The organism is Bartonella propinqua, assembly GCF_047263965.1.
In the GTDB taxonomy this organism is placed as follows: domain Bacteria; phylum Pseudomonadota; class Alphaproteobacteria; order Rhizobiales; family Rhizobiaceae; genus Bartonella.
This window is the reverse complement of the sequence record NZ_JBLEBK010000002.1, coordinates 1-52,500: the sequence shown is the minus strand read 5'-3', so window position 1 is coordinate 52,500 and position 52,500 is coordinate 1. Positions and strand designations below refer to the sequence as shown.

36 protein-coding genes, 3 tRNA genes and 5 pseudogenes are annotated in these 52,500 nt (G+C 37.6%); 29 read left to right on the top strand and 15 right to left on the bottom strand.

Annotated features, from left to right (window positions below; all coding sequences use genetic code 11):
* Window positions 1-82 precede the first annotated feature (82 nt).
* Window positions 83-159: transfer RNA gene (locus ACMFKV_RS02015), tRNA-Met, on the top strand.
* Window positions 160-844: 685 nt separating this feature from the next.
* On the opposite strand, the gene ACMFKV_RS02010 is transcribed toward ACMFKV_RS02015, so the two are convergent.
* A complete protein-coding gene (locus ACMFKV_RS02010; protein ID WP_336288079.1) occupies window positions 845-985 on the bottom strand; it encodes a hypothetical protein in 141 nt (46 codons plus the stop codon).
* A 540-nt stretch (window positions 986-1,525) separates the two neighbouring features.
* Window positions 1,526-1,720: pseudogene (locus tag ACMFKV_RS02005) on the bottom strand (DUF3792 domain-containing protein); the annotation flags it as partial.
* Here ACMFKV_RS02005 and ACMFKV_RS02000 point away from each other — a divergent pair.
* The 4 genes and pseudogenes from ACMFKV_RS02000 to ACMFKV_RS01985 form a co-directional block, all read left to right on the top strand.
* Window positions 1,708-2,242, top strand: a pseudogene (locus ACMFKV_RS02000) (MFS transporter); the annotation flags it as partial. The pseudogenes ACMFKV_RS02005 and ACMFKV_RS02000 overlap by 13 nt on opposite strands.
* An 893-nt stretch (window positions 2,243-3,135) precedes the next feature.
* Window positions 3,136-3,849 carry an alpha/beta hydrolase gene (locus ACMFKV_RS01995; RefSeq protein WP_336288179.1) on the top strand — a complete coding sequence of 238 codons (714 nt, stop codon included), beginning with the start codon at window positions 3,136-3,138 and terminating at the stop codon, window positions 3,847-3,849.
* Window positions 3,846-6,005, top strand: a complete 2,160-nt coding sequence (locus ACMFKV_RS01990) for an isocitrate/isopropylmalate family dehydrogenase (protein WP_413154388.1) — start codon at window positions 3,846-3,848, stop codon at window positions 6,003-6,005. The genes ACMFKV_RS01995 and ACMFKV_RS01990 overlap by 4 nt, the downstream gene beginning before the upstream one ends.
* Window positions 6,006-6,936: 931 nt before the next feature.
* The gene (locus tag ACMFKV_RS01985; RefSeq protein WP_413154387.1) at window positions 6,937-7,896 is read left to right on the top strand and encodes an N-acetylmuramoyl-L-alanine amidase; all 960 of its coding nucleotides are present in this window, start codon (window positions 6,937-6,939) and stop codon (window positions 7,894-7,896) included.
* An 855-nt stretch (window positions 7,897-8,751) separates the two neighbouring features.
* On the opposite strand, the gene ACMFKV_RS01980 is transcribed toward ACMFKV_RS01985, so the two are convergent.
* Window positions 8,752-9,960, bottom strand: coding sequence for a porin (locus ACMFKV_RS01980; protein WP_413154386.1), 1,209 nt, complete (start codon window positions 9,958-9,960; stop codon window positions 8,752-8,754).
* Between the two features lie 326 nt (window positions 9,961-10,286).
* Between ACMFKV_RS01980 and ACMFKV_RS01975 the strand changes: the two genes are divergently transcribed.
* Window positions 10,287-10,377, top strand: a tRNA-Ser gene (locus tag ACMFKV_RS01975).
* 1,131 nt (window positions 10,378-11,508) lie between these two features.
* On the top strand, window positions 11,509-16,491 hold the full coding sequence (locus ACMFKV_RS01970) for a DEAD/DEAH box helicase (protein WP_413154385.1): 4,983 nt from the start codon (window positions 11,509-11,511) through the stop codon (window positions 16,489-16,491).
* Window positions 16,492-17,011: 520 nt separating this feature from the next.
* Here the strand turns inward: ACMFKV_RS01970 and ACMFKV_RS01965 are convergent.
* A complete protein-coding gene (locus ACMFKV_RS01965) occupies window positions 17,012-18,094 on the bottom strand; it encodes an LbetaH domain-containing protein (protein WP_413154384.1) in 1,083 nt (360 codons plus the stop codon).
* 220 nt (window positions 18,095-18,314) lie between these two features.
* Here ACMFKV_RS01965 and ACMFKV_RS01960 point away from each other — a divergent pair.
* Together ACMFKV_RS01960 and ACMFKV_RS01955 are read left to right on the top strand one after the other, a co-directional pair.
* A pseudogene (locus ACMFKV_RS01960) lies at window positions 18,315-18,749 on the top strand (type ISP restriction/modification enzyme); the annotation flags it as partial.
* A 530-nt stretch (window positions 18,750-19,279) separates the two neighbouring features.
* Window positions 19,280-19,405 carry a hypothetical protein gene (locus ACMFKV_RS01955; RefSeq protein ID WP_413154383.1) on the top strand — a complete coding sequence of 42 codons (126 nt, stop codon included), beginning with the start codon at window positions 19,280-19,282 and terminating at the stop codon, window positions 19,403-19,405.
* Window positions 19,406-19,933: 528 nt separating this feature from the next.
* On the opposite strand, the gene ACMFKV_RS01950 is transcribed toward ACMFKV_RS01955, so the two are convergent.
* From ACMFKV_RS01950 to rpmH, 8 genes are all read right to left on the bottom strand, one after another.
* A tRNA-Leu gene (locus ACMFKV_RS01950) sits at window positions 19,934-20,018 on the bottom strand.
* Between the two features lie 110 nt (window positions 20,019-20,128).
* A complete protein-coding gene (locus ACMFKV_RS01945) occupies window positions 20,129-20,749 on the bottom strand; it encodes a 2,3-bisphosphoglycerate-dependent phosphoglycerate mutase (protein WP_336288071.1) in 621 nt (206 codons plus the stop codon).
* A gap of 31 nt (window positions 20,750-20,780) precedes the next feature.
* A complete protein-coding gene (dapB, locus tag ACMFKV_RS01940; RefSeq protein ID WP_336288070.1) occupies window positions 20,781-21,593 on the bottom strand; it encodes a 4-hydroxy-tetrahydrodipicolinate reductase in 813 nt (270 codons plus the stop codon).
* A gap of 311 nt (window positions 21,594-21,904) precedes the next feature.
* Window positions 21,905-22,597 (bottom strand): glutathione S-transferase family protein, encoded by a 693-nt coding sequence (locus tag ACMFKV_RS01935; RefSeq protein WP_336288069.1) that lies wholly within the window; start codon window positions 22,595-22,597, stop codon window positions 21,905-21,907.
* 136 nt (window positions 22,598-22,733) lie between these two features.
* Complete coding sequence (gene yihA, locus ACMFKV_RS01930) at window positions 22,734-23,381, bottom strand: ribosome biogenesis GTP-binding protein YihA/YsxC (protein WP_336288068.1); 648 nt, start codon at window positions 23,379-23,381, stop codon at window positions 22,734-22,736.
* Complete coding sequence (gene yidC / locus ACMFKV_RS01925; RefSeq protein ID WP_413154382.1) at window positions 23,378-25,216, bottom strand: membrane protein insertase YidC; 1,839 nt, start codon at window positions 25,214-25,216, stop codon at window positions 23,378-23,380. Before yidC ends, yihA begins: the two co-directional genes overlap by 4 nt.
* Complete coding sequence (gene rnpA / locus ACMFKV_RS01920) at window positions 25,206-25,598, bottom strand: ribonuclease P protein component (protein WP_336288066.1); 393 nt, start codon at window positions 25,596-25,598, stop codon at window positions 25,206-25,208. The genes yidC and rnpA overlap by 11 nt, the downstream gene beginning before the upstream one ends.
* Before the next feature lie 117 nt (window positions 25,599-25,715).
* Window positions 25,716-25,850 carry a 50S ribosomal protein L34 gene (gene rpmH, locus ACMFKV_RS01915; protein ID WP_336288065.1) on the bottom strand — a complete coding sequence of 45 codons (135 nt, stop codon included), beginning with the start codon at window positions 25,848-25,850 and terminating at the stop codon, window positions 25,716-25,718.
* 663 nt (window positions 25,851-26,513) lie between these two features.
* On the opposite strand from rpmH, the gene ACMFKV_RS01910 reads away from it, so the two are divergent.
* The 6 genes from ACMFKV_RS01910 (at window position 26,514) to ACMFKV_RS01885 (ending at window position 30,919) form a co-directional block, all read left to right on the top strand.
* Complete coding sequence (locus tag ACMFKV_RS01910) at window positions 26,514-27,608, top strand: Mrp/NBP35 family ATP-binding protein (RefSeq protein ID WP_336288064.1); 1,095 nt, start codon at window positions 26,514-26,516, stop codon at window positions 27,606-27,608.
* 79 nt (window positions 27,609-27,687) lie between these two features.
* The gene (gene pyrF, locus ACMFKV_RS01905) at window positions 27,688-28,389 is read left to right on the top strand and encodes an orotidine-5'-phosphate decarboxylase (RefSeq protein ID WP_336288063.1); all 702 of its coding nucleotides are present in this window, start codon (window positions 27,688-27,690) and stop codon (window positions 28,387-28,389) included.
* A 52-nt stretch (window positions 28,390-28,441) separates the two neighbouring features.
* Window positions 28,442-29,329 (top strand): 16S rRNA (cytidine(1402)-2'-O)-methyltransferase, encoded by an 888-nt coding sequence (rsmI, locus tag ACMFKV_RS01900; protein WP_336288062.1) that lies wholly within the window; start codon window positions 28,442-28,444, stop codon window positions 29,327-29,329.
* Window positions 29,322-29,720: a YraN family protein gene (locus tag ACMFKV_RS01895; protein WP_336288061.1), complete on the top strand. Its 399-nt coding sequence runs from the start codon at window positions 29,322-29,324 to the stop codon at window positions 29,718-29,720. Before rsmI ends, ACMFKV_RS01895 begins: the two co-directional genes overlap by 8 nt.
* Before the next feature lie 101 nt (window positions 29,721-29,821).
* Complete coding sequence (locus ACMFKV_RS01890) at window positions 29,822-30,067, top strand: hypothetical protein (RefSeq protein WP_332061005.1); 246 nt, start codon at window positions 29,822-29,824, stop codon at window positions 30,065-30,067.
* A 60-nt stretch (window positions 30,068-30,127) separates the two neighbouring features.
* Entirely contained in the window at window positions 30,128-30,919 is a 792-nt protein-coding gene (locus ACMFKV_RS01885; RefSeq protein ID WP_336288060.1) for a pyrroline-5-carboxylate reductase, read from the top strand.
* A gap of 373 nt (window positions 30,920-31,292) precedes the next feature.
* Here the strand turns inward: ACMFKV_RS01885 and ACMFKV_RS01880 are convergent, their stop codons facing one another.
* The 3 genes from ACMFKV_RS01880 to ACMFKV_RS01870 are packed head-to-tail and all read right to left on the bottom strand — an operon-like array spanning window position 31,293 to window position 34,677.
* On the bottom strand, window positions 31,293-32,954 hold the full coding sequence (locus ACMFKV_RS01880; protein ID WP_336288059.1) for an electron transfer flavoprotein-ubiquinone oxidoreductase: 1,662 nt from the start codon (window positions 32,952-32,954) through the stop codon (window positions 31,293-31,295).
* Between the two features lie 3 nt (window positions 32,955-32,957).
* A complete protein-coding gene (locus ACMFKV_RS01875; RefSeq protein WP_336288058.1) occupies window positions 32,958-33,878 on the bottom strand; it encodes an electron transfer flavoprotein subunit alpha/FixB family protein in 921 nt (306 codons plus the stop codon).
* 52 nt (window positions 33,879-33,930) lie between these two features.
* Window positions 33,931-34,677: an electron transfer flavoprotein subunit beta/FixA family protein gene (locus ACMFKV_RS01870; RefSeq protein WP_413154380.1), complete on the bottom strand. Its 747-nt coding sequence runs from the start codon at window positions 34,675-34,677 to the stop codon at window positions 33,931-33,933.
* A gap of 576 nt (window positions 34,678-35,253) precedes the next feature.
* Here ACMFKV_RS01870 and ACMFKV_RS01865 point away from each other — a divergent pair.
* From ACMFKV_RS01865 to ACMFKV_RS01800, 14 genes and pseudogenes are all read left to right on the top strand, one after another.
* The gene (locus ACMFKV_RS01865) at window positions 35,254-36,063 is read left to right on the top strand and encodes a hypothetical protein (protein ID WP_413154379.1); all 810 of its coding nucleotides are present in this window, start codon (window positions 35,254-35,256) and stop codon (window positions 36,061-36,063) included.
* A gap of 167 nt (window positions 36,064-36,230) precedes the next feature.
* Complete coding sequence (locus ACMFKV_RS01860) at window positions 36,231-37,151, top strand: sulfite exporter TauE/SafE family protein (protein WP_336288055.1); 921 nt, start codon at window positions 36,231-36,233, stop codon at window positions 37,149-37,151.
* A gap of 2 nt (window positions 37,152-37,153) precedes the next feature.
* Window positions 37,154-37,954: a TIGR02186 family protein gene (locus tag ACMFKV_RS01855; RefSeq protein ID WP_336288054.1), complete on the top strand. Its 801-nt coding sequence runs from the start codon at window positions 37,154-37,156 to the stop codon at window positions 37,952-37,954.
* A 591-nt stretch (window positions 37,955-38,545) separates the two neighbouring features.
* Window positions 38,546-40,168 carry an exodeoxyribonuclease VII large subunit gene (gene xseA / locus ACMFKV_RS01850; protein ID WP_413154378.1) on the top strand — a complete coding sequence of 541 codons (1,623 nt, stop codon included), beginning with the start codon at window positions 38,546-38,548 and terminating at the stop codon, window positions 40,166-40,168.
* Complete coding sequence (locus tag ACMFKV_RS01845; protein ID WP_413154376.1) at window positions 40,146-40,772, top strand: DNA-3-methyladenine glycosylase I; 627 nt, start codon at window positions 40,146-40,148, stop codon at window positions 40,770-40,772. The genes xseA and ACMFKV_RS01845 overlap by 23 nt, the downstream gene beginning before the upstream one ends.
* Window positions 40,773-42,159: 1,387 nt before the next feature.
* On the top strand, window positions 42,160-43,785 hold the full coding sequence (locus ACMFKV_RS01840; RefSeq protein ID WP_413154375.1) for an ABC transporter substrate-binding protein: 1,626 nt from the start codon (window positions 42,160-42,162) through the stop codon (window positions 43,783-43,785).
* 396 nt (window positions 43,786-44,181) lie between these two features.
* Entirely contained in the window at window positions 44,182-45,816 is a 1,635-nt protein-coding gene (locus ACMFKV_RS01835; RefSeq protein ID WP_413154374.1) for an ABC transporter substrate-binding protein, read from the top strand.
* A gap of 236 nt (window positions 45,817-46,052) precedes the next feature.
* Window positions 46,053-47,687 carry an ABC transporter substrate-binding protein gene (locus tag ACMFKV_RS01830; protein ID WP_413154373.1) on the top strand — a complete coding sequence of 545 codons (1,635 nt, stop codon included), beginning with the start codon at window positions 46,053-46,055 and terminating at the stop codon, window positions 47,685-47,687.
* A 94-nt stretch (window positions 47,688-47,781) separates the two neighbouring features.
* Window positions 47,782-48,855: an ABC transporter permease gene (locus ACMFKV_RS01825; RefSeq protein ID WP_413154372.1), complete on the top strand. Its 1,074-nt coding sequence runs from the start codon at window positions 47,782-47,784 to the stop codon at window positions 48,853-48,855.
* Window positions 48,856-48,857: 2 nt separating this feature from the next.
* Window positions 48,858-49,787, top strand: coding sequence for an ABC transporter permease (locus tag ACMFKV_RS01820; RefSeq protein WP_336288047.1), 930 nt, complete (start codon window positions 48,858-48,860; stop codon window positions 49,785-49,787).
* Between the two features lie 79 nt (window positions 49,788-49,866).
* Window positions 49,867-50,658 (top strand): annotated as a pseudogene (locus ACMFKV_RS01815) (ABC transporter ATP-binding protein); the annotation flags it as partial.
* Window positions 50,651-51,433 (top strand): ABC transporter ATP-binding protein, encoded by a 783-nt coding sequence (locus ACMFKV_RS01810; protein ID WP_413154370.1) that lies wholly within the window; start codon window positions 50,651-50,653, stop codon window positions 51,431-51,433. The pseudogene ACMFKV_RS01815 and the gene ACMFKV_RS01810, both read left to right, overlap by 8 nt.
* 566 nt (window positions 51,434-51,999) lie before the next feature.
* Entirely contained in the window at window positions 52,000-52,254 is a 255-nt protein-coding gene (locus ACMFKV_RS01805) for a tail protein X (RefSeq protein ID WP_413154450.1), read from the top strand.
* Window positions 52,245-52,500 (top strand): annotated as a pseudogene (locus tag ACMFKV_RS01800) (late control protein); the annotation flags it as partial. The gene ACMFKV_RS01805 and the pseudogene ACMFKV_RS01800, both read left to right, overlap by 10 nt.

Genomic DNA, 52,500 nt, shown 5'->3' with positions numbered 1-52,500 from the left:
GAAAATTCTCTTACAAAATTCATTTTGAAAAATAAGATAAAATTAAAAACACTATAAAACGTGCAATAATTCATCTTCATGGCGCGGGGTGGAGCAGCCCGGTAGCTCGTCAGGCTCATAACCTGAAGGCCGCAGGTTCAAATCCTGCCCCCGCAACCAATGGAAAAATTTGCCAAATAAAAATAAGTCAATCAGCTATCGATTTAACAAATCTTGCTTTTGTAATTCAAACGATCACTCTTTAAAAAAACATCATCTCACGATAACAATAAAGTCAAAGTCTTTATCATATCGCTTAAAAAATAGTGTGCTGCTACAATCTCATATTCTCAGTCCATGGAGAAAAAATCTTCTCTAAAAACCATTCTCTTATGAAGTGATAAGCTTTCCTTTATAAAAAACTCTGTTAAACTTTTTGCTGCGATTGTTGTTGGAAAGCTTATGTTGTTGGAAAGCTTCCCTGTTTAAAAATCATGAAAGATCGTATCCTTGTGCGTGAAAAACTTAAAAGGAGCCAAGAGCAATTTTATAAAGCTTTCTTTTTGCAAGGTGGGATTTATATGGGAAAATTTATTGATATAATTTCAACCAAATATCTTTCGTTTAGAAAAGTCGCACTGCATAATCAGGATGTAAGAGGATAAAACAACAAGATCAGCTTTTCTAGCTACTGCTGGCATATGACACGATCTGAGAGGTGACTTTTAGATTTTTAAGATGGTTTCTTTATCTCAACTGTTGAAGAAAATATCTTAACTGCTGAAGAAAATTGTGTCCCTTACTTAAAAGAGGTGTCATCGTTTGCCAGTTATAGAAAGAATGATTCACTTTTAGGAAAGTCGTTTTATCCCATGATGTAAAAAGTATCGTGGATGCTTTCGTCAATAGAAATTCCCAATCGCATTTTTAAAATCGTTGTTATTGTTGCAAAATCCCAAGCTACTGGAACAGGTGCAAACTTGTATTCATCAAACAAGCAGATCATGAGATTGCTACATTTAAAAAAGCAGACAAGGGGATCGCTTATCGTGCCATTACAGGATTTGATACAAGAAGAAGATGTTGCGTGGTGGCATATTGTCTTTCTATATAGGCACAATGATCTCTTAAATCTCTTAACTGGCAAATTAATCGTTAGGCAGTTTCATGGGGGTATCATGTGCTTTCAGATTGTATGCGCTGCTTTGTTGTTGGGGGCGTTCGTGACTTTCGACACATGTTGTTGATCCTATAGGGTGCATACGAGGTCATGATCCAAAGGCTTACAAACTAAGATGCTTCTGGCAAGACGCGGTTGGCAAGACGCGGTTGGCTTGTGTGTGTGGGCGTCAAAAATGTACATGCTCTCCAAGTCGGGGTTCAAATCTCATTCAGTGACTGCATTATTGAGTGGTATGATGTGTGATGCCTTCTGTTCTCCGATTTAACGTGATATTTGCTCTCTCACATATAAAGCAGGGATAAAAAAAGCTGCACAAACCCGCGCAGCTTTTTATGGGTTGCATGCTTGATGAAGGAAAAGTTTTTAAAGCATGAAAGAGTCTTTACGACTTCTGTAACCGTAATATCCAAAAATACTGGAAATAATGGCACCAATAAGACCACCCAAAAATCCCCACCAGCTAATGCTAGAGGCTGTTTTGGCAGCTTTACTGGCTGTGTCTTGTACATCTTTTGTGGAGGCGTTGTCGAGTTGTGTGAAAAGTTTATGCGCTTGTTCCATGTTTTGCTTATATCGTGGAGTCACCTTTCTTACTAACAATCTTGGGTTTATCATCTGTATATGTTGGTTATAGTTACATTGGCGTTTCTTTAACCTATGTCTTGGGAAATTTAGTAGCACAATGGTTTTTTAAATAAAAATCTATGGCTATAAGGTACGGATATATTATTTTTGTTACAGGGGGGCATATTGTTTGCTTTGCAAATATATATAAGTCCATGACCGTTTACTACAAGTTTAATAACCATTTCGGTTCTTACCTTTGGCAATGGTTTTTTATTACCATTAGGGAGTGCATTAGCTATTTCATCACATCCGCAGGCTGCTGGAGCTGCATCTGGCGTTATGGGGGATGCACAATTAGGAAGTCTTGCATTAAGTGCTGTGGTATTAAAAATATCTGGAAATAATCCATAGGTTGTAGGCGTTTTATTAGCTGCGTGCTGTCTAATAGGTTTTATCATTTATGTTAGAAAAGCGCATTATTTTATGGTTTTTGGAATTAACTTATTGAAATAGATTAAGTTAAGTAAGTGAGGAGGGAAGAAGAATATGCTTAAATGCTTTATGTTGCTCTATGTGATGGAGAATATCAAAAGAAATTGTCTTTTTTCATTGGAATTATATAGAATCATGCTAATCTGATTACGATTTGAATGGAGCTTGAGGCTAGTTATCGCAAGGGATTGTTTAAATCCATGAGTGATAGAGGTCGGAAAGATCTATGTTTTAATGATTACATATAGTTGTTATGTAACGTTGTTTCTGGTATTAAGCTCATTATAATTGTATATTTGCACATTATCAATCAATCAGATATTTATGAGCTAAAGACGTGAGGGATTGCATTTTGGGGGGAGTGCTAAGGGTAAGTCGAGTAGATATAAGTTATTTACGTCAGATAGTAGAAGCGGTTAATTATAGAACTTCGCATTTTTTTAATGAAATTTTTCTCTCTGATATTGTTATGCAATTTGTGTGAAAGATAAAAGCTATTTCGTTCTTAAATATTGGCTTTTGTGCGATGATAATTTGGGTATGGCTTTGGCAAATAGCTTAGCAGTTGTGAATGAAAGCGTAAGTTTTTTAGTGATTTATAAATGGGGAAGGATATGGGGGAAGAGAGTGGGAAGTTTTAATTTTAGAGATATGGTTAGCGTTTTTCAATTTGTATAAAAGGGAAATAGGCTGCAACAGAGGGGGGGGAGAGTTTTTGCAACAGAGAGAAAGGTTGTAAAGCTATTTCTATTTTTTTTTCCTGTACATCGAAGTTCTTTTGCTCTCCTTTTGGATTTCAATGATTTAATCATTGAATATCAAGCTTTTTGGGAGCAAAAAATGTGTTTGAAGACAGGGAAGGTTCTAACAACAATCCGCATTTTAAAACAAAAAATGCAGGGAGTACAAATGGTATGAACCCACATGTTATTGTTTTTTCACCTGTCATGCCTGTTTGGGATGAAGGAGCTTTTTGTTCTCCACTTCAAAAGCTGTTTTTAGAAAAAGGGTTTCATGTGACTTCATTGGATACAGTATCTCTTTTTTCTGGGAGCTCTGTGACAGAGGTTATTTCCTTAATCACAGAAAAAATTAAAAGCCGTTTTCAAAGCCCTTTGGTGCTTGTAGGTTTTTCCATGGCTGGAACATTGGTGCAAATTTTAGCAGCGCGACTTCCAGATATACGAGCTGTTCTTGCTGTAAGTGCGCCAAGTTATCCAGATGCGTTTTTACGACGACGGCTTGAACATCTTCTGACATTATTGGAAGATGGTGATTTATCAGGAGCTCTGGAAGCATTAAATATTTTGGTGCAACCTCTTGGAAAAACTGAGAAAATAATACAGAGAAAAATCCCTGATGAGCAAAAAAATATGGCTATTGAGCGTATGCAAAGGGGATTTCGGCTTTTACTAAAAATGGATGCTCGTAGTGAAATTATAAAATATGCTGGAAGATTTTTAGCTTTGGTAGGGGAAAAGTCGCAACTCGCAACTGTAGACAATCAAATTCAGAGTCACTGCTTAAATCATGAATATAAAGTTATCTCTGGTGCTGGTATGCTTCCATGGAATGATAATCCTGTCATGATGTATACAATTATTCGTGAATGGATTAATAAAATATGAAAAAGAAAATTCTTGTGTTGCCTGGCGATGGGATAGGATCAGAGGTCTGTGATGCTGCATTAATGGTTCTAGAGCAGCTCAAGTTGCCGATTGAATTAATTTACGGTGATATTGGTTGGGAATGTTGGAAAAAGGAAGGAAATTCTGTTCCTAAAGCGACTTGGCAAAAAATTGCCAAAAGTGATGCTATTTTGCTTGGTACTGTTACGAATAAAGAGCAAGAAGCTGCTTTAAAAGAGCTTGAACCGCATTTAAGTGGGAGGGAACTTACATATATTTCTCCTGTTATTCAGTTGCGCCAAAAATTAGGTTTGTTTGCTAATATACGACCTGTAAAATATATTACTGGTTCAAGAAAGCCGTTTAATTTTTGTGTTATAAGAGAAAATACAGAAGGTTTATATGCGGGACTAGATTTTCGTGGTATAAGTGCTGAAACAGCAACATGGTTAAAACATCCCAATTTAGAAAAATATGGTCTTAATGAAGCTGCATGGGCAGTGCGTTTGCAAACCCGTCTTGGTTTAGAGCGGTTATTTGAATATTCTTTTTCTTATGCGCGAACGTATGGTTTTAAGCGGGTCACGTTTGCGGATAAACCAAAGACTTTGCGAGAGAGTGGTCAATTTGCTCAAGAAATTTTTGAGCGCATAGCACGAAATTATCCAGAAATTGAAGCAGAAAGTCACAATGTTGATGTCGTTGCATTATGGCTTGTACAAAAGCCAGGGCATTTTGGTGTTATTGTTGCAGAAAATATGTTTGGCAATATTCTCTCTGATGTTGCTGCTGGGATTATGGGTGGATTGGGAGTTGCGCCCAGCGCAAACATGGGGAACCAGATTGCTTGTTTTAAGCCTGTCCATGGGAGTGCACTATACATTGCTGGGCAAAATAAAGCAAATCCTTCTGCTATGCTTTATACCACTGTTTTACTCTTAGAGTATTTAGGTTTTAAGGATGCGGCGCAACAATTGTCTGATAGTGTTGATAAAGTTATTCGTGCTGGCAAAAGCGTAACCTATGATTTGGGAGGAGGGGCGTCTACATGCCAGATGGCTAACGCTGTTTTGGATGCTGTTATTAACCCCGTATCAGTTTGCCGTGCAGCGGTTATCACTGTCGGCGATGAATTGCTTTCTGGACAATATTTAAATACGAATTTACAGCATTTAAGTCAAAATTTAGAAAAAAGAAATATCCAAGTAACACGTCATTTCGTTTGTGCTGACCAATTACATCAGATTAGTGAGGCTGTGATTACTTGTCTCGGGCAAGAAGATCTTATTATTCTCAGTGGAGGGTTAGGACCGACATCTGATGACAAAACACGTGAGGCAGTTGCTCAAGCTGTACGGTTGCCACTGGTTCATAATGAAGTTGTGTGGCAAACTATAAAAGGTCAATTGCAACAATTGGGTATCACACCAGATAAAAGTAATGCTCGTCAGGCATTATTTCCTGAGATGGCAAATGTGTTAGATAATCCCACTGGCACAGCACCTGGCTTTTATTTTACTCATGGGACAAGTTGTATTGTTGCTTTGCCAGGTCCTCCTATGCAAGCCCTTTCGCTTTTAGAAAAATATTTAGAGCAAGCAGATCATTTTACTGTATCATGTGCTAAATATGTGTGGACTTTTATCGGAATTGATGAGAGCACAATTGCTCATTTTGTTGATCGTTATTTTGCAGATGAGCCATTTGAGCGGCGTTTTTTATGGAAAAGTCCTTATGTTATCGTGCAGCTTGTTGGTCAGTCGTCTGTGCCCTTGGCGCAGCATTTAATTGAAAAATTTGAAGCCCAATTTCATCAATATTTAGTTGGTGCAGAGATTACTACTGCGTACAAACAATTAACGCGGCAGGCAATAGTTCATTGGTTTGCAAATGATCCGTTGCTTTTAAAATATTTTCATCCAACAGAAAAAAATGTACAAGATATTCCATTTCTTGAGGTCGAGGTTAGTTTATCGCCTTCCTTGGAGATATTAGAAAAACGGGAGGAAAGTCTCGGACATGCTACAATAACTATAGAAGTTAAAGGCTATGGTAATGATTGTATGACTTTTCCTTATACACGACCGCTTTTAGGTATAGTCTTACAGGAATATGCGGCGTGGTTGGTTTTGAAAATATTTTCAAACAAAGGATAATGCTCTGTAAAAATTTTATGCAAGTAGATTGCTCGCGTTAGAGATGTCAGTTATTCTCATGCATTGAATCGTTTATATGGAAAAACCGTTTTATTCAGCATCATATAACAGCTAAGCAGTGTTAAAGTGATAATGACGTGCCTATTTGATTTATTGTGGTTACTGATCAGAGTGATTCAATTGGGTTTTATCCGCTGGAATAAAAATGCAGATATTGTCATTGAAATGTTATGTGGGATACTACTAAAGTTAGCGTTATAGCCTTTATTTAAAGTAAAAATATTTATACAGTTTTGGATAAAAATTATTACGTATGCACAAATTGTGCAGGTGCCTTTATTGAGTGATAACATCAAAATTACTCTTATCAATTGGCTTAATCTAGAAAAATTCTTAGCATATATTGATTTAAAGATAAGGGAATATGTCCTTAAGGGGTGGTGGGGATAATTTCTTTGTAAAAAGCAAGAGGACATCTCGGTTGTCTGTGTCATGTATAAAAACAATTTTCAAGTTTTATTGAAAAATTTTCTCATGAAAAAGAGCAATCACAAATATGAATTGTGAACTTGACTGTCAATAAATTGCCTCAAAGTTTTCATAGGGGTATCTTTCAATGATTTTATGTCGTTGCAGGGATGATTTAGTGTTGCGTGTTATGCGCAGTGAGGTGTGGCTGAGTATTGTTCAGATTGGTGAGAAGAATAACTATTTTGTGTGCAAGACGTGAACAAATATGTGATGAGTAATTTTAGTAGTTTTGCTACATTTTTGTTTGTTTTTTGACTGGCAATCTTTCGGGCACTGGTTCGAGAAAATGAGTGATTTGGTCGGGCGTGTTAATGCTCTCAAGTCACTTCGCTGGTTTCGTGTACGGTCTGTTGTGTGATGTACTATGGTGCTGGTGAGTGAGACAGAAAGGAAAATTTTTATGTATAAGATTGATTACAACAGTTATCGTGCTATCAAGAGTTTTAATCGTCGAGTTCGCTTTCTTGTAATGCATTATACTTCAATTGACTTTAAAGGGTCGATTGCTGCTCTCACAGGAACGAAGGTTAGTTCTCATTATCTTGTTCCTGATCCTTCAGAGAAGACATATATTGAGGCAGGATTTAAAGATATGCGTATCTTTAATCTGGTTGATGAAAACGAACGTGCATGGCATGCTGGTGTTAGTTCATGGGCTGGGCGCAGCAATTTGAATGACACGTCTATTGGGATTGAAATAGTCAATTTAGCGACTGATCATGCTCATTCTTCGGAGCAGACGCATGTTGAAACGGCTTTAAAGGATATGCGTGCTTTGAACCCAGCTGATGAAAATGAGTATACGCTGCAGACGGATGTTGGTTCAGGTGCGGGAAGTGGTAGTGTGAGTGATCCAGTTCTTCAAAGTAAGGCAACTAATTTAGCGGCTTATCATAATGGAGAATTTATATTTCCTCCTTATAATCCAACGCAAATTGAGGCAGTGAAAGAGCTTGCGTTGAATATTCTTCAGCGCTATCCAGACATTACTCCAACCGATGTTGTCGGTCACAGTGATATTGCCATTGGCAGAAAGAGTGATCCAGGTGCAGCCTTCCCATGGAAAGAACTTTATATGGCAGGTATAGGAGCATGGTACGATGATGAATTGAAGGATCATTATCAGGAACAGTTTCGTAAAAGTTTGCCAGTTAAAGAAGATATTTTAGCGAGATTGAGACGTTATGGGTATGATGTTTCGGCTGCATGTAGTGAAACTGGGTACAAAAGTTTAATTCGGGCATTTCAGCTTCATTTTCGTCAAGAAAATTATAATGGAATTTTGGATATTGAAACAGCGGCAATTATCTATGCATTGGTAGATAAGTATTTCCCTTCGAGTGAATTTAAATCGTCTTAAATTTAAGGACATATATTATTATAGCATATGTTTTTCTTTTGTAGTTATATTCTTTTTGCTCTTTATTGATGAGGATTTGTATAGAAAAAGAGGACGTTTGCAGTGTGAGAATATATGACATAAAAAGGAATTAGTGAGAAACGGGAAAAAAATAGCACAGCTCGTGGAAGCGGATTAAGGTTCTTTTTTATCGCTATGTGTACACACTTCTCATGAAGGATATATGAGGTCAAATCATTAAGTGCAAAAAGAATATGGTGTAAGAAAAGTACGCAGAGAAAAAGTGTGTTATGGCTTATCTGCATTCGCGATATCGGGTGCTAAAAGCCGAGATTATCAGTTTTGCACTTATGATGTGCAAGAAAAACCTAACAATATTGAGAGAAGAGAAAAAACAAGACGCATATTGCAGGAAAATATGGCTGTGATGTTTTCGTAATTCTGAAAAATATGTGTCGTTGTTTTTGAGGGGGGTATTTTTTGTGCTCAAAAATAATTGGAGTCACAAAAAGCTTTTATCCATTTTAGCATCATTTTTATGATTTATTATCTCTTGCTTTGAAGGTAGATCCGATTTATTTTTGATTGTCTCTGAGGATATTTGCAAGATTTTGATGGCAAGTTCTTGTAATGATTAAAATTTGCGTTACTTAACACCACATAGATACAGCTTGCAGAGTATATGAGTGTCTCTTTGGTAATTTATACAGCACTTTTTGCGAAGAGAGTATGTCTTTTTTGTGAGAGATGGTAGCAAATAAATACCATAAAGAAGGGGGGGAGATGATTAGCACAGATAATGAGAAACTGGCAATGGAGAGTGCCAGTTTCTAAAAGCGTATATCTTAAAAAAAATTAGAATGAACGTTGTAAACGGATCATACCGAGTACAGCGCTTTTTCCGTGCAGAGCGCTTGTATATTTTGTACCACTGGCATCTGTGAAAGTACGGTCATCGCTCCAAGAAACATAAGCCACTTCAGGTACAATCACGAGTCCGGGAACCAGCGTGTATGAAACATTTACAGAAGTTGCAAAGGTTTTGGCAGCGCTATAAGAAATCTGAGCGTTGAAATTTGCTTTTGGAGTGATTTTGTAAGTTGCACCAGCCCAGCCAGCCCATTTTCCTCCCCAGTTTGCATAGATTGTTGTGCTTTTCCGTGACAACGTATTTTTAAACGTTTCGTCATCTGCTGTGTAATAATCAATGCTGTTTTTATAACCACCCATGACCCAGAGGTTTAAATATTCGTTAACATTGAAATCTGCACGTATCTTACCAGCCCACTTTTTGTAGTAAGAATCATATGCAGCAATTGTTGAGAAGCCACCCCATTGTTGCATAAATTTTACACCAAAAAGCAAATTAGGCGTGTAATCTTTTACTGCTTTGCTTAAAGGAGCCGTTTCTTGAGAAGCGGTAACAAGTTTACCATCTTTATCGATGTAATAATATGTGTCAAACTTAGGAACTGTAGCATTGCCTAATTCAGCTGCGATAATAGCAGAAAAGCCAGTGTCACCGCTAAAGGTGTAAGAAATAAAGTTGGTGCGTGTGACACCTGCTGGCGCTATACCATCATCATTTATAACGTTACCATAGTCACCAGTCCAACTACCGAAAATTGTACTATCTAGACCTACACGAAAACCACCAAGTTCAATATAAGCAGCTGAAAGTTTTGCTCCAGCTGTATCTTTACCACTTCCCCAGTGTGAGTAGATTCGCGCATATGAACGCAGTGTTCCCAATTCTGTTTCAGAAGCGGTTTGAAAGGCAAGGGTTAATCGCGATGCTGCACCGTAGGTTTTTTTACTGTTCTTTAAATCACTATCGGTTGTTGCGCCAATGTTATCACCTGCCATAAGATCAGCACGGACATTTCCTGACAAACGTACACAAGTTTCTGTTCCAGGGATATAGAAATACCCTTTGCCATATGCATCGCAAACGCGAACGTATTCCACAGATTTTGGTTCTGCAGTAATTGTTGAAGCCGCTTGTGCTCCAGAAGTCACTACAAAGGCTGCTGCAGAGCTTAAAAAGAGGGATTTAATATTCATAATAGATCTCCAGTACAAGGTCATTTAATTCTATTAGAGAATTCTGTTTGTTAAATTCACGAGCGATAAAACAAAGCACGTGATACTTGTAACTCTGACTTTACAGGTCTTTTTTAGATATATAGATTTAGATATACAAATATGAAATTGCTCTTTTTAGGGATATTCATGTAATATTAAAGGTAATGTTGTAAAAAAGTCACAATTTTTCATTTGTGCACTTTATTTGTTCGATTGGGTTCATAAAAACTAAAAATTTGAGATATTTTTGAAAAAAATTGAAAATGTCTTGAACTTTTTGTTGATACTGTTTATTCACTGTTCTTGGAGAGGTGGCCGAGTGGTCGAAGGCGCTCCCCTGCTAAGGGAGTAGGGCTCAAAAGGCTCTCGAGAGTTCGAATCTCTTCCTCTCCGCCATAATAAGTTCTCTGCGATAATACATCAAGCGAACAGGTTAGTTTCGAGGATCTTGATACGGTCTTGTTTAGCTATCTCTTACCTATTCTAAATTTTTTTTATGATTTTTTGGTTAAGCTTAATAAAAAGCGTGTAGCTTCTGCTTCTGATATTCCTATTATTATATTACGGTTAAGATCATAGTTTATCAAATTGTTGCAAACAGGGGAAGGAAATAAAAATTATATTATACGTTGCTTGTTTATCTCGATCAATTTTGTTTAAAAAAATTAGTCATTCTCGCGGGATAAGATAACATAAGTGATGCAAAACTCTATGAGGAGACACAAGAAAAAACTCCTCTTTGAAGATAAAGAACGTTGTAAGGTAAGAGCATTGTAAAGTTATTTTCCCTGCTTTAGAGACTGAACGACATTTCTACTTGTCTGAAAGGTGAGCTCTTAATTTGGAGTAATCTCCTCAATTTGGGCTGGCTTTTTTTGAGAGCATAATTTTTCAAATATTTTTAGTTTTTCTGATTTTTAACTCTGGAAAAGTGCAAGCGATTTTTATTTTTTTTCTAAGAGCATAGTGATATAATTTATTAAATCGGTTCTAATAGGTGGTTCGAATTATCAGCCATTTGAATCGGTATCATGAATAGGAGATGTTGTAAAATTATCTTAAAGTATTAAAATTCCGTCATTCATTCGAGAACGGGTTTATTGTTGGTAATATGCGCGTGAGATTCAAGAGTTGTATTCTTCCATTGTGATATTGCTATTATAAATAAAATGCAGGCTTTATTAATAAGGCAGTAAAATATATTTTTAAAGGCAGTTTTATTATTGTAACAGTGTTTAAAAAAGCTCTCTCTGAACTTACAGAGTGATAGAGTTTGATTTTAAATCAAACTAAAATAAATATAATGTGTAATAAATTTATGAGAAACGAAGCTGCGCATAGGATACAAGCCTATTATTTATATTTTATTTCTTACAAAGTAAAAAATTATCAGGTAAGAGAACTTTTCTAGAAATATAAAATACTCAAAAATTAAGTAAATATATTGTGTTTAGTGTTTGAATTTAAATTCAATCAATATACACAGATATTTAATGATATATAGCGGATATGATGGGGGGAATCTGCATGAGCGATTTGAGAAAAATTCTAGCGGATTTTCGTGAAAAAGCGGCAACAGTACGCGATCAGGGCACTAGCTTTGAAAAATTAATGATCGCATATTTTCAAGCAGAACCTTATTATAAGACACTCTATAGCAAGGTTTTGACTTATGCCGAATGGGTTGAGGAATATGGACAAAGATATGGCATTAGCTCTAAACAAGATACAGGAGTTGATCTTGTCGCTGTGACAGCTGCTGATGAACAGTTTCACGCTATCCAGTGCAAGAATTATGAAGAATATTACGCTATTCAAAAAGGGGATATTGATAGTTTCTTAGCTACATCAGGAAAGATATATTTTGAGCATCGCATTATTATCACAACAACAATAGCTCCATGGTCAAAAAACGCTGAGGATGCTCTTATCAACCAGAACCCTCCCGTTATAAAAATTACCTTACATGATCTAGAAAAGAGTTTTATTGATTGGTCCAAATATCGTGAAGGTAGTAAGCTTGAACAAAAGTCCCATAAGGATATACTTGAGCATCAAAAAAATGCCATAGATGCTGTGGTGGAAGGATTAAAATTTGCCGATCGAGGCAAATTGATTATGGCTTGTGGTACAGGAAAAACTTTTACTTCCCTCAAAATTGCAGAAACCCTTGCTGGAAAAGGGAAAAGAGTTCTCTTTTTGGTGCCCAGCATTGCTTTATTAAATCAAACGCTGAGGGAATGGAGCCAAGAGGCAAAAATCCCTTTAAAGAGTTTTGCTGTTTGTTCAGACAGTACTGTAGGTAAAAAAGATAGCGGCTTTATTAAGATTTATGACCTTGCATACCCTGCGACAACCAATGCTTCTAGTTTGGGAAAAAAGATGGCGTTACAGCATAGTGATGAAGCTATGACAGTTGTTTTCTCAACTTATCATTCTATTGATGTGATTAGCAATGCTCAATATCGCTCTGAAAATCCTATCATAGATTTTGATCTCGTTATTTGTGATGAAGCGCACCGAACAACAGGATTTACATATGAAGGTGAAGACGATTCTGCATTTGTTCGGGTTCATAATAATGATTATATCTCTGCTAAAAAACGGCTCTATATGACTGCTACGCCGCGTATTTATGGAGAAGGTGCTAAGAATAGGGAAGATGTTGCACTCTATTCGATGGATGATCCCGCATGGTATGGGAAAACTTTGCATACTCTGAATTTTTCTGATGCTGTTGAGAGGAATTTGTTGGTTGACTATAAGGTCATTATTTTAACCGTTGATGAGGGGCACGTCAACCGAGCCGTTCAGCCACTGCTTGCAGATACGAGTAATACTATTCAGGTTGATACTGCTGCAAAAATTGTGGGATGTTGGAAGGCTCTATCAAAATATGGTCTCTCTGAGCAAAGTGCAAGCTTCTCTAAACCTATGCAACGTGCCGTTGCTTTTTGCCAGATTATTGAAGAAAAACCCAATAAGGTCAGCTCAAAACTTATTGCCAGACATTTTCAGAAGGTAATTGAGGATTATCAGGAGCAAGAAAGACAAAATTTTTTAAGTGAAAATCCAGAGGCAGAAATAAGTTCTGCGTTAAGCATGATTTGTGAAGCAAAGCATGTTGATGGCAGCATGACTGCCAGAGACAAAGAGGAGCGCCTCGAATGGCTTAGAGAGCCAATCCCCGAAAATGAAAACCGTTGCAGAATTCTTTCAAATGTGCGCTGCCTCTCTGAAGGAGTAGATGTTCCTGCCCTTGATGCTGTTATTTTTCTTACACCACGTTCCTCTGAAGTTGATGTTGTGCAAGCCGTTGGACGCGTCATGCGAAAAGCTTCAGGAAAACAGAGGGGCTATGTCATTTTGCCTATTGTCGTTAAGGTAGGGGCTGATCCAGACAAAACACTAAAAGATAGTTCCTATAAAATCGTTTGGCAAGTTTTGAGAGCTTTACGATCCCACGATGACCGCTTTGATGCAACAATCAATAAAATTGAATTTAATGGTCATGCCCAAGATAAAATAGAAGTTGTCGCTGTTACGAATAATATCAATAAAAAGAATGTGCCATGTCGAAATGAGTTAGACTACGGATATTTTAGTGAACATGAAGTCATTTCTAGCCTTAAACAAGGTGAACTGGATCTTTACATGGAGGGGGTTGAGCGCGCCATCTATGCCAAAATTGTCGAAAAATGCGGAAATAAACGCTATTGGGAAGATTGGGCTAAAGACATTGCAAAAATTGCAGGAACCCATATCGATCGCATTAATGCTATTCTTGAAAATAAGGAAAACATAGAAGAAATTAGTGTCTTTAATGACTTTGCTGAAGAACTACGAGCAGTGATTAATGACAGTATCACAGATGCTGAAATCGTTGAGATGTTGGCGCAGCACCTTATCACAAAACCAGTATTTGATGCTTTATTTGAGAAACATGAATTTACTAATCATAATCCGATATCTGTTGCTATGCAACGTGTTATTGATAAGCTGAGTGAACATGGTTTGGAAAAAGAACGCAATAGTTTGCAAGCATTCTATACTTCGGTCAAACGCCGCGCAGAGGGCGTTGATACTGCTGAAGGAAAACAGAAAATTATTGTGGAGTTGTATGATAAGTTTTTCCGAAGTGCTTTTCCGAAGATGGTTGAACGTTTAGGGATCGTGTACACTCCAACAGAAGTGGTTGACTTTGTTCTTCATTCTGTTGAGCATATCCTAAAGACGGAACTCAACAGTAGTTTGGCTGATGATGATATTCACACTTTAGATCCGTTCACGGGTACAGGAACCTTTATTACGCGTCTCTTACAAAGCGATATTATTCCACGCAATAAGCTACCTCAAAAATACAAGCGCGAACTCCATATCAATGAAATTGTTCTGTTAGCTTACTACATTGCTACGATTAATATCGAAACAACTTATCATGTTCTTTGCTCTAAAGCTTCATCTAACCAAAATGGGGGTAATGTAGCTGGTAGTATAGCTTATGAACCTTTTAATGGCGCTTGCTTAACGGATACATTTTTACCAGATGGAAAAGGAGATCTCATTGGTAAAGTTTTGGTAGAAAACAGTGCTCGTCTCAAAAGGCAACATGATCTTCCAATCGTTGTTATTGTGGGAAATCCTCCTTATTCTATTGGACAAAGAAGTGAAAATGATGGGAATCAAAATATCAAGTATCCTGAATTAGATACGCGTATTGAGAAGACTTATGTAAAGAATTCCTCAGCAACGTCACAAAGAAGTTTGTACGATTCTTATATTCGTGCATTTCGTTGGGCTTCAGATCGTATTAAGGACTGTGGTGTTATTGGTTTTGTTACTAATGCAGGTTTTGTCGATAGCCGTTCTATGGATGGTTTTCGGAAATGTTTGAGAGATGAATTTAGCAGTCTTTACATTGTTCATTTGCGAGGGAATTGCAATACTTCTGGAGAAAAACGCAAAAAGGAAGGTGGTAATATCTTTGATTCAGGAAGTCGAGCTCCCATAGCAGTTTCTATTCTTGTTAAAAAACCAGAGGCAAGACAACAGGGGAAAATCTATTTTAAGGACATTGGAGATTATCTTTCTCGTCAACAAAAATTAGAGTTTCTTGCTCAGAGAAAAAGTATAGCAGCTATTGAAGGTTGGGTAGAAATTGTTCCAGATCAATTTAATGATTGGATTAATCAGCGCGATCCTCATTTCGATAAATATATCAGTATAGGAGATAAAAAAGATAAATCAGCTATAACGGTTTTTGAAAACTATTCGCAGGGAGTTGTGACAAGCAGGGACGCGTGGTGTTATAATTTTTTTCAAAAAAAATTACGAGATAATATGGGGAGGATGATTGATTTCTATAATTCTGAAGTGGAGAGAGTGAAAGAAAATAATCTCCCTGTTTCCATGAGTATATTTCATCAATTCGTGAGCCAAGATCCCACCAAAATTAGCTGGAGTAGGGCAATAAAACAAAACCTTTTAAAAAAGATACAGCACCAATATGACAGGAGTAAAGAGATAAAAAGCATCTATCGACCTTTTACAAAAGAGATGCTGTATTTTGATAAAAATTTCAATGAGATGCAGTATCAGATGCCGAAAATATTTCCTGATGGAGTTGGTGAAAACTTGACTATTGTGACTACAGGAAAGGGGGCATCACAAGGGTTTTCAGCTCTTATGGCTAATATGGTTTCTGATATTCAGATGATTCAAAATGGTCAGTGCTTTCCTTTATATCTTTATGAACAGGTTGAGTATTCTGGACAATTATCTCTCGTCTCTGGCACTGGAGAGAGAGCAGGGTATCAACGACGTGATGCTATTACAGATAAAGCTTTGCAACATTTTAAGGAAGCTTATCCAAAAGAGGCTCTTACTAAAGAAGATATTTTCTATTACATCTATGGATTACTGCATAGCGAGGATTATCGGGAGCGTTATGCAGATAATTTGGCAAAGCAAATAGCACGAATCCCGCGTGTGAAGCATTTTGCTGATTTTGTTGCTTTTATGCAGGCAGGTCGTGCTTTAGCATCACTTCATCTCAATTATGAAACTGTGCCTCTTTATACGAAAGTGAAGTTTATCAGCAAGCTAGAAGGTTTGGAGCTGACTGAGCAACAAATAATCGGTGGGAATGATGCAGATTTTTATGTTAGAGAAATGAAATTTGCGAGGAAAAAAGATCCAGAAACTGGGAAGAACGTTAAAGATCGGAGTACTGTTATTTACAACAGCAAAATTACCATCGAAAATATTCCCAAGACAGCCTATGAGTACATTGTTAATGGAAAATCTGCTTTAGAATGGGTGGTAGATCGTCAAGCGATTACAACAGATAAAGCTTCCATGATTACGAACAATGCCAATGATTGGGCAATTGAGGTTATGGGCAATGCTCGTTATCCATTAGAGTTATTTTTGCGAATTATCACTGTCAGTTTAGAAACATGCAAAATCGTCAATAATCTGCCAAAGCTGAAGGTTGGTGAAGAGGGATGAAGGGGGAAAACTTGTTTTAAGAAAGGTAATCGCAACCTTCAAAACCCTCAAAATTATGCTATTTGCGACCAATCCAAATAAACGGATATAGGGTATCCAGTATTTTAGCAAGAAGCAAGAATGTTTTTATTGTGTGCATGAACGAGATACTTGATCAAGTTATAAATTGCTCGTTTGGAAGTGTGACGTATTGCACTTCTTAAGCAGTCATATTCAGACAGTGATAGAGAATAGCCCAACTATCCTGCCGTGACTTTTTACTTCGATTGGCTGATTACTTCGATTAGTTTGACTTTACACTTCTTGATTTTGTTGCTCAAGATTACTGAAAAATTCTGTTGCTATAAAAAGTGAAAATACAATACAATTATTCCGTTGTCGATTTTTGCCATTTTGATGAGAGTAGTAAAAATGGCAAAATTTTCAATATTTTTAATTATGCAGTCAGTTTCAACGATGTTGTGATTTTTGCTAATGCCTTCGTTAATAAGCTATTGATATCAAATTAATTAAGTATCAATTATTCAGAACGCTTAAATTTTTGAGACAGCAAAAGTCCCAAAATAAGGATTATAAAAAAAACAAAATCTACGACTCCCCAACCTTGATCTAAATAGTGATGCAAAGGATTACTTAGAACCTTGGTATCATCAAGAGTTTGGTGAGAAAAATTAAAAACATTCGCATCACCAGAAGCTAAGGTATAGCTAGGAACATTTGTCTTAGCGTAGTTGTAGTTATTCCAGTATGCTCCGAGCTTACAGAAATTTTTACTCCCATTAAACACATCAATTTTGATATGCGCCATATTGTGGCTGCAAACTTTAGCGTTTCTGTAAATTTTAGCAGAGTCGGAAATTTTAACATTGCCGTATACTTTAGCAGAGTCATAAACTTTAGCGTTGTCATAAACCGTAGCATGTTCGTAAATTTTAGCAGAGTCATAAATTTTAGCATTGCCGTAAATCGTGGCGTGTTCATAAACTTTAGCAGAATCGTAAATTTGAGCGTTGTCGGCAATTTTAGCATGACCGTAAATTTTAGCATGACCGTGAACCATAGCATGACCGCTAATATTAGTATTGTCAGAAATTTCGGCATTGCCAGAAATTTTAGCAGAGTTATAAATCAAAGCGTTGCCAGAAACTTTAGCAGAGTCAGAAATTTTAGCAGAGTCATAAACTGAAGCATTGCCGTAGATCTTAGCATCGCCAAAAATTAAAGCATTGCCGTAGATTTTAGCGTCATCATGAGCTTTAGCAGAGTTATAAACTGAAGCAGAGTCATAAATTTTAGCTCTGTTGTAGACTCTCGCAGAGTCGTAAACAGAGGCGTTGCCGTAAATTTTAGCATGCCCGTAAATTAAAGCATCTCCAAAAATTTGAGCATTGTCAGAAACTGTAGCATAGTTGCAAACTATAGCATTGTCGGAAACCCAAGCATTGCCATTGTGGCTCAAGTTTCTTTCTGATGCTATCCACCCTCCTATGGTTCCTTTCTTAATTTTTCCAAAATCTCTAACTGCTTTAATTTGATGAAGTCTACCGCAAAAAAAAACTTGATCCTTCGTTACACCTGTAAATGTGTATTTAGGTTGTTCCATTCTTCCCTCCCCTTAATTAAATGATATTGATTTTGCGCTTATTCTACTGCCAATATATAAAAACAGAAGCCATATTATATTTACTTAATCATTGGATATTTGATAATGAAATTATTGGCAATAAATTTATTTCTAATGTTCAGATAAGCATCTTTACGGCTGAATTGCGCAAAAAATATTTTCTGATAGATGGGTTAGTTGTATGAATATTAATCAATAAAATAATGATGCAGATTTTTATGTCAGAGAAATGAAATTTGCTAAAAAAATAATTCTAGAAAGCGAGAAGAATACCGAAGGTAACAGCAATGCTGTTAGCTTGGATTCTTATAAGACGCAGAAAAAGTCGAACGTAAGAAAGAGCATTAAAGATCTGAGCACTGTTATTTACAACAGCAAAATTACCATCGAAAACATTCCTGAGGTAGCCTATGAGTACATTGTCAATGGAAAACCTGCTTTAAAATGGGTGATGGATCGTCAAGCTATTACAACAGATAAAGCTTCCATGACTACGAACAATGTCAATGATTGGGCGATTGAGATCATGGGTAATACTCGTTATCCGCTAGAGTTATTCTTGCGGATTATCACTGTCAGTTTAGAAACATGTAAAATCGTCAACAATCTGCTAAAGCTGGAAGTTGGTGAATAGCGGATGTGTAAAACATCCCCTTAAAGAAGTCAGTAAAAATTTTCAAAATCATTTAAAGAGTGAATGGAGATTCATTCCATTATCAAAGAAGGTTTTATAGTATGGAGATTCTGCTTACCGCTTTTTTATGGGTTGTGATCATAGTATTGTTGTTTTCTCCGTTATGGTTTATTGCTTTAGGGCTCATATGGTACCTCTACGGATTTACAGTTCTCATAATAACCATTATAGTTATGCTAGTCCTTTGGGCGCTATATGAACAGTTGCAGGAATTGTAGATGCGTTATCGGTTTCTCTTAACACTGGTATGAGACATAGTCGTAAAGCAGTTTGCTGTATAGTTCCGAAATGTCATCGCGTAGTTTAAAACTACGATGAAGATTGCGCAGAGTATCATAAAGACTATTTTTAGTTGTTTCCTAAACACTAAAAACTATTTAAGATTGTGTTTTGAGGGTTATCACTTTAGGCATCTTCAGATTTTTTTTGCAATCTTGATAAGAGCATCGCATTATGCGCGATAAAGCAACATGGATAAATCTCGTCTAACGGCAATTGAAAAATCAATCATTGATGCGCGAAAAAACAATATGAAGACAATGCAAAAGCTTTACGAACAAATGCAAGCGAAAGCTGTCGGTGGTGTTCTTTCATAGGAATAGAGATGATTTTATTTAAAGGCTTAAATTGGCACAAATGTTAAAATAATAATAAATAAGTGGAACAACGTTGCGTGAGTAATCGAGAGAGCATTATCAGTTATGATTTTCAGTAAATAAGCCCATTGCAAAGGGCAATCCATCATATAATTTAAAAAAAAATGAAGCTTACTAAGATTTTTTTGCAAGCTTTAAAAATTATAAAAAAATCAAAATACCTGAAATTATAACTCTCAAAACCTTCAAAACTACCCTAGAAGGGGTTTTGAGGGTTTGCATTATAGTCAAAATAGATATTTTTTTTTTGGTGGTTATTGATATGCGAGTATAGATTCGCAAATTGAGCATTGAGTATATTTTTACGTTAGTAATCGTTTTTAAGAGACATGTAGCTACAGATTCTAGTAGCTTGTTTAGAGTCCCGATGAGTAATTTTAATCAAGCAACAAAAGGTGGATTGTTGGGTGGATTAAAAAACAATAAAAACGATTAATTTATGATTTTATTGCATTTTTTAAGACAAAGTGGTGCCCAAAAGAGGACTCGAACCTCCACGCCTTGCGGCACAGGTACCTGAAACCTGCGCGTCTACCAATTCCGCCATCTGGGCATAAGTTTCATTTAAGCTTAGGGAGTAACTCTGTCAATAAAATTGTAAATTCATTCTTTCATAGAGAAGTATGAAATAAGACTCTTTGTGCCTATTACGATTTTAAAGATTTAAGATGATACGATTTTCTTTGATAAAATCGTTGAGTCAGAATTGAATGTGTAAATAATAGGAATGCCAGTTGCTAATTCTTGAGATATAATTTCTTCACCGTTTAGACCCTCAAGTGCCATAATAAGAGCACGAAGAGAGTTACCATGTGCTGTGACCAAAACAGTTTGAGATCGCAAAATATAAGGTTGGATATGGTAAAGATAATAAGGCCAAACGCGTGCACCAGTATCACGTAAGCTTTCTCCATTAGGTGGTGCGATAGCATAAGAACGGCGCCATATTTGTACTTGTTCTTGTCCCCATTGTTGACGCACTTCATCTTTATTCAGACCAGATAAATCACCATAATCACGCTCATTTAATGCTGAATTTTTTATCAATTGCAAATCTGCTTGTCCCATTTGCTCTAAAATATGCTGAGCTGTTTTTTGCGCGCGCTGTAAGGCGGATGTATAAGCGATATCAAATTTTAAACCAGCTGCTTTGAGTTTCTTTCCAGCGGTTATTGCTTCTGTGTGACCTTTTTCCGTCAGGTCTGGGTCTTTCCAGCCAGTAAAAAGATTTTTGACATTCCATTCACTTTGTCCATGACGAATTAATACAAGTGTGCGTCCCATTTATGAGTTTCCTGCGTCGGTTATTGGATGTTTAGGATTCATCACTCAATCCTAAAACATCGAGCATTGAATAAAGACCATTTTTTTGTTTCTTTGCCCATAAAGCTGCTTTTAATGCGCCATTGGCAAAAATAGAGCGTTCTTGCGCGGAGTGTGAAAGAACAATGCGCTCATTTGAGCCAGCAAAAGTAACACTGTGATCGCCAATGACTGTTCCACCTCGTGAACAGGCAAAGCCAATAGTGCCTTTTTTACGCTTTCCTGTATAGCCGTCGCGTCCGCTAACGCTGACATCTTTGAGCATAACATTGCGACCTTCGGCTGCGGCATTTCCAAGAAGAAAAGCTGTTCCAGAAGGAGCATCAACTTTGCTAGAGTGATGCATCTCATAAATCTCAATATCAAAATCATCAGGTTCTAATGCTTTGGCTGCTTTCTTTACGAGGTTAGCCAAAAGATTAATTCCCAGACTCATATTTCCAGATTTAACGATAGTTGTATATTGCGCAAAATCTGCAATTTTCTCTTCTTCTTTTTTACTAAATCCTGTTGTTCCAATAATATGAACCAAACCTTTTTGAGAGGCATTGTTGGCATAGAGAACGCTGGTTTGTGGCTGAGAAAAATCTAAAATACCTTCTGTGTTAGAAAAGGCGTTCTCTGGATCATCGGTGATGCGAATGCCGATGATATCTGAGCCAATTAATATACTTGCATCTTTTCCTACAAAAGGAGATTCCTTGCGTACCAATACACTACAAAGCTCTACGTCTTTTCTACGCTGAATCGCTGCGATTAACTCGCGTCCCATTCTTCCATTTCCACCAACAACTGTAAGGCGCATATTTTTCTCCTTATGGCACTTTACTCTTTGAGTATAAGCAAATTCTCTTTTTCTTTCCAACAGTTCTGTATATGAGAAAAAAGATTTTGCTTCTTTAAACGCATTGCTTGTTTATACAAATTTGTGAAGAGCTACAGTTGTCATCACCATTATAGAAAATAATATAAATGCTGCTCAAAAAGCTTTTTAAACGTATGTTTGAAAAAGTGATATGAATAGTCATGTATGGAACATGTCATGCCTTGAGATTAAGCGTATTAGGGGTATATTATCCATGAAATATTGCTTTCATTTTTATCTGGAAGAATTCTTCAGAAATCAAGGTCAGCATAGTGAGTGCTTGCTGCAATACCTCGAACACGATCTGTTAAAAGAGGGCGAAAAGAAGGTCGCGATTTAATCCGCATATACCAATCTTTAGCTGCGGGAGATTGTTCCCAGTCAATTTCCCCGAGAAAATCAAGGACAGAAATAGAAGCTGCTGCTGCTAAATCTGCATAGGATAATGCAGAATTGACTAACCAGTCACGGGATGCGCAGAGCCAATTAAGATAGTTCATATGAGGGAGAATATTCGCGCGTGCATTGCGTAAAATTTGCGAATCTGGAGCACCGCCACCAATGGCTATCGGCATTTCACGCTTATAGATTCGTTCTCGAACAATATGGCGGATAGCTTCATTTTCAAATTTATTTAAAAACCAGTCATTAAGACGGCGTACTTCAGCACGATCTAAAGGGTTTTCTGGAAAAAATTTATTTCTTTGCTGCAAACTTCCACGTGTTTCATCTAAATATTCGGAAATAACGGTAGCTCCTGATAATGGAGTTTCGTGTTCTGCAAGAAGAACGGGAACGTTTCCAGCTGGATTGAGTGCAAGAAATTCGTGTCTTCTTGCCCATTCATGTTCTTCAATCAGTTGAGTGGTTATATTATATTCTCCGAGAATAAGGCGTATGAAGCGAGAGGCAGAAGAGAGGGGCGAATGAAAAAGTGTCAGCATAGTCTACGCTATCAAAATGAAGTTGACGGGTTTGTTAAAATAATAAGAATTTTTATAAAGGTGCTTTGTTGGAAGTACAAGATCATTAGCAGCTGTCAGCAATCATACTTAATAATATATTAACGACAAGATACGTTTATTGTGTGACTGCCTGCAAAATGGCAGCGCGCAATTCTTCTAAGCCGAATGCTTTTTCTGCAGATGTTACGAGAAGTTCAGGATAGGCTGCTGGATGTTTAAGAAGCTTTGTTTTTGTAATTGCTACTAATTTTTCAAGTTCATTTGATTTTATTTTATCACTTTTTGTTAAGACAATTTGATAAGAAACAGCTGCTTTATCAAGAAGGTCTAGAACATCGGCATCATTTTTTTTAATTCCGTGACGTGAATCAATCAAGACATACACACGTTTCAGTGTTGTACGCCCCCGTAAATAGCTAAAAACCAGATGTGTCCATGCTTTGACCAAATTTTTTGGAGCTTCAGCGAAACCATATCCTGGCATATCTACGAGCGCCATAGGGGGAAGGTCTCCTCGTTCTCCACTGAAACCGTCGGGTACAAAATAATTAAGTTCTTGCGTGCGTCCTGGTGTATTTGAGGTGCGTGCTAAGCCTTTTTTCTGAACTAGTGCGTTGATTAGGGATGATTTTCCAACATTAGAACGTCCTGCGAATGCAATTTCTGGTGGTCCCTCAGGGGGAAGAAAGTGTATTGTAGGCACACCACGAATAAAAATCCAATTGCGAGAAAAAATTCCAGAAAAAGAAAAACTCTTTGTCATTCATGCACTTCTTTTTTGGGTGATTTTTGCCACATAGCTTTGAGATTATTAAAAAGTTCAATTTTGACACCTTGGCGTTTCATCATGATACTTTGCTGAATCATCGACAATACGTTATTCCATGCCCAGTAAATAACAAGACCAACAGGGAAAGAAGCTAGCATAAAGGTAAAGACAACGGGCATCCACGTGACGATAAGGGCTTGTGTTTGGTCTTGGGGTGCTGGGTTCATACGCATTTGTAAAAACATTGTGATTCCCATGATAAAAGGCCATGCACCAAGCATGAGAAATGCCGGAACTGTATAAGGTAAAAGACCAAACAAATTAAAAAGAGAAGTTGGGTCAGGTGCTGCCAAATCTTGAATCCAACCAAAGAAAGGGGCATGCCGCATTTCAATGGTGATATACAAAACCTTATAAAGAGCAAAGAATATTGGAAATTGAACCAACATTGGCCAACATCCTGCAAGAGGATTGATGTTTTGAGTTTTATATAATTCTACGATTGCTTGTTGTTGTTTTGTCCGATCATCTGGATACTTTTCTTTAATTTCCTGTAACATCGGTTGCAGAAGCTTCATACGCGCCATAGATTTATAAGATTTATTTGCAAGCGGGAATAGAAGTGTTTTCAAGAGTACTGTGACAAGAAGAATGGCAACACCAAAATTACCTGTTTGCTTATAAAGAATGTCAATGAGAGAAAACATCGGCTTTGTGATAAAATCAAACCAACCCCAATCAATTAAAAGAGCAAACTTCTTAATATTTAGCTCGTTTTGATAGTAATTAATAATTTCAACTTGTTTTGCACCAGCAAAGAGACGGTTTGTAACGGTTTTTGTTTCATGGGGCGCAACAGTTAAAGGCGCAGTATGCAGGTCAGACTGATAGTGGGTATTTAAGTGATCAAAATAAATAAAGCGGCTTGTATATTCTTTATCCTGTGAAGGAATAACTGCAACAGCCCAATATTTATCAGTAATACCGATCCAACCTCCCGTAACTTTAGGAAAAGTCATACTTTTTTTGCCATTATCAGGATTTGGATTAAGCTCTGCTAAGGTTTTGTACTTTTCCGTTTTGAGTGAATCACCCACAATACCTATCATGCCTTCATGGAGTAAATAGGTTGCATTTGTATCTTCTGGGGGAGCTGCACGTGCAACGCGAGCATAAGACGAAAGATATATAGGCTCATTACTTTCATTACTAATAGAATCTTCAATGGTAAACATGTAATGGTCATCAACCGAAATGGTGCGACGGAAGATTTGCCCTTGTCCATTATTGTAGATTAAAGTAACAGGTGTTGAAGGAGTCAGCGTTACATTTTCTCCCTCTATTTGCCATTGTGTTTTAGTTTGTGGCAACGCTTCTGCTGGTAAAGATAAGCTTGCAAAGCCAAATTCTGCAAGATAGGTTGTGGAAAATCCTTTAGGATTCAACAAAGCAATTTCTGGCGATTCTTTATCTACTGTTAGGCGATATTTTTTGAGCAAAAGGTCATCAAATTGTGCGCCAACAAGATTAATGGAGCCTTCAAGTCCACCAGTTTTGATTGGGATACGGTTTGTTGTTGCCAATGCAGCTTTTCGCATTTCAGGAGTCATGGGGTAATTGATTTCAGATGCTGATCTATGGGCTAGTGCATCATCAGAAAAATCTGTTTTGTCAGTGGTAGATGCAGATTGTTGTTTTGACAATTGCTGCGCAATGATTTGTTGTTGTTGCAATTCGGCTTGTTTAGGGACAACATAAAGAAAATGCCACGCGATGAGCACTACAAAAGACAATCCAATAGCGATAAAAAAATTGCGGTTATATTCCATTCGTATTACTCTGCTGTCGTTGTTGGCATTTTGTTTTCGACTTTATCCGTCGGCTTAATTCGTTAATTAAAGATGTAAAAGGGGCATGGAGCACATCTCGATGTGCTACAATGACGTAATCTGTTCCTGCTTCCATATCGTTTGCTAAACCAACTCTCACTGCTTCACGCAGGCGCCTTTTTATACGATTGCGTTTAACTGCATTACCGTTTTTGCGTGTGACGGTAAAACCCACACGTGCAACAAGGGGACGCTTTACTTCTGCTATTTGTTCACGAGATTTAACTTCAAGCAAAAACAAAGGACCGCGTCGCTTTTCTCCTGTGCGTACAGCTAAAAAATCTGCTCTTTTACGAATGCGGCAGGGGTGTTTTTTTTTCATAAAGAATATTTCGCAATTTCACTAAATGCCTGCAAAAGCAGGCATCAGAGGTTCACAACGAAAGCTTTACAACAAGCAAAAATGAACAATATTCAACCTGTTGTAAAAATGTAATGGTTAAGCAGATAATCGCTTACGTCCACGGGTGCGCCGAGCTGCAATAACTTTACGTCCACCAGCTGTTGCCATGCGTGCACGAAATCCATGGCGGCGTTTACGGACGAGTTTAGAGGGGTTGTAAGTACGTTTCATTTTTTAATACCGCAGTGTGCGGCCCTTCTTAATTCATGGGCAGTTATGCACTAGATGAACAATCTTACTTTCATTAAATAATTGCTAATCCATAAGGAAAAACACAAAAAAAGTCAATCTTAGATTATCTTTCTATTCCTTGAAAAAATGCAGCAAGGTTCCATAACGAATGTTTATTTTCGTCTGTAATACTTTAGAGTTTCAGGAAAATAATGAGTGGTTACAGTGATTCAGCTTACAGTTATTTTTTTGTACTACAAATCAATAGCAAAGGCATTAGCAAAGGCATTAAGGAAAGTTACAGAAAGCAGATCATTGCATAATGATTATTGTACAATTATGAAAGATATTATCCTGTGTATGCGCTGGTTCTATATTTCAATATGAAAAATTTGCTCAACTTTGGGTTTTGGAGGTGCTTATAAGAGCCATCTGTAAAGCTTGATTGTATAACAAAGCGTGCCTTTTAGGGGTTCGTAACAGATTTTTCACGCAAAGTTTTTATTTGAGGTTGGCTTCATGTTTTGAAAGGGATAAGGTATAAGCTATTAACACTTTATAACTCTCATAAAGTGGAAAATCTTCAAGGGATAAGCAATAAGTGTTTTCGCCTTTATTGCTAAATTGCTAAGTTCTCTAGCATTTGTACAGAGAGGAAAGAGTGTGGAGCCTATCACAAGCGAGGCTATTCGCAAAGAGTTACGTAAAATTAAAGGACCAGATTTTGAAAGCGATATTGTATCGCTGGGGCTTCTTTCAGAAATATTAATTGCTAATGGTAAGGTTTTCTTTTCCATTACAGTCCCTGATGGTCGTGTGCAGGAGTGGGAAGCGTTGCGCTGTTGTGCTGAAAAAATGGTGTGCGCTATGGATGGGGTTGAGTCTGTTATTGTTACACTTACGGCGGAAAAAAAATCGAAGGTTCCTCTTCAAGCACGTAACGATGCAGTTTTTTCTACACAAAAACGTAAAGCAAATTTATTGCCTGCGAAAATGCCGATAGAAGGTGTGCAGCATGTAATTGCGGTTGCTTCTGGAAAGGGGGGCGTTGGCAAGTCTACAATGGCAATAAATATTGCTTTAGCTTTGCAAGATTTTGGGTTCAAGACGGGTTTGATGGATGCTGATATTTATGGTCCATCTTTACCACGTTTGACAGGACTTGTTCATCAAAAACCACAATTAAGTGATGGGAAAAAACTTCAACCACTTGAAAAATTCGGTCTTAAATTGATGTCGATGGGATTTTTGGTTGAGGAAGAAAAGCCAGTAGTATGGCGTGGTCCTATGGTGATGGCAGCTGTAACGCAATTGTTAAGAGATGTTTTATGGAAGCCTCTTGATGTTTTGGTGGTTGATATGCCACCAGGGACAGGAGATGCGCAATTAACGCTTGCTCAGCAAGTCCCTTTGACGGGGGCGTTGATCGTTTCTACTCCACAGGATCTTGCCTTGGTTGATGCACGTAAAGCGATAGAAATGTTTATGAAAGTTGGTGTTCCTATCTTAGGGCTTATTGAGAATATGAGTTATTTTATTGCTCCTGATACGCAAAAGCGATACGATATTTTTGGCTATGGCGGTACACGCACAGAAGCGGAACGCCGAGCTGTTCCTTTTTTGGCAGAAGTGCCGCTTGATGCAGTTTTACGCTCTTCTTCAGATGATGGTGTGCCAATCTTTGTTGCTAAGCCTGATGGGGAGCATGCCAAGCTTTATCGTACAATCATTGATAAAATAAAAAATAGTTTTTGTTAAATTTGTGTTTTTTTAAAAAGGTTTTCTAAAATCTAGCCATTTGAAATATAAAGAACATTAAAGGAAAAAAGGGTTTTTTATGGAAACTTCAATACATGAGCGTCTTATTGTTGGGCTAGATGTTCCAAATGTGCAACAAGCAGAAAAATTGATCATGCAATTGGGCGATAATGTCTGTTTTTATAAAATAGGCTATCAGTTAATTTTTGCTGGTGGAATAGAATTAGTTAAAGATCTCGTTCAGACGCGAAAAAAAGTGTTTCTCGATATGAAATTGCTGGATATTGATCACACTGTTGCAAAAGCTGTGGAGAATATTGTTAAATTAGGCGTTTCGATGCTGACGATTCACGCTTATCCAAAAACAATGCAAACAGCTGTTGCTGTTGCTAAGGGGAGCGATTTATGTTTGCTTGGGGTGACGGTTTTGACATCGATGGATGATGCTGATTTGGAAAATGCAGGCTATAGAGAGAATCTGAAAAATTTAGTTCTTAAAAGGGCTGAACAAGCGCGAGATATAGGAATGGGTGGGATTGTTGCTTCGGCTCTGGAAGCACAGGCTTTGCGGAAAGTTATTGGAGCTGATATGGCATTGGTTACACCAGGGATTCGTCCTTTGGGAAGCGATAATGATGATCAAAAACGGGTTATGACACCAAAAAAAGCATTAGATGCTGGAGCAAGTCATCTTGTTGTGGCACGACCAATTGTTCAAGCAATTGATCCTGTGGCAGCGACAAAAAAAATTTTGGTAGAAATGGCAGATGGTCACGGATAAAGATATTAGTGAGACCTTAGGGAGAAGAGGTATGTGATGATGAAAGAAGGGTATGAGTGAAAAAGCATATTTCATAGGCGCTCATGCTTATTCTGCACCCGTTATAGAATCAGCGCTTTATTTGGTGGCAACGCCTATTGGGAATCTTGCAGATATAACTCTTCGTGCTTTGCAAGTGCTTGCAGGAGTTGATATTTTAGCGTGTGAGGATACGCGGGTGACGCGCATTTTGTTAGAACGCTACGGTATTCAAAAAAAAACATTTCTTTATCATGAACATAATGCACAAAAATCAGGGGCACGGTTATTAGCGGCTTTGGCAGAAAACAAAACCGTGGCGCTTGTTTCAGATGCTGGGACACCGCTTATTTCTGATCCTGGTTTTAAGTTGGTTGAACAGGCACGCGAAGCTGGTTACAAAATTGTTCCGATCCCTGGTGCATCAGCTCTTTTAGCCGCTTTAGTGGCAACGGGGCTTCCCACGGATAGTTTTTTCTTTGCAGGTTTTTTGAGTGCGCGCAAATCACAACGTCAAAAGCGATTAGAACAATTAAAAACTATTCCTGCGACTTTGATTTTTTATGAATCGCCTCATCGTCTTATCGAGACTTTACAAGATATGATTTCTATTTTTTCAGCTGATCGACCTGCTGCAATATGTCGCGAATTAACAAAAAAATTTGAAACAGTAAATGTTTCTAATTTAGGTACTTTATTTGAAAACTATAGGGAACAGGCACATATTCGTGGAGAAATTGTTGTGCTTGTTGGTGCAGGGCTTCCCTCTTTGGAAGTGATGAGCGATCAAGAGATTGATGAAATGTTATTAGATTTGGCACGCGTGCATTCTGCTGCTAAAGTGGCAGCAATGGTTGCTAAAAAAACTGGCTTAAAAAAGCAAGAACTCTTTCAACGGTTGACTTTTTTAAAAGATGAATAAAATTAAGCAAGAAGAACGCGGGCAGCAAAAAGAGTGCAGACAAAAATCTTTTTATCGAGGTGTTCGTGCGGAAAAATGGGCAGCTTGGTGGTTGCGTTTTAAAGGATTTCACATTGCTGAAATTCGTTTTAAAACAAAGTGCGGTGAGATCGATTTAATTGCACGGCGTGGAAATCTTGTTTTGATCGTTGAGGTAAAAGCACGTTCAACATTGGTTGAAGCAATGGCTGCGGTTTCTCGGATGAATGAGAGGCGCATTGAAGCAGCAGCAGATATTTGGTTAGCACGGCAAAGAGATCGTTCTCTTTTATGTGTGCGTTTTGATTTGATTGCAGTTTTGCCGTGGCGTTTTCCGCATCATATTCCAGCGTTTTTTATGTCTGACAAATGAAGATTTCTACAATTGTTTAGACTATGATAGGTAAAAATTCATTTTTATGTGCTTGTGAATGAAAAAGTGAGTAACAATTCAAGCGCTATGAGGAGGGAGAGATGGACGATTATGAAAAATTTGCAACTGGCTTGTTGATTGTTTTTGGAGCGCTGGTTATTGGTGGTCTTATGGCAGTGCATATTGTACTCATGAATAAGTCAGGTTTTTTGTTTGCATTAACGGCAGCTATTGTTGGTTGGTTTTCTGCTTTTGCAGTTCTTTTTGATAAGCCTAAAATCTATTTGGGATTGATTATTCTTGCTGTATTATGTGTTGCTTCTTCAATTAGCATTTACGTTAGTTAAAATGAGTGAAACGCTGATGGGATTCCATTTAAAATTATCTTATGAAAGTGAGAAAAAGAAATGAAAATTGGCTTTTTAGGAACCGGTAAAATCAGTGCTTCAATGGTGGATGGCTTAATGAACAGCACTTTTGATGTTCCTTCAATTATTGTTTCGCCACGTAATGCGCAAATAGCAGAGCGTCTTTCGCGCAGTTATGCTAAGGTGACAATTGCTGAAAATAACCAAGCGTTGCTGGATATGAGTGATTGTGTTTTTCTTTGTTTGCCCAATCAAATTGCAGAAGAGGTTTTGCGTTCTCTTCGTTTTCGTCCAGAACAGCTTGTTGTTTCTGTGCTTGCTATGGCAAAAGCAGCAGAGGTTGAAGAGTGGGTCAATCATAAAGTTTATCGTGCTGTTCCGCTTCCTTTTGTCGCAGAATGCAAAAATTTAACGCCAATTTATCCTGACCATCCATTTTTACGTACTTTATTTGATGCTTTGGGCGGTACAGTGGTGTTGGATGCGGAAGATCAGTTTAACCTGTTCATGACTGCGGGTTCATTAATGGGGGTTTATTTTAATTTTATAGAAACAGCACATCAATGGTTTGTCGCACAGGGGTTAAAGAAACAGCAGTCGGCAGAGTTTCTTGCGATGATGTTTGGAAACCTTACGGATGAAATGCGCAAAATTATAGCGACTGATGGTTCTGCATCTCTCGATTTTGCATTGCTTGAGAAAGAATTTTCAACGAAGGGAGGAACAAATGAATTTTTATCAAACTGTTTTTCTCGCCAAGGTGGAAGAAGTGCTTTAATAACGGCTCTTGAGACAACTTTGCAGAAGATGAATGCTTCACTTACAAATTAAAATGTTTGCTCAATATTTCTTTTCTCATCCGAGTGAATGGAATATTAACCTAGTTACATGAATACAAAATTGTCTGTTGAGTATGTTCAATAGTAAGAGAAGTTCATATTTGGGATTTTGCTATAGCGCGTCAAAGTGGTTAAAATATTTTTGATCTTTGATAAAAAAGTTATTTAATAAGAACATGTTATACATTTTCTTAGTGAAAAAGGTTGAACGCGCGAATTGAGACATTGTATTATGGCGTGTTATGGGGATGGTCTAAAAGTGCGTTTTATTTGCATCAATGGAGTAAGGTAAAATTTTGAGTTAAGAGAAAATTTTGTCATTGATTGCATTTTATAGCTTCCAACTTTAGCGAAATGAACAATCATTACATATTTGGATAAATAGGTCCTTCATTTCCTTGTGGGCAGGTCCAGTTGATATTTTGGTTGGGATCTTTGATGTCGCATGTTTTACAATGGATGCAGTTTGAAGCGTTAATAACATAAGCTTCATGGTTATCATGGTTTAGCCATTCGTAGACAGCGGCAGGGCAATAGCGCGCAGAAGGTCCCCCATAGATTGCGTATTCAGAGTTTTTTTGCTTTTCTAGTGAGGCTATTTTTAAATGACAAGGTTGCGTTTCTTCGTGATGCGTATTAGAGAGCGCAACACTGGAAAGGCGATCAAAGGTTACAATACCATCGGGTTTTGGATAAGCAATGGGTTGGAATTTTTCTGCTGGTTCAAGACACGCGTAATCCGCTTTTTTGTGTGGAAGTGTTTTAAATAGGGAAAACCCGAACAGCTGTTGCCACCATATATCAAAGCCTGCGAGTGTCATTCCATATTTTGTGCCGTATTTTGCCCAGAGTGGTTTAGCATTGCGCACTTTATAAAGATCTTTGCCAATGGGACCTTTTCGCCAATGTTCTTCGATTTCTTTCACTTCATCATGAGCGCGCCCTTGAGCAAGAGCTATAGCAATTTTATCGGCTGCCAATATGCCTGATAAGATCGCATTATGTGATCCTTTAATACGGGGGACATTAACAAATCCAGCAGCACAGCCGATAAGTGCTCCACCAGGAAAGGTGAGTTTTGGTACAGATTGCCAGCCACCTTCGCTGATAACACGTGCGCCATAGGAAAGGCGTTTTGCGCCTTTGAAGATCTCATAGAGTTTTGGGTGTGTTTTAAAACGTTGAAACTCTTCAAAGGGAGAGAGATAAGGATTTTGATAATCTAAATGCACTACAAAGCCGACAGAAATTAAATTATTTTCTTGATGATAAAGAAAACCTCCACCGCCAGTGTTATTATCTAATGGCCAGCCAGTAAAATGTTGAACTAAGCCAAGCCTGTGTTTTTTAGGATTAACTTCCCAGAGTTCTTTGAGACCAAGACCAAATTTCTGGGGTTCACGATCTTTGCTGAGATCAAATTTTTGTATCAGTTGTTTCGCAATTGAGCCGCGTGCTCCTTCGGCAATCAGAGTATATTTAGCCAATAATGCCATCCCAGGCATATAATTTTTTCTAGGGGTTCCATCTTTGTCAAGACCCATATCACCTGTAAGAACACCAATGATAGCTCCATTATCATTTTGGATAGTATGCGATACGGCAAAACCGGGATAAATTTCAACGCCGAGCGCTTCGGCTTTTTTACTTAGCCAACGGCATACATCTCCGAGTGAAACAATGTAGCAACCATCATTTGATAAGATTTTTGGGCGAAAAATATTGGGAAATATTGTGGCAGATTTTTGCTTCAGAAAAAAAAATTGATCATTAGTGACAAGTGTTTTGAAAGGGTGATTGTGCTCATTTCTCCATTTTGGAAAGAGTGTGTCAATACCAATGGGATCAATAACTGCACCAGACAGAATGTGCGCACCGACTTGGGTACCTTTTTCAACGATTGTGATAGAAAGTTCAGGATTAATCTGTTTTAGGCGGATTGCTGCAGAAAGTCCCGCAGGCCCTGCTCCCACAATTACTATGTCAAATTCCATGCTTTCGCGTTGGTGATGCAGAGACGCATTCATGGTTTATAAAGCTTTCTCCAATTCAGGAATAATTTGATGAAGGTCGCCGACAAGGGCGTAGTCAGCAATTTGCATAATGGGGGCTTCTTCATCCTTATTAATGGCTACAATAACTTGTGCGTCCATTATTCCAGCTAAATGTTGAATTGCACCAGAAATGCCAACGGCAATATAGAGTTCAGGAGCGACGACTTTTCCTGTTTGTCCAATTTGCCAATCATTAGGTGCATAGCCTGCATCAACAGCTGCTCGGCTAGCGCCTAAGGCAGCTTCTAGTTTATTAGCAAGGGGGAGAAGGAGCGCCATAAATTGCTCCTGCGAACCAAGACCGCGCCCGCCAGATACAATAACACGTGCTGAAGCAATATGAGGACAATCGCTTTTACTGGTTTCTTCTTTAATGAAAGAAGAAAGGTTTGGATTGGGAGCTGGCGTTATTGTTTTGATGGGAGCTGCATCGTTTTGGGAGGGAGCTGGCGTGAAGCAGGCTGTGCGTACGGTTATAATTTTTTTAAGATCATTGCTGCGGACAGTTTCAATAGCATTTCCTGCATAAATTGGTCGTTTAAAGGTATGAGGTGCGACAATGGAGATGATATCTGAAATTTGCATAACATCAAGAAGAGCAGCCACGCGTGGCATTATATTTTTGCCCATGTTGGTAGAAGCAGCCATGATCACATCGTAATCATTTGCTCGTTGAACGATCGTATCTGCTACAGGTTCAGCTAATTGATTCGCTAGATAATCGGCTTCAGCAATAAGGACTTGCCGTACACCAGCCAGACGAGCAGTGTTTTCGGCAAGTGTTTGAACCTTTGTGCCACAAACCAAAATATCAATATTATCGCTGATTTCTCGAGCGGCAGTGAGTGCTTTTGCAGTTTCTTCTGTATTGTGTTCAGCCAATAAAAGAATTGCCATAAATTTTTGCCCTTTTATACATTGTTGCTTTTAACCAGTTTACTTTTGAATATTAAATGCGCTTTGTTTGTTTTAGTGCACTGACAAGCTCTGCTACATTAGTCATTTTAATACCAGATTGACGGGGTTGTGGTTCTTCAACGCTAAGGACTGTTAAGCGTGCTCGCGTGTCTACACCCAGATCAGCAAGTGTTTTTTGTTCAATGGGTTTCTTTTTCGCTTTCATAATATTGGGGAGAGAAGTATAACGTGGCTCGTTTAATCGCAGATCAGCAGTCATAACTATAGGAAAGGGGAGGCAAATAGTTTGTGTACCGTTATCGACTTCGCGGGTGACAGTTGCGTATCCATTTTCTATGTGGAGAGATGAGGCAAAAGTTGCTTGTCCCCAACCAAGAAGGGCAGCCAGCATTTGCCCAGTTTGGTTGCTGTCATCATCAATGGCTTGCTTGCCCAAAAAGACCATATCTGGTTTTTCTTCATGAATAATTCGTTTGAGAATCTTAGCAATTGCTAAGGGTTCGAGTGTTTCCTCAGTTGTTACAAGGATGGCTCGGTCAGCACCCATTGCAAGTCCAGTTCGTAAAGTTTCTTGTGCAGCTTCTGGTCCAATTGAAACAAGAACAACTTCTGAAATTTTTCCAGATTCCTTCTGGCGAACTGCCTCTTCCACGGCGATTTCGTCAAAAGGGTTCATAGACATTTTTACATGGGATAGATCAACACCTGTGCTATCAGGTTTGACGCGTATTTTGATGTTATAATCAACAACACGTTTGACAGCGACAATTACCTTCATAATGATCCTCTTTGTTTATACGGTCACGAGTTTATAATAATAATGCTCAGAAACCAAATCGTTTAGAACTGAATTTCTTTTATAATTCGTTTTTAATTATGTAAGCTTTCTTACATTTATTTGTATTTTTTATCATTAACCTATTGTGCATATTTATATTTTCGCTGCTTTATTTCTCAGTAATTGTTTTCTTCGTTTACATAAAAAGTACAAAATGTGATCGGGTATCGACTTCAAAAATTGAACATATTCATCATAGTTTGTGCAACAGTTTCATGAAAAGGAACTTGAAATAAGAGGTGCTAAAAATGGTATAAATATATGAATAACAAAATGGGAATATTCTTTTTTAGTTCCACGTGCTCAGACTCTATGGCTATGATGCGTATTCCATGGTAACGGTAAAATAGTGAAAAGCAAAATAGTTGTTTTTCAATTCAAATATTGAGAATAGAGACATCAAAATTATTATTTTAAGTGCTTCTGGTAATTTTTAAAGCTCTATTTACTAAAATAATGCACACTTCTTACTCATTTGTGCGATTCTTTGAAGAAGATAAATGAGGGGTAGCGTTTTTGAGTACGAAAAGTCATATTATAAATCAAGTTTCACACGACAAATTTTCTTCTTTTGCTGTTAAGCAAAAGAAGGCAGTGAATGCGCGTGCTGCAATGACAATGTCGGATATTGCTACAAATTTACGCTCTGTTCATGCACAAATGCAGATGAAGTCTTCACCTCATCATTTGATATCATCAGATCCCGTGGAAGATAGTTTTAAATCTTATTTGGATGATATTAGCCGAGCAATTTTGGCTGAGCACTCTATGCGCAGTAAAAGAGAAAAAGAGCTTTTTGAGCATTTGGGGCAGATTAAAATTCTTATTCAAAATTTGCATAGTGACTTGCGTAGCGAAAAGAAAAGTTCGCAAGAAACTGCAATGACGACACGACGTGTTTCTCGTTCAAAGTCGCTTGATTCTATAGTGCACCATCTTGCTCATATGGAAAGCCAAGCTAGCTTTTCGTGTCAAGAAGCGCCAAGTTTTTCGGAACAAAAAACTATGGATCAAACCCAAACAAATGTTGGAAATGCATTCCAACAAGGTGGGGGAAGTTCTTTACCAACAGACGTCATGAAGCCTCCTTTAAAAGAAGCTGAAGGGCTTATCGTGCATTCTACATCAAATATTCAAATATCTGGAGGTTGCGTTGAAGATAGTCAGTGTGATTCCTCTTTAAAAGCGGAGCCTTTGAAGGAGAGATTTTTTTTACGTTATCCTGTTAAAAAATTACTTATTTGTTTTTTAATTATTGCATTTATAGTAGCGATAACGTTATGTTCCTATAGCTTTTTGAGAGGAGCTCGTTTTTTTAATTTGTGATGTTGCTATTAGATCAGTGAATATGAGGGGTATATTTACACAATTCATGATTTTTCGACGGGATATGTAAAATCTAAAGCTGTTCTTTTTAAAAACACAACAAAGGTTATTAAAAAAGAGCTTAAAACTATCCAAACAAACCTCAAATTATATTGAAGGTTCTGTAAGTGAGTATTTATTTACCAATTGCTGAAATGTCGCTTAACATGCTGATTTTGATTGGTATGGGAGTGGTGGCAGGTTTTTTTTCAGGTCTTTTTGGGATTGGTGGTGGTTTTTTAATAACACCTTTATTAATCTTCTATAATATTCCTCCTGCTATTGCTGTTGGAACGGGGGCTAATCAGATGATTGCATCATCTGTGACGGGGGCGATTGCACACTTTAGAAGACGTACTCTTGATATTAAACTTGGTATTCTTTTAACGATTGGAGGGGGGATTGGTTCTTTAATCGGAATTCAAATTTTTTCAATTTTAAAAGAATTGGGGCAACTGGATCTCATTATTTCACTTCTTTATGTGATTCTACTTGGGAGTGTTGGAAGTTTGATGATTATTGAGAGCTGGTGTGATATGATGCGACAGCGCAAAGCACAAAAAATCCATATTCGTCTTGCTGGTCGGCATAATTGGATTCATAAATTGCCATTTAAAACGCGTTTTCGGACATCGATGATATATGTAAGCATTATTCCAGTTTTAGGAATTGGTTTAATTGTCGGGTTGCTTTCTTCTATTATGGGAATTGGTGGAGGGTTTTTCACTGTGCCAGCACTGGTTTATCTTTTACGTGTTCCAACCAGTGTAGTGATTGGAACTTCACTTTTTCAGATTACATTTGTTTCTTCTTTTACAACAATTTTACAAAGTGTGAGTCATCAGTCTGTTGATATTGTTTTGGCTTTCTTGTTGATGCTTGGAGGCAGTATTGGTGTGCAATACGGAATACGTGCTGGACGAAAATTAAAGGCTGAACAACTGCGTATGGCGCTTGCATTTTTGGTGTTGATTGTGTGTATGCGTCTCGCTTTTCAATTATTTATACGCCCTGATAACCTTTTCTCTCTAGCTACTTTTATGAGATAAAAATGGGTAAATTATTCTCTTTATGCATAATCGCGAGCTGGTTTTGTGTGCTTCCTTTTTCTACGTGGGCGGATGTGGGTGGAGAAGTTGCATCGGTTGATTGTGAAGCGATTCAGATTATTGTCACAACAAATACGATCACAGTTGATGCACATTTCGATGGTCGTGATCTTTATATTGCTGGAGTTTTGGAAAATATTGATCCGCTATATTCTCGACAAAAACGCTATGATATTGTTGTGGTCTTGGAAGGACAAACACGACCTATGGTGATGCGAGAAAAGAAACGGAATGCTGGAGTTTGGGTTAATTCAGGTTCCCTCATTTTTGAAAATGTTCCCTCCTTTTATTCAATGGTAACAACGCGCGAAATCGATGATATTACCAGTGCGGAAAATTATAAACGCTTGAAGTTGGGGTTATCTTATTTTTTGCTGCAGACAAATGAAAAAGACCCAGCAAAAATACAAACTTTTCGCAATGAGCTTATAAAATTGCAAAAAGCTAAAAAACTTTATAATGAAGAAGTCGGGGGTGTTCATTTTGGCTCTGGTTCACTCTTTACAGCGTATTTTCAGTTACCAGCAAACATTCCTGTTGGGCATTATCAAGTGCATGCTTATCTTTTTCGTGATGGAAAATTTATTGATAGTGCAAGCACTACACTCGAAATAGTTAAAGCGCATATTGCTTATACGATTTTCTATGGGGCTCACAAGTACAGTTTTTTGTATGGTATTATTGCAGTACTTGTGGCTATTAGTACAGGCTTTTTATGCCGTTTGATTTTTCGAAAAGATTAGCAAGGGGAAGTTCTAAGATATTTATTTTGCGCAGAAAATGCGTGAAAAAGAAAAACAGGCACAGCAATAATTGTTCCCATTATGCTCATATGAAAAAAGTTTGTAAAAGTTATCAATCCTACCTTTCCATAAATATTTAAAAAACTTTACGGATTGTTTGCGTATTATCGTGAAGTATTTATTCTAAAAAATTTGCCATAATGTCGACAAGAAATAATAGAGGGATAGGTTATTTTTTAGTATATCTCGTGCGTATATTACATTTCAATTGCGTAATAGAAAATATTATCGCTACTATAAAAGAAAATAAAAGAAAGGCGATGTTTTTGCTTTTTTTGTGCATTTACTTTTCTGTAAGACGGAGGGAGCATTTGTGCTCGTTTTTTAAGTGTGTTCACGTTTTGTTAGCACTTTTCGTGAAAGGGGAAGGATTTTTTAGTACGTTGAGAATTTCTCAATAGCAACAAATAATATGTTGTGTATAGAATCTTATTTGAGACATTCTATTTTATTGAAGTGTTATTCATTTTGATGAATACATGTTTGTGTAAATATCAAAATTGAATATCTTAACATCCGTGAATTGGAAAAATGGTAAATTTGTTTGTCGAAAAAACAGTAGCTACGAATGTAGTGGAATTTAGTGTTTCTGAAATAGCGGGTGCTTTAAAGCGCGTTGTTGAAGAAAAATTTGGTTATGTGCGGGTGCGTGGAGAAATATCAGGTTATCGTGGTCCACATGCTTCAGGTCACGCTTATTTTGCCTTAAAAGATGATAAGGCGCGGTTAGAGGCTGTTATTTGGCGTGGTGTTATGGGCAATCTCAAATTTCCTCCTGAAGAAGGAATGGAAGTGGTTGCTGTGGGAAAGCTTACGACTTTTTCTGGGTCATCAAAGTATCAAATTATCATTGAGGCTCTTGAGCCAACGGGGGTTGGTGCTTTGATGGCACTGCTAGAAAATCGCAAAAAAAAACTTGCCGATGAAGGCTTATTTGATGAAGCAAAGAAGAAACCTTTGCCTTATATGCCCAAAATTATAGGTGTTGTGACATCACCAACAGGTGCTGTTATTCGCGATATTATTCATCGTATATCAGATCGTTTTCCGTTGCATATTTTGGTTTGGCCCGTACGGGTTCAGGGAGAAACAAGTGGTCAGGAAGTGGCTGCTGCTATTGAAGGTTTTAATGCGTTGCCTTTAGAAGGCGTTGTTCCTAAGCCTGATGTCATTATTGTTGCGCGAGGAGGAGGAAGTTTAGAAGATTTGTGGGGGTTTAATGATGAAGCCGTTGTTCGTGCTGTTTCTGCTTCTTCTCTTCCTGTTATTTCTGCTGTTGGGCATGAGACGGACTGGACTTTGATTGATTATGTCGCTGATTGGCGCGCTCCAACTCCTACGGGAGCGGCAGAACGGGCAGTTCCCGTTAAGCTTGATCTTGAAGTGCAAGTGGCATCGCTTGGTGCGCGTTTGCGTAAGGGATTGGTGCGTTATTTTGATTTTTATCAACAAAGGTTGCGTGCAGTTGTGCGAGGTCTTCCGACTGCCGATCAGCTTTTTTCTTTATCTCGGCGTAGTTTTGATGAAATTTCAAGTCGATTACAGCGTGCTTTTTGTGTGAGCTACGAAAAAAAACGTTTTTATTTTCATACAGCTAATTTACGTTTTTCGCCGCGTTTATTGAAATTTGATTTTCATCAACAAAAATTATATGCAGTTGTGCAAAGGCTTCCGAATGCCAACCAACTTTTTGTTTTACCTCGGCGTAGTTTTAGTGAAACTTTAAGTCGATTACAGCGTGCTTTTTGTGTAAGTTACGAGAAAAAACGTTTGCATTTTCATGCACTTGATGTACGACTCTCGTCGCGTTTACTAAATACTGAAAAAGCACAACGCAGTATAACGCAATATACTGCACGTCTTTGTCGTGCTTTTTTGCACAATGTTGAAAAACAACGCGCTCGGATGGAGATAGCATTCAGGATTTTAAGAAGCACTTCATATCAAAATATTTTAGAACGTGGTTTTGTTTTGGCTCTGGGGCAAGATAATAAACCTATTAAGCGGTTGGTGCAGATTCCTGAAACAGGCTCCATAAATTTACGATTTTTTGACGGTGAAATTGGTGTTTCAACACATGAGCATGTTCTCAAGAGGTCTTCAAAATCTAAACGAATAAAGTCAAGACAAGATGATCAAGGAACGCTCTTTTGATACGATAAATTCAATGCTCGATGAAGGGCTTCTTATGGGGGCGGATGGAAAAGTTCGTTGTTCATGGGCAGGAACTGACCCGCTTTATTGTGCTTATCATGATGATGAATGGGGAAAACCTGTTTTTGATGATTATCGTTTATTTGAAAAAATTTGTCTTGAAGGTTTTCAGGCGGGGCTTTCTTGGCTGACAATTTTAAAAAAAATTTCTCATTTTCGCCAAGCTTTTGACTCTTTCGATTTCGAAAAGATTGCTTGTTATGATGAAGAAAAGATCAAAACATTAATGCTTGATAAAAATATTATTCGTCATCAGGGAAAAATTCGGTCAGTGGTTAATAACGCTTTCAAAGCGCAGAAAATTGTTGCAGAGTGGGGTAGTTTGTCTCACTATTTTTGGTCTTTTCAGCCACCGCAATTTGAGCGTTATGAAAAAGTAAATTTTCAAATATTGCGGGATAATCCTATCACGCCTACTTCTATCCGTCTTGCGGCAGATTTAAAAAAACGTGGCTGGACATTTGTCGGTCCCACAATTTGTTACGCTTTTATGCAGGCAATAGGAATTGTTAATGATCATCTTGAAGGATGCTTTTGTCGTTAAATTCGCAAAGTTTTTTATGATAGGTGAAACTATATTGTTTAAATGAGATAATAAAAGAACATAGAATAGTTTTTTGGCAGCTTATTTGCTTTTTGTCATTTGGTAATTGTTTGAGGGCGTGAAAGGACAATGTACAGCTGTTGTTAATAGATACAATAATGTAACCTCAGGAAAATTTAGAGAAAAATCAGTCCATGCTTTTTCAAAAACGGTTTCTAAAATCGTCGCAGGTGCGTGTTAGTTTGTTAATTTTGAGTAATATCTGCCTCTTAGTTAGTTGTACAATAGCTGTAATGGAGCAATTGCGCGTTGTAATGTTTCTTGAAATGTAATGAAATATATTTGGTAAAATTTTTACTGAATGCATAATTATTGATTATAGTTTGTATGGTGTACAATTATCAAATACTCGTGAACAAAATACAGATAAATTGTCATATGAAAAACTAATATTAAATTACTTAGGATACTTGTGTGAAGCTGTATTATCTGATAGTTTTTCCTTTCAGGATAGGTCTTTTTTTGTGTGAGTTTCTAGTTTTTTAGAAAAAATGTTTAAGATTAGACAGGTTTTTATTCATTGTATTGCTTAAATGAAATTGCGAGCATTTACCGTTGAAAAAGGGTGTTGGTGCGGTTTGTGGTTTTTAGCGCGGATTTTTTGCTGATGTGAAGATGCGAAGCAGTGTGAACATTGAAATTGAGAAAAATTTATAGTCTGTGATACTTTGAGGGGATTTGTATGGTAAATTTTATTCTTAATCAATAAAAGAAGTGCGTTTGGGTTATGCACTCTCTTTTTGGTAATGATATCCTTGAAAAAATGACTCTAAGATAAGTTGATGTTTTTTATGCGAATTTTATTATTGCCAAATAGTTTGGTATTGTAGGTAAAAAAGAACTTTTTTTACGCATAGCTTTCAAAAAATTAAAGAGTTTTTTTACTGAAGCTGGTGTTTTGGTAGCGGTATTTTTCGCTGTATCGATTGTTCAATTCAGCCACTATAATGCAGTAAGGATGGATATGTGTTTTGGAATTGGATATCTGAGGGGCGCAATCATTTTTAATACAGTGTAAAAGGATAAGATGGTGTACTTGTGAATCTTCATACGGATTTTACACATTGCTTACAATATTTAGTGGTCGGCTTGAGAAGAAAATGCGGCTTATTGTCGCGTGTAAAGAAGTGTTGTGATGTAAATGTGAGCTGGTGAGCTGTGAAGGTGGATGCTTACTTTTTATGATTTAATTGAGATGCAAGTCAGTGAATTAAAAAGAAACGACTGTATATATTAAATCGTCTTTATTCGGTCTTTGTGGTTATAATTTTTTTGTATCATTTCAGAAGAGTTAATTAATATATATGTTATATAAAGGGAAAAGTTTATGAATTTGAAAAGAAAGATATTGAAAGGGAGTAGTTCTTTTGTTTCTGCTCTGGTTGCTATGGGGGTATTTTTGCAACAAGTTCCAGCGAAAACGCCTGTTGATACGCTTGTAATGGCTTGGGATATTGATGCAATCAGTACATTTGATCCTGCACAAATTAATGAAGTTATACCAGATGAAATTATTCTCAATGTTTGTGATAATTTGGTTAGTGCTTCTCGAGATGATGCAGCAAAAGTGGTGCCGTCTTTGGCAAAAAGTTGGGATGTTGCAAGTGATGAACATAGTACAACATTTACTTTTCATTTACGTGATGACTTGAAGTTTAACGATGGTCGTTCTGCTAATGCCAATGATCTTGTTTGGAGTATGAAGCGGGTTGTCAAATTAAACATGGCTAATGCTGCGATATTTAGTGATTATGGTATCACTGCCGAAACAGTTGATTCTGCTTTTCAAGCGCCAGATGAGAAAACCGTGATAATAAAATTTGATAAGTCTTATCCGGAAGAGCTCCTTTTTAATAATGTTATTGTCAGCCGTGCCACTGCTTTGCTTGATCGTGAAACCATTATGAAAAATGAACACAATGGTGATCTGGGAAATCGATATTTAGCAAGTCATATTGCTTGTGTGGGACCTTATCAGTTAGAAAGTTGGCGTCCTGGAGAAGCCATTTTATTGCGTGCAAGCTCTAATTATTGGGGGCAGGCGCCTAAGATGAAGCGAATTTTCATTCGCCATGTTGCGGAATCGGGAACGCAACGCTTATTGTTGCAAAAACACGATATTGATGTTGCACGTAATTTGACGCCTGAGGATTTAGCAGATCTTCAAGCAACAACAGATATTAAGGTTGAGAGAGTGTTGGTGCCGTCCATGATGTATTGGGGGTTCAACATGATGAATCCTATTTTTGCTAATGAAAAAGTGCGTTTAGCGATGCGCTATCTTATTGATTATGAAGGTCTTGCAAAGACAACCCTTAAAGGGATTGCTATTCCACGTGCAAGCTTTCTTCCTCTTGGTACTTTGGGTGCTTTGGATGAAAAAGAAGGGCAGCCTTTCAAAGTTGATTTTCAAAAAGCGAAGCAACTTTTAACTGAGGCAGGTTATCCAGATGGCTTTGAGGCAGATATTATGGTAGGAGCATCCTCTCTTAATTTGCCGATTATGCAGTCTATCCAAGATAATGCAGCAAAAGTGGGGGTGCGTTTGAAAATTGAACGCTTAGGAGGTGCGCAATTATTTTCAAAAATTTATGCACGTACTTTTGATACTGTTTTTGTCGGTTGGAATAATGATTCTGCAGATCCTCATACAATGGCTTTACGCCTTATTTACAACCCTGATAATCGGTTGGAAGCTAAAAATACAGCTTATCCAAGTTGGCAGAAGGGATATTTTGATGCAAATATGAATCAAAAAGTTGAGGAAGCATTATTCGAAAAAAATCCTCAAAAGCGGGCAGAAATATATGCTGATTTGCAGCGTGAGCTTATGCAAAAAGGACCATATGCTTTTATTTTTCAAAAATATAGTGTTGTAGCTATGTCACCTGTTATCAAAAAATGGGTTTGGAATAATGCACCTCGCATTTTTTATAGTGCAATTGAGAAATAAACATATATTAAATGCTGTAATATAAGGTGAATCGTAATTGTGACATAACTAATGCCTCTGCATGAAATGTGATTTTAAACCGTTTAAGATATAAATTGCAGAGGGGCATTAGTATTTAACTTATAAGCGTATTTAAGATGCAAACTAATAATTCAGGGTAATCAATATTTACAATTATAAGAAAGTTATATTGTGAGAGGTTTCTGCGGTATTATAGGGTGTATATTTCAATTTGTAAATTAACGCTTAAGAGTATGTTTTATGAAGGTTAGGTAGAAAAATTTATTGTGTTGTTGAAAAGTGAAATAGGAAAATCAGAAATGTGGCGTTTATAAAGAAATGCTTCGTTTATAAATTGTCTAAAAGATGAAGTAGAATGTAAAAGTGGGGGGTAAAATGCAAAAGAAAAACGCGTTAAAGAAGTTTTTTATTTTATTGGGAGTGATGAGTTTTCTGAATGGATCCATGGCATCGGCGTCTAGTCTGTCGTTTAAAGATGTATTAGTGATGGCGTGGAATATTGATTCAATTAGCAGTTTTGATCCAGCGCAATCTCTTGAGAGTGTGACGAGTGAATTATTGCTGAATATGTGCAGTGCGTTAGTGGAATATGATAAATCTGCATCTGCAAAAATTCGTCCTGCGATGGCTCAGTCTTGGGATGTTTTGGATAATGGCAAAAGAATTGTTTTTCACCTTCGGGATGATTTAAAGTTTAATGATGGAAGGATGGCAACGGCGCAAGATCTTGCTTGGTCGATGCGCCGTATTGTTAAATTAGGATTTAGCTATGCTCGGTTTTTGACTGATTATGGGTTTACCAAAGATAATATTGAAACAAGTATTCAAGCTTTGGATGACAAAACTCTACAATTGAAATTGGATAAGCCTTATCCTGTCCAGCTTATATTGACTATGATTGGGCAATCCTATTCTTCAGCTTTGCTTGATCGCAAGACCGTTGAAGCCAATAGTGTTAATGGTGATATGGGCAATAAATATTTGGCTACGCATTCGGCTTGTGTTGGTCCTTATAAATTGGTGCGTTGGAATCCAGGGGAGAAAGTTATATTAGAGGCGGCTCAACATTATTGGGGAGAAGCGCCAAAAATACAACAAATTGTAATACAGCATGTCGCTGAATCTGCAAGCCAGAGATTGCTTTTGGAAAAAGGTGATGTAGATATAGCGCGTGATCTTTCTTCAGAAGATATTTTAGGAATTGAACAACAAGAGGGTCCTGTAAAAGTTAGCCGTGTTTTACGACCACAGTCTGTTTACTTATCGTTGAATAACAAAAATGCAGTTTTTTCTCATGAAAAAGTAAGATTGGCACTTCGTTATCTGGTTGATTACGAAAATCTTGGCAAAACTGTTTTAAAGGGTGTTGCTATCCCACGTGCAAGTTATATGCCATTGGGTATTCCAGGGGCTTTAGATGAAAAAGAAGGACAGCCGTTTAAGTTAGATTTAGAAAAAGCCAAGCAGTTAATAAGTGAAGCTGGTTATCCTAACGGTTTTAAGGTGAATCTTTTGGTTGGCAGCCTTCCCTACATGTCACCTGTTGCGCAGTCTATTCAAGAGAATGCACGTAAAATTGGTGTTGAGCTTATAATTGAAAGAATGGCACAAAATCAATTGTTGAGTCATGTTCGTAGTGGAAATTATGATACTGCAATTATGAGGTGGGGGAGTTACGAACTTGATGGACATCCTGTTTCCTTAAATAGTGTTTTTAGTCCTAGAGCAGCATCTAAAAAAAAGCACAGTATATATGGGGCTTCGCGTTCTGGCTATTATGATGAAAATGCTAATAAAATGGTGATGGATGCATTGTTTGAGTCAGATCAAAAAAAGCGTATCGAGCGATATCGTGCTTTACAGCATTACATGTTTGAGCATGGTCCTATGGTTTACTTATTTCAGACATATTATACCGTTGGTATGGCACCTGCAGTAAAAAATTGGGTCTGGAATAGTTTTAGGATTTACTACAATGATGTAGAAAAATACGCACAGTCACATGAATAAAAGCAGTTTGTGGTGGATGCAGTCTATATTTTATAATTATGAGAAATCATATTTGAAAGATGTTTGTTGTGTTATGGGATATATATCTTAATTTGTAAATTAACGCTTGAGAATATGCTTTATGAAGGTTAGGTAAAAAAATTTATTGTGCTGTTGAAAGGTGAAATAGAAAAATCAGAAATGCTTCGTTTATAAATTGTCTAAAAGATAAAATGGAATGCAAAGTGGTGAATAAAATGAAAAAGAAAAGCGCGTTAAAGAAGTTTTGTATTTTGTTGGGAGTGATGAGTTTTCTGAATGGATCCATGGCGTCGGCTTCTAGTCCGTCACTTAAAAATGTATTGGTGATGGCGTGGAATATTGATTCAATTAGCAGTTTTGATCCAGCGCAATCTCTTGAGATTGTGACGAGTGAATTATTGATGAACATGTGTAGTGCGTTAGTGCAGTATGATAAATCTGATGCTACGAAAATTCGTCCTGCGATGGCTCAGTCTTGGGATGTTTTGGATGGTGGCAAAAGAATTGTTTTTCACCTTCGGGATGATTTAAAATTTGATGATGGAAGGGTAGCAACGGCGCAAGATCTTGCTTGGTCGATGCGCCGTATTGTTAAATTAGGATTTAATTATGCTCAGTCTTTGATAAATTATGGGTTTACCAAAGATAATATTGAAACAAGTATTCAAGCTTTGGATGACAAAACTCTACAATTGAAATTGGATAAGCCTTATCCTGTCCAACTTATATTGACTGTGATTGGACAGTCTTATGCTTCAGCTTTGCTTGATCGCAAGACCGTTGAAGCCAATAGTGTTAATGGTGATATGGGCAATAAATATTTGGCTACGCATTCGGCTTGTGTTGGTCCTTATAAATTGGTGCGTTGGAATCCAGGGGAGAAAGTTATATTAGAGGCGGCTCAACATTATTGGGGAGAAGCGCCAAAAATACAACAAATTGTAATACAGCATGTCGCTGAATCTGCAAGCCAGAGATTGCTTTTGGAAAAAGGTGATGTAGATATAGCGCGTGATCTTTCTTCAGAAGATATTTTAGGAATTGAACAACAAGAGGGTCCTGTAAAAGTTAGCCGTGTTTTACGACCACAGTCTGTTTACTTATCGTTGAATAACAAAAATGCAGTTTTTTCTCATGAAAAAGTAAGATTGGCACTTCGTTATCTGGTTGATTACGAAAATCTTGGCAAAACTGTTTTAAAGGGTGTTGCTATCCCACGTGCAAGTTATATGCCATTGGGTATTCCAGGGGCTTTAGATGAAAAAGAAGGACAGCCGTTTAAGTTAGATTTAGAAAAAGCCAAGCAGTTAATAAGTGAAGCTGGTTATCCTAAAGGTTTTAAGGCGAATCTTTTGGTTGGAAGCCTTCCCTACATGTCACCTGTTGCGCAGTCTATTCAAGAGAATGCACGTAAAATTGGTGTTGAGCTTATAATTGAAAGAATGGCACAAAATCAATTGTTGAATCATGTCCGTAGTGGGAATTATGATACTGCAATTATGAGGTGGGGAAGCTCTGACCCTGACGGGCATCCTGTTTCCTTAAATAGTGTTTTGAATCCTGATCCAACATTTACAAAAAAGCACAGTATGTATTTGGCTTGGCGTGCTGGTTATTATGATGAAAATGCTAATAAAATGGTAATGGATGCATTGTTTGAGCCAGATCAAAAAAAGCGTATCGAGCAATATCGTGCTTTACAGCGTTATGTTCTTGAGCATGGTCCTATGGTTTACTTATTTCAGACATATTATACTGTTGGTATGGCACCTACAGTAAAAAATTGGGTCTGGAATAGTTTTAGAATTTACTACAATGATGTAGAAAAATATGCACAGTCACATGAATAAAATTGTGTAGAGTGCTTGAGTGTAATTTATTTTACTGTGTGGCGGGGGAAAAGCGTCGCACTCACGTTTTATAAGTGTGTAGGATTTTACCAATATGACTTTATCATTGCCAGAAGCCAATGGAGTAGTATCATCAAAGCAGAAAAGTTTGCATTTATGGGCTTTTTTTTGCAAAGTATTTAAGTTGCTGATTTCAGTATTTATTACTTTGCTTGGTTTGGTGACCATCACTTTTTTTATTGGTCACCTTCTTCCTTTAGATCCTGTTCTTGCTATTCTCGGTGATAATATTAGTCAAGAAGCTTATGATGCAATGTTTTATAAGTTGGGTCTTGATAAGCCGCTGATTGTTCAATATTGGAATTATCTTCATGATATATTTTTGTTTGATTTTGGAGATGCTTTAACTTCGGGGCGTCCTGTCTCAAAAGATATTATGCGCGTATTTCCTGCAACATTAGAGCTTGCAACAGTTGCGGTCATTATTGCCACAAGTCTTGGTATTCCGCTTGGTGTCTTTGCAGCAATGTATCGTGATTCATTTATCGATTACTTTGTTCGTATTTTTACACTCCTTAGTTACTCAACACCGACTTTTTGGCTTGGATTGATGGCGTTATTGATATTTTACGCTAAGCTTGGCTGGATTGGTGGTCCAGGGCGAATTGATTTTATTTATGAATATTCTTTTGAAGCCAGAACAGGATTTTTCCTTTGGGATACTGCGCGACAAGGGCAGTGGGAAGCTTTTGGTAATGCTTTTGGGCATATTATTATGCCTGCTTTAATTTTAGCTTCTGGTGCTATGGCTTATATTAGCCGTATGACTCGTGGGTTTATGATTGAGCAACTTAATCAGGAATATATTATTACTGCACGTGTTAAGGGATTATCTTGGATGCGGACAGTTTGGTGTCATGCTTTTCGCAATGCAGCTGTTCAGATTATTACCGTTGTTGCGCTTTCATATGCTTTTTTATTAGAAGGTGCTGTATTAACAGAGACAATTTTTGCGTGGCCTGGTTTTGGGCGTTATATGACGAATGCTCTTTTGGCAGGGGATATGAATGCAGTTGTAGGCTGTACTTTGTTTGTAGGCTGTATTTTTATCGTCATTAATTTATTTTCTGATTTACTTTATCGCATTTTTGATCCGAGGACACGTTGAATATGACAATAATTAATCATCATGAATCACAATCGGCATTTTCTTTGCGCAGTTGGTTAAATGAATCTGTTCCGCGCTCAATAGTTCAAGCAAATGCGCAAAAAATTTATCACGCAGCGATCAAATTTTCTCATAATTTTTCGGCTGTGTTTGGTTTGATTATTATTTTTATTATTATCTTATGTGCTATTTTTGCTCCTTGGATTGCTACCCATGATTTTGTGAGCAATGATCTTGCACACCGATTGCAGCCGCCATCTATGTTGCATTATTTAGGGACAGATGAATTAGGGCGTGATATTTTTAGTCGACTAGTTTTTGGTGCGCGTATCACCCTTTATATAGTATTTCTCACCACAATTATTGTCGGGCCTATAGGGCTGATTGTTGGGACTGTATCTGGCTATATAGGGGGGTGGGTTGATATTGTCCTTATGCGCATTGTTGATATTTTTTTGGCTTTTCCAGGTTTAATTTTAGCATTTGCTTTTTCAGCGGCTTTGGGACCAGGTATTGAGAATGCAGCTATTGCGATTTCAATTGCAGCGTGGCCACCGATAGCACGTTTAGCGCGTGCAGAAACTTTGACCATACGCTCTTCTGATTATGTTGCCGCAATCCATCTGCAAGGTGCATCATCTTGGCGAATTATTTTATTTCACATTGCACCGATGTGTATTCCTTCAGTAGTTATACGGTTAACATTGAATATGTCTGGAATTGTTTTGACAGCTGCTGGTCTTGGTTTTTTGGGGTTAGGTGCCCAGCTTCCAAGTCCTGAATGGGGAGTAATGCTTTCGACAGGTCGTGAATTTATGATGACAAGTTGGTGGTTAGCAGCGATGCCAGGTTGTGCAATAGTATTTGCAAGTCTTGCTTTTAACCTTTTAGGTGATGGGCTTCGTGATATATTGGATCCGCGCAATGGATAAAAAATTATTAGATATAGAAAATTTACGTATTTCTTTTCCAACAATGCGCGGCATTGCAGAAGTTGTGCGCGGCGTTAGTTTTTCCGTAGGAAAGGAAAAAATTGGAATTGTTGGCGAATCTGGGTCTGGAAAGTCAATGACTGGACGGGCAATACTAAAGCTGAGCCCAAAAGCAGCAATCGTTAAAGCTAAAAAAATGCACTTTGATGATGTCAATTTACTGACTGCGAGTGAAACACAGATGCGGACTATTCGTGGGAAGCGCATTTCAATGATTTTACAGGATCCCAAATATTCGCTTAATCCGCTAGTGCGAATTGGGGATCAGATCATGGAAGCTTATCGTACACACTATCGTGTTTCAAAAGTGGTGGCGTGGGAAAAAACAGTTTCTATGTTAGAATCTGTTCATATTCGCAATCCTGAGCATGTTATGCGATTATTTCCTCATGAAATATCAGGAGGCATGGGGCAGCGGGTTATGATTGCTATGATGCTTATTCCTAAACCTGATTTGATTATTGCAGATGAGCCAACTTCTGCACTTGATGTTACTGTGAGGTCTCAGGTTTTGTCGGTATTAGATGAACTTGTAACAAAATCGGGAATGGGGCTTATTTTTATTAGTCATGATTTGAATATGATTGCTGATTTTTGTGATCGTGTTCTGGTGATGTATGCTGGTCGCATATTAGAAGAATTGCCTGCGTGCGATTTATCGCGTGCGTGTCATCCTTATACCAAGGCTTTATTAAATAGTTTGCCACGGCTTGATAAACCAGTTGATGTTTTGGCTGTTCCTGAGCGAGATCCCGATTGGCTACATGGTCCAACGATTGTTAATGGTGTTGAAGGAGTGTACCATGACTAATTGTGAAAATATCATTGATGTTTCCAATTTATCTGTCACTTTTGGACGTGGGCACAAGACAATAAAAGTTGTTAAAGATGTCAATTTCCATATTAAGCGCGGTGAGGCTTATGGTTTAATCGGCGAGTCAGGGTGTGGAAAATCGACTATTTTGAATGCATTAGTAGGGCTTATTTCGCATTATAATGGAGACTTCATTTTTGATGGAAAAAAAGTATTAGAGAAAAAAAGCAAAGCTTTTTTACGTCGTATTCAAATAGTGTTTCAAGATCCCTATGCTTCGCTTCATCCAAGAAAAATGGTGCATACCGTTCTTTCAGAATCGCTTGCAATTCACGGTATGGATAATCGAAAAGAGCGTGTATACAATGTTTTAGATGCTGTTGGTTTAGATTCTTCATTTCTTTATCGTTACCCACATGAGTTATCTGGAGGGCAGCGTCAGCGAATTGCTTTAGCACGGGCTTTGATTATTGAACCAGAGGTTTTGTTGCTAGATGAACCAACATCTGCATTAGATGTGTCGGTACAAGCTGAAATTTTGAATTTGTTGAAATCATTGCGGGAAAAAAAGAAATTAACCTATTTGATGGTATCCCATGATCTTCCCGTTATTGCTCATATATGTGAACGTGTTGGCATTATGCATAAGGGAGTTATTCTTGAAGAGCTCAGTAATGATGATTTACGTAACTTGCATGCACAACATGATTATACAAAGATGTTTTTTGAAGCGAGTATCGAGCCTATTTCTCATAAAGAAGAAAGGGTATGATAGATGTTACAGAAAAGAGTGAAGTTTTTTCTGTTTTAGGCTTCTATCTTTGCAAGATGAATTTTCTCATTTTTTCTGATATTAAAAAATTTGATCAATGTAGATTTGCTGAGAGAAATCGTTATTGTAGTATTTTTGATGTTGTGTAGCAGTATTCGTTAAGTAATAGTGCTTATTATCCAATATAAATAATGCAAGCTTTTTCTTCTATTTTTCTTTCCTATACTCGCTGGTATATCAGAGTTTTTATTGAGACTTTTGGGTTTTGAATGAGAAGCTGCATCGTTTAACTTAGTGAAAATTTTTTTTATTTTTTAGCTGCAATTGATTTTAAATGTACAGCAAAGAGTTGCTATTGTTTACCTTAATTGTACTATCCAGTTCTATAAAATTTTTAGGGGTTTCAAGGCTAAGGTTTGAAACAAAACTTGAGTGGCTTTTGGAAATGGCTCAGCAATTTTTTTACGTGTGAGAAAATTTTCTTGAGAGCGTTAAAGCTAACTAAAATGGAGCAGGTAGAGGAAGATTTAGCTGATTGGATTGTGGATGGTTTTAGTGCTTCATCAATGAAAATTCCTGAAAAACATCTGCTTGTAGAACTAGAGGATATGAGCCTTGATCTGATTTGCTATGAGCATGCAGCTTCTGTTCTAGGGGATCGTGCTCAAGTGGGAGCTTTAGAAGGGTATTTAGAAGCCGCCTTATCAGCGAATCTAGGGATTGCCCAATATGGTCATTTTTTGCCGCGAGGTTTGCGTGTTCTCCTGCCTGAATTTACAACGCGTGAGAAGAAAAGCACGGTGAGGCGCTTATGGGATTAAGGTATACACGCCCTTTTATTGTGGTGAAAGTGGGTGACAAACCTGTTCATGAGGTTTTTTACCAGCGTCTTTTATCTGCCACCATCGTTGATCATGTAGGGAATGAATGTGATACATTTGAGGCAGAATTTGATGATAGTGGCAATGATTTAGAGATTCCCCAAAGTAAAAGCGATCTACAGGTTAGCTTTGGTTATGAGGACAGCATCAGTGCTTCGATGGGATGTTTTATTGTCGAATCGGTTG

What these genes read in the sequence shown, in the direction of transcription:
- ACMFKV_RS02010 (WP_336288079.1), bottom strand. Translation starts at nt 985, where the DNA reads ATGATCTGCTTGTTTGATGAATACAAGTTTGCACCTGTTCCAGTAGCT.
- ACMFKV_RS01995 (WP_336288179.1), top strand. Translation starts at nt 3,136, where the DNA reads ATGAACCCACATGTTATTGTTTTTTCACCTGTCATGCCTGTTTGGGAT.
- ACMFKV_RS01990 (WP_413154388.1), top strand. Translation starts at nt 3,846, where the DNA reads ATGAAAAAGAAAATTCTTGTGTTGCCTGGCGATGGGATAGGATCAGAG.
- ACMFKV_RS01985 (WP_413154387.1), top strand. Translation starts at nt 6,937, where the DNA reads ATGTATAAGATTGATTACAACAGTTATCGTGCTATCAAGAGTTTTAAT.
- ACMFKV_RS01980 (WP_413154386.1), bottom strand. Translation starts at nt 9,960, where the DNA reads ATGAATATTAAATCCCTCTTTTTAAGCTCTGCAGCAGCCTTTGTAGTG.
- ACMFKV_RS01970 (WP_413154385.1), top strand. Translation starts at nt 11,509, where the DNA reads ATGAGCGATTTGAGAAAAATTCTAGCGGATTTTCGTGAAAAAGCGGCA.
- ACMFKV_RS01965 (WP_413154384.1), bottom strand. Translation starts at nt 18,094, where the DNA reads ATGGAACAACCTAAATACACATTTACAGGTGTAACGAAGGATCAAGTT.
- ACMFKV_RS01955 (WP_413154383.1), top strand. Translation starts at nt 19,280, where the DNA reads ATGGATAAATCTCGTCTAACGGCAATTGAAAAATCAATCATTGATGCG.
- ACMFKV_RS01945 (WP_336288071.1), bottom strand. Translation starts at nt 20,749, where the DNA reads ATGGGACGCACACTTGTATTAATTCGTCATGGACAAAGTGAATGGAAT.
- dapB (WP_336288070.1), bottom strand. Translation starts at nt 21,593, where the DNA reads ATGCGCCTTACAGTTGTTGGTGGAAATGGAAGAATGGGACGCGAGTTA.
- ACMFKV_RS01935 (WP_336288069.1), bottom strand. Translation starts at nt 22,597, where the DNA reads ATGCTGACACTTTTTCATTCGCCCCTCTCTTCTGCCTCTCGCTTCATA.
- yihA (WP_336288068.1), bottom strand. Translation starts at nt 23,381, where the DNA reads ATGACAAAGAGTTTTTCTTTTTCTGGAATTTTTTCTCGCAATTGGATT.
- yidC (WP_413154382.1), bottom strand. Translation starts at nt 25,216, where the DNA reads ATGGAATATAACCGCAATTTTTTTATCGCTATTGGATTGTCTTTTGTA.
- rnpA (WP_336288066.1), bottom strand. Translation starts at nt 25,598, where the DNA reads ATGAAAAAAAAACACCCCTGCCGCATTCGTAAAAGAGCAGATTTTTTA.
- rpmH (WP_336288065.1), bottom strand. Translation starts at nt 25,850, where the DNA reads ATGAAACGTACTTACAACCCCTCTAAACTCGTCCGTAAACGCCGCCAT.
- pyrF (WP_336288063.1), top strand. Translation starts at nt 27,688, where the DNA reads ATGGAAACTTCAATACATGAGCGTCTTATTGTTGGGCTAGATGTTCCA.
- rsmI (WP_336288062.1), top strand. Translation starts at nt 28,442, where the DNA reads ATGAGTGAAAAAGCATATTTCATAGGCGCTCATGCTTATTCTGCACCC.
- ACMFKV_RS01895 (WP_336288061.1), top strand. Translation starts at nt 29,322, where the DNA reads ATGAATAAAATTAAGCAAGAAGAACGCGGGCAGCAAAAAGAGTGCAGA.
- ACMFKV_RS01890 (WP_332061005.1), top strand. Translation starts at nt 29,822, where the DNA reads ATGGACGATTATGAAAAATTTGCAACTGGCTTGTTGATTGTTTTTGGA.
- ACMFKV_RS01885 (WP_336288060.1), top strand. Translation starts at nt 30,128, where the DNA reads ATGAAAATTGGCTTTTTAGGAACCGGTAAAATCAGTGCTTCAATGGTG.
- ACMFKV_RS01880 (WP_336288059.1), bottom strand. Translation starts at nt 32,954, where the DNA reads ATGAATGCGTCTCTGCATCACCAACGCGAAAGCATGGAATTTGACATA.
- ACMFKV_RS01875 (WP_336288058.1), bottom strand. Translation starts at nt 33,878, where the DNA reads ATGGCAATTCTTTTATTGGCTGAACACAATACAGAAGAAACTGCAAAA.
- ACMFKV_RS01870 (WP_413154380.1), bottom strand. Translation starts at nt 34,677, where the DNA reads ATGAAGGTAATTGTCGCTGTCAAACGTGTTGTTGATTATAACATCAAA.
- ACMFKV_RS01855 (WP_336288054.1), top strand. Translation starts at nt 37,154, where the DNA reads ATGGGTAAATTATTCTCTTTATGCATAATCGCGAGCTGGTTTTGTGTG.
- xseA (WP_413154378.1), top strand. Translation starts at nt 38,546, where the DNA reads ATGGTAAATTTGTTTGTCGAAAAAACAGTAGCTACGAATGTAGTGGAA.
- ACMFKV_RS01845 (WP_413154376.1), top strand. Translation starts at nt 40,146, where the DNA reads ATGATCAAGGAACGCTCTTTTGATACGATAAATTCAATGCTCGATGAA.
- ACMFKV_RS01840 (WP_413154375.1), top strand. Translation starts at nt 42,160, where the DNA reads ATGAATTTGAAAAGAAAGATATTGAAAGGGAGTAGTTCTTTTGTTTCT.
- ACMFKV_RS01835 (WP_413154374.1), top strand. Translation starts at nt 44,182, where the DNA reads ATGCAAAAGAAAAACGCGTTAAAGAAGTTTTTTATTTTATTGGGAGTG.
- ACMFKV_RS01830 (WP_413154373.1), top strand. Translation starts at nt 46,053, where the DNA reads ATGAAAAAGAAAAGCGCGTTAAAGAAGTTTTGTATTTTGTTGGGAGTG.
- ACMFKV_RS01825 (WP_413154372.1), top strand. Translation starts at nt 47,782, where the DNA reads ATGACTTTATCATTGCCAGAAGCCAATGGAGTAGTATCATCAAAGCAG.
- ACMFKV_RS01820 (WP_336288047.1), top strand. Translation starts at nt 48,858, where the DNA reads ATGACAATAATTAATCATCATGAATCACAATCGGCATTTTCTTTGCGC.
- ACMFKV_RS01810 (WP_413154370.1), top strand. Translation starts at nt 50,651, where the DNA reads ATGACTAATTGTGAAAATATCATTGATGTTTCCAATTTATCTGTCACT.
- ACMFKV_RS01805 (WP_413154450.1), top strand. Translation starts at nt 52,000, where the DNA reads ATGAAAATTCCTGAAAAACATCTGCTTGTAGAACTAGAGGATATGAGC.